Below are 57,348 nucleotides of genomic sequence, written 5' to 3' on the forward strand. Positions count from 1 at the left end.
TGCTGGCCGCGGCGGCCGCGCGCGGTATGGAGGTGGACGAGCTCGCCCGGCGGACCGCACAGCGCCGCGCGGACGCCGACGCCTTCACCGCGGCCTACGGCCGCTACTGCTGGCCGGTGGACGGTCTGCGGGGCCTGCGCCTCGCGCCGTTCCAGATCCTGGCGGCCGAAGGCGCCAATCTCGCCGTGCGCGACCATGATTGGCATTTGGAGCGGCTGGATCGACTGGTCGCGGCCGATCCGGAACTGTTCACCGCGACGCGCCGGATGACCGTGACGCTGTCGGATCCGGACGCCGAGGCCGCGGCGACGGCCTGGTGGACCGAGCTGACCGCGGCGGGCGGTGAGGGCATGGTCGTCAAACCGCTGGCCGCGCTGGTCACGGCCGAGGGTTCGCGCAGACTCGTGCAGCCGGGCGTGAAATGCCGTGGTCCGGAATATCTTCGGATCATCTACGGTCCGGAGTATCTGCACCCCGCCAATCTGGCGCGACTGCGGGTGCGGGGGCTGGGCCGCAAACGCTCACTGGCCCTGCGGGAATACGCGCTCGGCCTGGAAGCGCTGGATCGCTTCGTCACCGGCGAACCGCTGTGGCGGGTGCACGAGGCCGTCTTCGCGGTGCTGGCCATGGAATCCGAGCCGGTCGATCCGCGACTGTAATCAGTCCGCGCCCCGGGGCAGCACGACGGTGAAGGTGGCGCCGTGGCCGAGTTCGCTTGTCACGCCGACCGTTCCGCCGTGCGCCCGCACCAGCGACCGCACGATCGACAGTCCCAGCCCGGTGCCGCCGCTGGCCCGGGTGCGGGAGCTGTCGGTGCGGTAGAAGCGCTCGAAGACCCGGCCCGCGGCCTCCCGCGACAGGCCCGGCCCGGTATCGGCCACATCGATGCGCACCTGCTCGGCGGCCGGGGTGAGCCGCACGGTGATCGGCGTACCGGGCGGGGTGTGAGAGATCGCGTTGCCGACGAGATTCATCAGCACCTGACGCAGCCGGTCGGCATCACCGCGCACCTCCAAAGTGCCGACGCCCGGGGCGATGTCGAGGGCGATGGGGTGGGCCTGCTCGGCCATCGCGCGGGCGCTGTGCACCACCTCACCGGCCAGCGACAGCAGGTCCACCGGCGCCTGCTGCAGCGGTCGCTGGGCGTCGAGGCGGGCGAGCATGAGCAGATCCTCCACCAGCACACCCATCCGGGCGGCCTCGGCCTCGATCCGCTCGAGCACCTGCCGCGGATCCCGGCTCGCCCCTTGCCGATACAGCTCGGCGAAGCCGCGGATCGTCGTGAGCGGGGTGCGCAGTTCATGACTGGCGTCGGCGACGAAGCGGCGCATATTGGCCTCCGACTGCCGCGCCGCCTCCTCCGACGCCTCGGTCGCGGCGACGCCGTGCTGGATTCGGGTCAGCATGGCGTTGACCGAGCGGGCCAGATGGTCGACCTCGGTCTCCACCCCGCGCATCGGAACCCGCCGATGCAGATCCCCGGCGGCGATGGCCGCCGCCGTCTCCTCCACCTGCCGTAGCGGGCGCAGGCTGCGGCGCACCACGAAATAGCCCGCGACGGCCAGCAGTAGCAGCGCGGCAGAGCCGGTGACGATTTCGAAGAGGGTCAGGCGCGCGACGGTATCGCGATTATCGGTCAGCGGCAGCGCGATAACCGTGGAACCGTAGTCGTTGGCCACCGTCAGCACCCGCCAGCGCGTGGATCCGCCGTCGATCGAATCGACCGTGGCCGGACCCGGGCCGTCGAGTTCGGACAGATCGGGCGCGGATTTCTCCTTGCTCTCCAGATAGATCTCACCGTCGGGCAGGCTGCGCAATTCGTAGAACCGGTGCGGTTGTTCGCCGCCCAACGGGACAGCCTGCGGCGGCGTGGGCATATCGGCGGGCGCCAGGCGCGGACCGGACGGGGTGTCGATCCGCTTCATCGGACGCGGCCTGGCCCAGTCGTGCGCGGCGTCGGCGAGCTGTTCGTCGGTGCGGGCGGTGAGCGATTTCGACAGCGCCGAGGTCACCGCGAAACCCGATGCGGCCAGCACGATTCCGACCAGGACGACCATGGCCAGCACCAGACCGACGCGCAACGGGATGGCCGCCACCCGCCGCCCGATACCGGCCCGGGCCGCCGCACTGATCATCTGTCCATTTGTAGCGCCGGGCGCTGGGAGCGCACTGCGCGACCGCTGGGTGTTTCCTGAATTCTCAGTCCGCCGACAGCGCCGCGACCAGGCGATCGATCAGTGGCCGCTGGCCCGCGGACAGTTTCGCCCGCGCCGTCTCGGGATCGAACCACTCGGCCCGATCGATCTCCGGGAACTGCTGCAGCCGCCCCGAACGCGGCGGCCACTCCATCTCGAAGGTTCCCGGTACCACTCGCGCGGTGTCGAGATCGCCCTCCACCGCCCACACCACGACCTGTTTGCGTCCGCTGCTGTAGCGCACCTCGCCCAGCGGCACCCACTCCCCCGCGGGCACCGGCAATCCGAGCTCCTCGGTGAACTCCCGCGCCGCGGCCGCCCGGGGCTGTTCCTCGTCGGGTTCGTACTCCCCCTTGGGAATCGACCACGCCCCATCGTCCTTGCGCGCCCACAGCGGACCGCCCATATGACCGAGCAGCACCTCGATCTCGGGCCGGCGCCGATAGACCAGAACCCCAGCGCTGTATCTCATGCGAGCAGTCTGCCCGACCCGGCTCACGGGATCTGCGCGGTGATCTCCGAGGAGTCGTCGTCGCCGGTGTCGGTCGACGACACGGTGGTGCTGGTGATGTCGGCGATGATTCCCAGGATCAGGAACACCACCAGCAGGACCCGTCCCGCGGTCGACACCAGCAGCGGACGGGTCGGCGAGGCGAGCGCCTGCCCCGGCATCGGCGCGGTATCACCGAAGAGGCCCCACGGATAGGCCGGGGTCAGCATGTACACATACGAGGTCGTGCGCAAATGAATCCGCAGCCCCGCGCTCGACGCCTCGAACAGCGCCCGCGGCTGCCGCCCGAGAATCAGCGTCACCAACCAGACGATCACCGCCGCGGCCGACCACCCCGCGTACAGCAGATTGGTCACCAGCAGCATCGGCAACGCCAGCAGCAACCGGAAGAACACGGCCAGCCGATTCAGCCGCGTCGGAGCCGGAAACCACACCCGCACCGGATATTCCGCGGGCGCGGTATCGAAGGTGAACGGCGGATACCGATCCACCACCAGCAACACATACGCCACCACCCGCGCCTCATAGGCCACGATGCTGCGCAACAGTTCCCCGCACCAATCCGGCAACCGCCCCGTCACCAAGGCCGCGAACCACCCAACGATCACCACCACGGTCGCGACGATCTGCAACAACCACACGGCGATCAGCTGCGGAATCGCCAGCAGCAACCGCAAGAACACCGTCCACCGCCGCTGCGGCTCGGGCGCGAAAATATCCACTTCCACCGGGTCGGGCGACTCGGCCACATACAACGGTTCCGACGGTGCTGTCATAGCTGCCCACGCTAGGCAATCGATCAGCAAATCCGACCGACCCACGCCGAGGCGGATCGGGAAGGAATTTCGAGTCGGGGTGACAGGATTTGAACCTGCGACCCTCCGCTCCCAAAGCGGATGCGCTACCAAGCTGCGCTACACCCCGATACCCCGGAGGGGTCAGAGCGGGCGACGGGAATCGAACCCGCACCATCAGCTTGGAAGGCTGAGGTTCTACCATTGAACTACGCCCGCAGGCATACGACACCGATGGGATCGCCATGATGTCGTCTGCGGATCAGACTGTACCGAATCCCGCTTCCGAAACGCCAATCGGGCTGGACCCGGCGGTGCCATCGGCGCGTCGAGGGCGACACGCGAACACGCCAGTGGGCGACACACCGGAACTGGTGTAACACCACTGGTAGGCAAGCGATCTCATTGCCGATCGCCATTCGCGAGACATCGGAACAGGTTGCAAAACATCGATTTCCGGTGTCGGGTGGCTTGCTAGGATCCTTTTTGCCGGACGGGGGTATCTGGAAAGGGGGCGGTGAGCGTGCGCCGATGGTGTACAGGACCGCATAGCAGTGAGCACGATCCGGAGGGTGTGACCGGCAAAGGCGCCGGTTTCGACGACGTCTGCGCGGGGTGAGCGCAGATGCCCGCCGAACTCGACGCACAAACCGCCGCGGCCAAGGCCGCGACCACACGGGACTGGGTACGCGCCGTCTACACCGGCAGCGGCCTGACCGTCCCGCCCGAACACCTCGAGCGGGTGTTCGCCGTCATCATCGATGAATTGCTGGATCTGGCCGGATCCGAACCGTTTCCGTTGCAGGCCGCCCGCGCGATCGGCCATCGCCTGGCCGAGACGCCGTTCGACCGCACCCGCATGCTCGCCCCGGCCACCCGGGCACTGCTGGGATTCGCACCGGGCGAACCGGGTTCGCTGGTGGCGACCCGCTGGCCGTTCGTGGCCAGCCAGGCCATCGACGCCTACGCCGAGGCGCTGCAGCAGCGGGCCCTGGCCCAGCAGCACCGCAGCATGTCCGAGGCCGTCTCGGTGCGCGTGCAGGAGATCGCGGCCCTGCAGAACCGGCTACGCCACGAGGCCACCCACGACGCGCTGACCGATCTGGCCAACCGCTCGCTGCTACAGGAACGAGTGCGGCTGATGGCCACCGACCGCTCGCGCGGGGTCGGGCTGCTGCTGATCGATCTGGACGACTTCAAGCAGATCAACGACGGCTTCGGTCATGCCGTCGGCGACGAGGTGCTGGTCGAGATCTCGCGTCGGCTGCGCGCGGCCTGCCCGGACGAAACGGTCGTATGCCGTTACGGCGGTGACGAATTCGTGCTCGCCCTGCCCGCCGGGCGCAACACCCTGGGCGAGGTGGCTCGGCGCGTGCTCGCGGCGCTGCACGATCCGGTGCGCACCGCGGCCGGTCCGGTGCCGGTCTCGGCCAGTGTGGGCACGGCGTTCTGTCCGGCCGAGCGCACCTGCGACTTCTCCGATCTGCTGCGCAATGCCGACCGCGCGATGTATTCGGCCAAGACGGCGGGTAAGCGTCGCTTCGCGCTGTCGGAGATCGGCGGCGAACCGTGCTATGACGCCGCGGTGGCCGGATAAGTCGCAATCGTCCGGTTATCCGGCGACCGCGTACGCTTGTCGATGTGTCGCTTCTGCTGATCCTTCTGGTCGTCGTGCTGATCGTCTTCGTGGCGGTGGTCTTCGCCGGTAGGTCCTCGCGCAATCGCGAGGCCGCCCAGCTCGCCGACGCCAAGGCCGACGCGCGTCGGCTCATCGAACGGCTCGGCGGTCAGGTCTACAACCTGGCCGGTTCCGACGCCGCCTCCAAACAAGCCCTGGCCGACGCCGGTGAGCGGCTCAACGCCGCCGGCTCCCAGATCGAGCAGGCGACCACGGTCGCGCAGGCTCGCCTGGCCAAGGAGACCGCGGTCGAGGGGCTGTACTACATTCGCGCCGCCCGCACGGCCATGGGCCTGGATCCGGGCCCCGCGATCCCCGAGCTCGACGGCCAGAACGCCGCGGGCCGGGTCACCGAGGATCGGCGCATCGACTACGACGGTCGTACCATCGAGGCCTCCCCCGAGCCGTCCCCGCAAACCCCCAACTACTACCCCGGCGGCCGCGTCGCGGGCCGCCCGGTTCCGGCCGGCTGGTACTCCGAACCCTGGTGGAAGACAGCACTGGTCGCGGGCGCCTGGGGCGTCGGCTCGGTCCTGCTGTTCGACGCCCTCTTCAGCGGCATGTCCGGTGTCGCCTACGGCGCCACCGGATTCGAAAGCGGCTACGGCGACGGCTATGACGCCGGCTTCGAGGCCGGACAGGATTCGCTACAGGGCGCCTACGACTCCGGCGACTTCGGCGGCGACCAGGGCGGCTTCGACAGCGGCAGCGGCGATTTCGGCGGCGGCTTCGACGGCGGCGGGTTCGATGGTGGTTTCGACGGCGGCGGCGGGTTCGACGGCGGATTCTGACCACCTGCGCTGACACGCCTCCGCCCGATAGACTGGGCACGGTCTAGTCTGTCCAGACTTCGGCGGAGGATCAGGTCAACAAGAAGAACTGGCAGGTCCAGGAGGCCAAGCAACGGTTCAGTGAGTTGATCACCCGCAACATCAAAGATGTCGCTCACTGCGGCATCGCCGTTCTCAATCCATTCGATCCGAATCAACTCGGCTGACAGGCCGGACACCAGAACAGGTTTCGGCCCTCGAGCACCGTGTGGAGCACCGTCGAGCCGCATACCCGGCAGGGTTCGCCGACGCGGCGGTAGACATACGTGCGGGGGCGGTCGGTCGCGTAGGAGGGTGCGCCGTGGTCGTGTTCCGGACGGACCACGTGCATCTTTCCCCGGCGGACGCCGATGCGCATCAGCTCGACAAGGTCGGTCCACAGGGCGTCCCATTCGGTGCGGGACAGGGACTTTCCCGTTCGCTGCGGTGAGATGCCGTGGCGGAACAGCAGTTCCGCGCGGTACACATTGCCCACCCCGGCCACCACCGACTGATCCATCAGCAACGCGCCGATCGAACGACCGGACCGGCTGATTCGCTGCCAGGCGCGGTCGGGATCGGCGTCGCGGCGCAATGGATCCGGGCCCAGCCGCGCGGTGAGCGCCTCCACCTCGGGCTCGCGCAGCACCTCGCACGCGGTCGGCCCGCGCAGGTCGGTTCCGTACACCGCCGCGTCCGCGCGCCCGGACCCGATCATGCGCATCCGCACCTGGCCGACCGGATCACCCAGCGGCGCAGGCGATTCGGTGAAGGCACCGTACAGCCCGAGATGTACGTGCACGATCAGCCCGGAGTCGTACCGGTGCAACAGATGTTTCCCCCACGCCTCGGCCCCGACCAGCACCCGCCCGTCCACCAGCGCCGCCCCCTCGGCGAACCGCCCCTGCGGACTGGACACCCGCACAACGCCCCCGGCGAAGCGCTCGGTGTGCAACTTCGCCAGCCGATGCAGCGTGTGACCTTCGGGCACGGACCCTCCCTCGTACGAAACAGCCGCACTCCCCGGAAGGAAGTGCGGCTGCGGTGTTTTCGTCAGTTCGGCAGGGCGGGGGCCTCGCCGGTGCGCTCGTACTCCGCGATGATGTCGATCCGGCGCTGGTGGCGCGCCTCCTCCGACCACGGGGTGGCGATGAAGGCGTCGATGATGGCCAGCGCCTCCTCCACCGAATGCATGCGGCCGCCGATGCCCATCAGCTGCGCGTTGTTGTGCTGACGGGCCAGCTGGGCGGTCTCCACGCTCCAGGCCAGCGCGCAGCGCGCGCCGGGAACCTTGTTGGCCGCGATCTGCTCGCCGTTGCCGCTGCCGCCGAACACGATGCCCAGGCTGCCCTCGTCGGCCACGACGCGACGGGCGGCATCGATGCAGAATGCCGGGTAGTCGTCGACGGCGTCGTATTCGTGGGCTCCGCAGTCGACAACCTCGTGACCCGCCTGCTTCAGGTGGTCCTTGACGTGGTTCTTCAGTTCGAATCCGGCATGATCGGCACCCAGGTATACGCGCATGGCACCAGATTGTGTCAGGCGGGTATCGAACGGTTCGCTTCGGGATGACACCCCGTAGCGATCATTAGAGTTTCACCCATGCAGTCCGACGATCAGTGGGCCAACCCCGCGGCGCAATCGGGGCCGACCGGCTGGAATCCCGTGACCGGAATGACCGGTTGGGATCCGCGGGTCGGGCCGCCCGGCTGGGCCCCACAGACCCAGTACACCCCGCCGCCGATTCCACCGCACCACAATGGCCGCGGCCTCGGCTTCGACGGGATGCCCGCCCGGCACAGCTGGGAGATCCCGCTGCTGGTGATCGTGATCGCGGCGACCGTACTGGCCTACGGGTTCTGCATCCTGCTGCTGATCGGCGGCTATTTCGATCAGTACGTGGTGCTGCTGATCCTGGCCCCGCTGCTGCTGTGGTTCGGCCGCGGCGTGAACTATTCGATGCAGCGGGTCAACTCCGTGAGGATGTCGCCCACCCAGTTCCCCGAGGGCTACCGGATGGTGGTCGAGGCGGCGGGCCGCTTCGGAATGGCCACGGTGCCCGACGCCTACGTCCTCACCGGCAACGGCCAGATCAACGCCTTCGCCTCCGGTCACGGCTTCCGTCGCTACGTGGTCGTCTACAGCGATCTGTTCGAAATCGGCGGCGCCGCACGCGATCCCGACGCGCTGGCCTTCATCATCGGTCACGAGGTCGGCCATATCGCCGCCGGGCACGTGTCCTACTGGCGTCAGCTGGGCATGTTTCTCGTCCCGTTCCTGCCGTTGCTCGGCGATGCGCTGATCCGCGCGCAGGAGTACACCGCCGACAATCACGGCTACTGCCATCGTCACGTCGGCGCGCCCGGCGCAATGCGGACGCTGGCCGCGGGCAAATACCTCAACTCGCTGGTCGACTTCGATCAGATGGCCGATCGCGCGGCCCAGGAGAAGGGTCTGTTCGTCTGGGTGGTCAACGCGATCTCCAGCCATCCGGTGCTGACCTGGCGAATGTGGGCACTGCGCGATCGCACCCGGCACGGCCGCCTGTTCCTGCGCCCGAATCCGCCACCGCCGCAGGCGTATCAGGGCTATCCGCCCTCGGGCTATCCGGGCTATCCGCCCCCGGGGCAGTACGGAGAGATCCCCGGACTGCCCCCGAACCGGCCGCAATAGCGGTCAGTCGAACTGCGGATCCTCGGTGCGGGTCCGCTTGAGTTCGAAGAAGTGCGGATAGGAGGCCAGGGCGACCGCGCCGTCCCACACCTTGCCCGCCTCCTCACCGCGCGGAATGCGCGAGAGCACCGGGCCGAAGAAGGCGACGTCGTTGATGTGGATGGTCGGGGTGCCGACATCCTTGCCGACCTTGTCCATCCCGGCGTGATGGCTCTTGCGCAGCGCCTCGTCGTAGTCGGCGCTCTCGGCCGCCTTCGCCAGTTCGGCGGGCAGGCCGACCTCGGCGAGCGCGTCGGCGATCACCGCGGTCAGCGTCGCGGCGCGGTCCTCGCGCTCGTATTCGGCGCGGCGGTTGTGGATACGGGTACCCATCGCCGTGTAGAGCGGGGCCAGCACCTTGTCGCCGTGCTCCTGCGCGGCGGCGATCGCCACGCGCACCGGACCCCAGCCGACCTTCAGCAGTTCCAGATACTGCTCGGGCAGGCCCTCGCGATCCTCGTTGAGCACCGACAGACTCATCACGTGGAAGTGGGTCTCGATATCGCGCACCTTCTCCACCTCCAGAATCCAGCGAGAGGTGATCCAGCACCACGGACACAGCGGGTCGAACCAGAAGTCCACGCGATCCTTGCTGCCGGTCTTGTTGTCGCTCACGTCGACGTCCTTCCGAGTGGGTCGGGCCCCTATTGGCATGGGCCACCGTCATCTGTGGTCAACGACGAAATCTTCCCGATATTTCCGAGCCCGCCCAGCGCGGTAAGTAGGGTCGGAGAGGACCCGGTTGCCGTCGCACGGAGGTTCACCATGACAACAGATTCCAGGTTCGTCGTCGTCGGGGGCGGTCTCGCCGCCGCCAAGCTGGCCGAGGCGCTGCGCGACAACGATTTCGGTGGAGCGCTCACGGTGATCAGCGCCGAGGAACATCTGCCCTACGAGCGACCTCCGCTGTCGAAGGAACATCTGCTCGGTAAGAAGGCCCTACCGGAATTCACCGTCGATCCCGCGCAGTGGTACCGCGATCACAATGTCGACCTGCGCCTGGGCACCACGGTCACCGCGATCGATCGCGCCTCGAAAACCGTTGCGCTGCCGGACGGCTCGACGGTGTCCTACGACAAACTCGCCCTGGCCACCGGTTCGCGGCCGCGTCGGCTGCCGCTGCCCGGCGCCGATGCCGAGGGCGTGTACGAATTGCGCACCATCGAGGATTCCGACGCGCTCATCGCACTGTTCGACTCGATCCGACACGTGGCGATCATCGGCGCGGGCTGGATCGGCCTCGAGGTCGCCGCGGCCGCACGCACCGCGGGTGTGGAGGTCACCACGTTGGAGACCGAACCTGTGCCGCTGCATGCCGCGCTGGGCGCGGAGATGGGCGAGGTCTTCGCCGAACTGCATCGCTCCCACGGCGTCGACCTGCGCTGCGGGGTCAAGGCCGCCGAGATCGTCACCGCCGACGGCCGCGCCACGGGCGTGAAACTCGACGACGACACCGTGATCGAGGCGGACGCGGTCCTGATCGCGGTGGGCGCGCGCCCCAACGTCGAACTGGCCGCCGACGCGGGCCTGGATGTCGACGGCGGTGTGCTGGTCGACGAGAGTCTGGCCACCGTCGATCCCGATATCGTCGCCGTCGGCGATATCGCCGCCCAGCAGCATCCGGTGCTCGGCCGTCGAATCCGGGTGGAGCACTGGGCCAATGCGCTCAATCAGCCCGCGGTCGCGGCGCGCACGATGCTGGGCAAACCGGCCACCTACGATCGGCTGCCGTACTTCTTCACCGATCAGTACGACCTGGGTATGGAGTACACCGGCTACGTCGCCCCCGACCAGGACGCGACGGTGGTGGTGCGCGGTGATCTCGGCAAGCGCGAATTCCTGGCGTTCTGGTTGGATTCGGGTAACCGGGTGCTGGCAGGGATGAACGTCAATATCTGGGACGCGGGCGATCGGATCAAGGAGTTGATCGCCTCGAAACAACCGGTCGACCCGAAGCGGCTGGCCGACACCGCCGAAACCCTGTGAGCCCATGAAGTACATGCTGTTGAAGACCTACGGTTCCCCCGCCTTCTGCGATACCCCGATCGAGGAGTGGACGCCGGAGGAGATCCGCGCACATCACGAATTCCAGCGAGCCCTCGGTGCGGAGCTGCGCAGATCCGGTGAACTCGTCGATGCCCAGGGCCTGGCCTTTCCCGATCAGGCCCGCATCGTCAGCTCCGACGGCCGCTCGGCCCCGGTGGTGACCGACGGGCCGTTCCCGGAATCCAAGGAGTTCCTGGCGGGCTACTGGATCGTGGACGTCGACAGCCCCGAACGAGCGGTGGAGATCGCCGCCCGCGCCTCGGCCGGTCCTGGGCCGGGCGGTGAACCGATCGGTGAGTACATCGAGATCCGGCGGATCATGAGCGTGCCGACGCCAGATCTGTGAGCGAGAATTTCTCCGCCGCAACCGATTCCAGCGCGGACGACGACCTCGCGGACGACCGCCGACCAGGACGGACCCCGACCGCCCGCCAGCCGCGGGCCGACCAGGATATGCGCGACCGGGCTCCAGGCACGACGACCGCGCACGAAATCGGCCTGCTGCTGCGGGAATTGACGCCCGCCGCATTGGGTGTGCTGGCACGGCGATACGGCGATTTCGACACCGTCGAGGACGCCGTGCAGGAGGCGGCGCTGGCCGCGGCGACCCAGTGGCCGGTCGAAGGGCTGCCGGACAGCCCGCGCGCGTGGCTCATCCAGGTGGCCCAGCGGCGCTACGTCGACGCGGTGCGCTCGGAGATCGCGCGGCGCGGCCGCGAGGACGAGGGCGTCGCCTGCGAGGTGGTCCCGCCCGGTGATGCCGCCCGCGACCACGACGACACCCTGACGCTGTTTCTGCTGTGCTGTCACCCCGTGCTCTCGCCCGCCAGCGCGATCGCCCTGACACTGCGCGCGGTCGGCGGCCTGACCACCGAGGAGATCGCGCGCGCGTTCCTCGTCCCGGAAACCACCATGGCGCAGCGCATTTCCCGCGCCAAGAAGCGACTCTCGACGGTACAACGCCCGTTCGCCGAGCTCACCGCGACCGAGGAGCGCCTGACCGCGCTGCTGCACGTCCTCTACGTCATGTTCTCCGAGGGGCACACCGCCACCACCGGCGATCGGCTCTACCGTACCGATCTGTCCGCCGAGGCGATCCGCCTGACCCGCCTCGTGCACCGGCTGCTGCCCCGGGATCCGGAGGTGACCGCGCTGCTGGCTCTGATGCTGCTGACCGACGCCCGCCGCGCGGCCCGCACCGGACCGGCCGGCGAACTGATCCCGCTGGCCGAACAGGACCGCACCCGCTGGGATCGCGCCCGCGGCGTCGAGGGCCTGCGGCTGGCGACCGAGGCCATCGTCCATGGCCTGGACGGCCCGTATCGCATCCAGGCGGCGATCGCGGCGGTGCACGCCGAGGCCCGCACCGCCGAGGACACCGACTGGGAGCGAATCCTGTTGCTGTACACCATATTCGAACGCCGCTCGCCGAATCCAATGGTGACGCTCAACCGCGCGATCGCCACGGCCATGGTGCACGGTCCCGAGGCGGGCCTGGCGCTGCTGGCCACCCTCGACGATCGACTCGACGACAACCACCGCCTCGACGCCGTCCGCGGCCACCTGCACGAGATGGCGGGCGACCGCGCCGCGGCGATCGGCTGCTACACGGCCGCGGCCCGGCGCACGACCAGCACCCCCGAACGCGACTACCTCACCCTGCGCGCCGCTCGCCTGCGAGCCGAGCACTGATTCGCGCTAGACCCAGCTCTTACCGGTGATGAGCTCGTAGGCCTCCATATACTTCTGCCGGGTCGCGGCCACGACATCGGCAGGGATCTCCGGGCCCGGGGGCTCCTTGTCCCAGCCGGTGGAGGTCGACCAGTCGCGGACGAACTGCTTGTCGAACGAGCTCTGCGCGCGGCCGGGCTCCCAGTCCGCGGCGGGCCAGTAGCGGGAGGAGTCGCTGGTGAGCACCTCGTCGCCCAGGACGATCTCCCCCGCGTCCCAGCCGAATTCGACCTTGGTGTCGGCGATGATCACCCCACGCTCGACCGCGTAGGCCGCACCGCGCGAATAGATCTCGAGGGTGAGCGCGCGCAGCCGCTCGGCGACCTCGCGGCCCTCCTGGGCGACCACATCGTCGAAGGTGATCGCCTCGTCGTGCCCCTCGGACGCCTTGGTGGTCGGGGTGAAGATCGGCTCCGGCAGCTTGTCGCCCTCGCGCAGGCCCGGCGGCAGCGCGATGCCCGACACCGAACCGGTGCGCTGATACTCCTTCAGGCCCGAGCCCGACAGGTAACCGCGCGCGATGCATTCGACCTGGATCATCTTCAGCGGCTTGACGCGTACCGCGCGCCCGGCGAATTCGGCGGGCACATCCGTGGTGGACAGCACATGGTTGGGCACATCGGTGAAGTAGTCGAACCACCAGTTCGACAGCTGGGTCAGCAGCGCGCCCTTGTCCGGAATCGGCGTCGGCAGCACCACGTCGTAGACCGAGACCCGATCGGAGGCGACCAGAATCAGCGAATCACCATCCTCGTACAGGTCACGAACCTTGCCCGCGTGGATGTGCCTCAACTGTCCTCCTCGATATCCGGCGCCGACGCTCCAGCCTACCGACGAGCAGTTCGGGGGTTGTGCGTGGCATTGTGGGATTCGCGCGTCCCGAAAACCATCAGCGAAGGAGCCTCCTTGTCCGCACCGAATCTCACCCGCGAGCAGGCCGTCGCCCGGGCCGCGACCGTCCGGGTGGAGAACTACCGCGTCGAACTCGATCTCACCGAGCAGTCCGCGGGCGCGGACGGCTTCTTCTCGCGGTCGATCGCCACCTTCACCGCCACCCCCGACTCGGAGACCTTCGTCGATATCGTCGCCGCCCGAGTGCGTTCGGCGGTGCTCAACGGCTCGGCGCTGGATGTGAGCGACTACGACGAGTCACGCGGGCTGCGTCTGACCGGTCTGGCCGAGCGCAACGAACTCGTGGTCGAGGCCGACTGCGTCTACTCCCACACCGGCGAGGGTCTGCACCGGTTCGTCGATCCGACCGACGACAAGGTGTATCTGTACTCGCAGTTCGAGACCGCCGACGCCAAGCGGATGTTCGCCTGTTTCGATCAGCCCGACCTGAAGGCCACCTACGACGTGATCGTCACCGCGCCGCAGGATTGGGAGGTCATCTCCAACGAGGCCTGTATCCAGACCCGCCCGCTGGGCGCGGTCACCGAGCACACCTTCGCCACCACGCCGCGGATGAGCACCTATCTGGTGGCGCTGATCGCCGGACCGTACGCGAAGTGGACCGACACCTATTCCGATGAGCACGGCGATATTCCGCTGGGTATCTACTGCCGCGCGTCGCTGGGTGAGCATATGGACGCCGAGCGGTTGTTCACCGAGACCAAGCAGGGGTTCGGGTTCTATCACCGCAACTTCGGCGTGCCGTATGCCTTCGGCAAATACGATCAGCTGTTCGTGCCCGAATTCAACGCGGGCGCGATGGAGAACGCCGGTGCGGTCACCTTCCTCGAGGATTACGTGTTCCGCTCCAAGGTGACTCGCGCCTCCTACGAGCGCCGCTGTGAAACAGTGCTGCACGAGATGGCGCATATGTGGTTCGGCGATCTGGTGACCATGAAGTGGTGGGACGATCTGTGGCTGAACGAGTCGTTCGCCACCTTCGCCTCGGTGCTGTGCCAGACCCAGGCCACCGAATACACCAGCGCCTGGACCACTTTCGCCAATCTCGAGAAGTCCTGGGCGTACCGGCAGGATCAGCTGCCCTCCACCCATCCGATCGCCGCCGACATCCCGGATATGGCGGCCGTCGAGGTCAACTTCGACGGCATCACCTACGCCAAGGGCGCCTCGGTGCTCAAGCAGCTGGTGGCCTATGTGGGTCTCGAACCGTTCCTGGCGGGCCTGCGCGCCTACTTCGCCGAACACGCCTACGGCAACGCCACCTTCGACGATCTGGTGGGCGCGCTGGAGAAGGCCTCCGGCCGTGACCTTTCCACCTGGGGCGCGCAGTGGCTCAAGACGACCGGCCTGAACATCCTGCGCCCCGATTTCGAGGTGGTCGACGGGAAGTTCACCCGCTTCACCGTCGTACAGGAGGGCGCGGCGCCCGGCGCCGGTGAGCAGCGGGTGCATCGCCTGGCCATCGGCGTCTACGACGAGCAGAACGGAAAGCTGGTGCGCACCAAGCGCGTCGAGCTGGATCTGGACGCGGTCGAGCGCACCGATGTGGCCGAGCTGGTCGGCGTCGAGCGCGGCAAGCTGGTGCTGATCAACGACGACGATCTGACCTACTGCTCGGTGCGGCTGGATCCGCAATCGCTGGAGACCGTGGTGTCGCGCATCGCCGATATCGCCGAATCGCTGCCGCGCACGCTGTGCTGGTCGGCCGCGTGGGAGATGACCCGCCAGGCCGAGATGCGGGCTCGCGATTTCGTCGCCCTGGTACAGCGCGGCGTCGGCTCGGAATCGGAAATCGGTGTGGTGCAGCGACTGCTGATGCAGGCGCAGACGGCCCTGGCCTCCTATGCGGATCCGACCTGGGCCGCCGAATCCGGCTGGCCGCAATTCGCCGACCACCTGCTGGAACTGGCCCGCGCGGCCGAGCCCGGCTCGGATCATCAACTGGCCTTCGTCAATTCGCTGACCGGCGCACGCCTGTCCCCCGCCCATATCGAGGCCCTGCGCACGCTGCTCGACGCCGACCCCGCGACCGTCGGCCTGCCCGGCCTGCTGGTCGACACCGATCTGCGCTGGCGCATCGTGGTGGCCCTGGCCGCCGCCGGGGCGATCGACGCCGACGGCCTCGAAACCCCCTTCATCGACGCCGAATTGGACCGCGACCCCACCGCCGCGGGCCGCCGCCAGGCCGCCGCGGCCGCCGCCTCCCGCCCCCAGCCCGAGGTCAAGGCCCAGGCCTGGAACACGGTCATGAACGACGATTCGGTCCCCAACATCACCGCCAGAGCCATCGTCGGCGCCTTCGCCCCCGTAGGCCAATCCCCCCTGCTCACCTCCTACGTCGACCGCTACTTCACCGAAATCCCCTCGGTCTGGGACCGCCGCTCCAGCGAGGTCGCCCAAACCGTCGTGGTGGGCCTCTACCCCCACTGGTCCATCACCGAGGAATCCGTAGCCAAGGCCGACAAATTCCTCTCCGCCGAACACCCCCGGCCCTGCGCCGCCTGGTCGCCGAGGGCAAGGCAGGCATCGAACGCTCCTTGCGCGCAAGGTCTTTCGACGCCAGCTGACCGGCCATTCGAACCCACCCCGGGCTCGCGCCCGGGGTGGGTTCGACACCCGAGCTCCGCACCCACCTGCGCGCCATCCTCGACCGCCTGACCAGGGCCTACCGCGCCGCTGCCGTGAGCAGATCTGCTGTGGGCAGCGGAACGCGCTATTCACCGCATCCCTCGGGCACGCTCGAATCATGGCTCAGGACAACAACAATCCGATGTTCGGTTGGCGTGCGAGGGAGCAGTTGCTGGCCCGGCGGATCGTGGTGCTCGACGGGGCGCTCGACGATGACAACGGGACGCTGCTCATGACCCAGATCCTTACCCTGGCCGCGGAGAATCCGCTGGCGGGGATCTCGTTGTGGATTCATTCGCCGGGTGGGTCGGTGCCAGCGATGCTGGCTATCCGGGACACGATTCGGCTGGTGCCGTGTGAGGTCTCGACGCTGGTGCTCGGGATCGCCTACAGCGCGGGGCAGTTCCTGCTCTCCTCGGGGACCAAGGGACAGCGGCTGGCGATGCCGCACGCGCGGGTGCTCATGCATCAGGGGTCGGCGGGGATCGGCGGCAGTGCGGGCGAGGTCGAGATCCAGGCCGACGATCTTCGGCACACGATCAAAACCGTGCTCGGTTGCATCGCCGAGGACACCGGCCAGCCCTATGAGCGGGTCTGGGAGGACTCGCTGCACGACCGCTACTTCACCGCGCAGGAGGCGCTCGAGTACGGGTTCATCGATCGGATCGTCGAATCGTTCGATCAGGTCATTCCGCACAAGCAGAAGGTGGGAATCTCGTGACCAGCTACACCATTCCCAATGTGATCGCCCAGCATCCGCGCGGCGAGCGCATCATGGACGTCTATTCGCATCTGCTGGCCGGGCGCATCGTCTATCTGGGCACACCGATCGATGCCGGGGTCGCCAACGCGCTCATCGCGCAACTGCTGCATCTGGACGCCGACAGTCCGGGACAGGAGATCAGCCTCTACATCAACTGCGAGGGCGGCAACGATCTGTCGGCGATGCTGGCGATCTACGACACCATTCAGCATCTGCACGGTCCGGTGGCGACCATCTGTGTGGGCCAGGCCATCGGAGTGGGCGGGGTGCTGCTCGCGGCGGGTACGGAAGGCTATCGAGGGGTCCTGCCGCATGCCCGCGTCGTGTTGCATCAACCGGCCGCCCGTGGCCAGGGAACCATCCCCGATCTCATCCTGCAGGCCGACGAATTGGTCCGTATGCGCGCCGAGATCGAGAACATCCTCGCCCACCACACCGGCCAGACCGTGGAGACGCTGCGCCACGACACCGACCGTGACCGCGTGTTCACCGCGCAGTCCGCGATCGACTACGGCCTGGCGGACAAGATCCTCGGGCCGCGGTGAATCAGGCCGCGAGCGCCAGCAGCGTCGGCGTCGTGGTGCGCCCTACGGTGGTGCGCTGCGGCGTCGCGCTGTGCTGCGGGGCCACCGGCCGCAGCAGCGCGGCGCGGCGACGGCGGCGCAGATCGTCGGCGACCTGTTCGGTCAGCCCGCCCAGCGAGGTGCCCAGCGCCCCGGCCAGGGCGGCGATCATCTCGCTCGACGGCTCCTTGCGGCCGCGTTCGATCTCGGAGAGATACTGGGGCGAAACACCCGCGCGCCCAGCGGTTTCCACGAGGGTTTCGCGCTGCTGCTGACGCAGTGTGCGCAGGCGGCTGCCGAGTACCTCGCGCCAGAGCGGTTCGCGTTCCCGCTCGTCTTCGCGTCCGCCCGGGATGGAATGCAGTCTCGGATGCTCGGCCATGCTCCGAGCCTAAGCTCGGGACCCGCTACCGCACCCACTCATTACGCTCAGGGCGTACAAAGACCGCACCCCTTCCGTTGCGCCCCACTCGCTGCGAACAGGTCGAAGCGGGTGCGTGGGAACGGAAGGGGTGCGGAATTCGAAATCAGCTGGGTCGCCCGATGGCCGCGGCCATCACGCGCACGGCGGAGACGAGTCCGTCGATGAGCTCGCCCTGACGCAGCGAGGCGAGCGCCGCGGTGACGCCGAGCTGGCAGACGCGATCGTTGACCCGATCGGCGACGTCGCGCCCGGAGCGCACCTCCACGGCGTGATCGTTCGGGGAGACCGCGATGAGCACCGAACGGGCCGCCTCGGGAGTCGACGGGAACAGCGCATCGACGCCGGCGGCCGGATCCGCGCCGAGGTCACCGATGTAGATGTTGAACCGCACCTTGGTGCCGCGGGTGGCGTCGGTGAGCGCGTTGTCCATCAGCAGCCGTTCGTTGTCGTTGAACGGCGCCTCCTTGAACACGTCACCGGCCTCGTGCACACCGGACACGCGACCACTGGTGGTCACGGCCCATCCGTGCGGCAGGTCGGCCTCGACCACCGCGGGCCACTTAGAACTTGCCACTTGCCCGGCCTCCGATCAGGTCCGCCCGCGCGGATTCGATTGCGGCATGGTCGCCATGCGAGGACTCTGCGTGATGGTGACCCGAACCGGTCACCTCGTCGGTCGCACTCCACAGCACCGGGTCCGCGGTCCACGTGTCGGGAAGGCTGTAGTGGACCGGCTTCTCGCCGGGCAGCGGCTTGCCGAGAAACGACAATCCGGCGATCACCGCGTAGATCACCAGCGGGATGCCGACAAAGATCAGCACTGTCTCGAGAATGCTCACGATCCAACGGTAGACGATGGGCCCGACGGCGCAATCCACCGGTGAGCTCCCGCGCGCCCGTGTCGCCCTCTCACACCAGCCAGGCCGCGGCGTTGGCGGGCAGCTGACGTCCCTCGATCGGCGCGCTGGCCAGCAGCACCTCGCCCGGCGGCAGCGGAATCGGGGCATCGGTGGCGTTGAGCGCGCAGATCAGTCCGCCGCCGCGGCGGAAGGCCAGACATCCCGGCGGGCTGCCGTACCAGTCCAGACTCGTCCCGGCGAACTCCGGCCGCAGCGAACGCAATTCGATCGCCATTCGATACAGCGACAGCGTCGAGTTCAGCCGCTCGAGCTGGGTTTCGATGGTCAGCTCGGCCCACTGCGGCGGGATCGGCAGCCAGGACCGCGGCGCGGCGGTGAAGCCGAACGGGGGCCGATCGCCCTCCCAGGGAATCGGCACCCGGCAGCCGTCGCGGCCGCGTTCGGTGTGGTTCGAGCGCTCCCACACCGGATCCTGCAGCACGTCCTCGGGTAGGTCGTCGACATTCGGCAGGCCGAGTTCGGCGCCGTTGTAGATGAACACCGCGCCCGGCAGCGCCAGTTCCAGGAGGATCATCGCCCGGGCACGGTCCACCCCGACCGCGCCGCCGCCGTAGCGGGTGACCTCGCGTTCGACGTCGTGATTGGACAGCGTCCAGGTCGCGCTGGCGCCGACCCAGGTCACCGCCTGCATCGAATTGTCGATGGCCGCACGGATTTTCGCGGCTTCGAAGGGTGTTTCGGCGAGTTTGAAGTTGAAGGCCAGATGCAGTTCGTCCGGGCGGAGGTACTCGCCGAAGCGGACGTTGTCGTTGACCCAGACCTCGCCGATCGATACCGCGGCCGGATATTCGTCGATCACCTTGCGGATGCGGCGGTGGATGTCGTGCACGCCCGGGTTGTTGAACCGGTAATCGTCGTCGTCGAGTTTGAACATGCCCGACGGGACCGGATCCATATCGGGCAGGCCGGGCGGTTTGGCCATGCCGTGGGCGACATCGATGCGGAAACCGTCGATGCCGCGATCCAGCCAGAAGCGCAGGGTCTTCTCGAAATCGGCGAGGACCTCGGGATTCTCCCAGTTCAGATCCGGTTGTTCGGGGGCGAAGATATGCATGTACCACTGACCGGGGCGGCCATCGGATTCGGTGACGCGAGACCAGGCCGGACCGCCGAAGATACTGGGCCAGTTGTTGGGTGGCAGCGCACCGTCGGGGCCGCGGCCGTCACGGAAGATGTAGCGCGCCCGGGCCGCACTACCCGGCTCCGACGCCAGCGCCTCGACGAACCACGGATGCCGCTCGCTGGTGTGATTGGGCACCAGGTCCATCGTGACGCGGATGCGCCGGTCGTGTGCCTCGGCGATCAGCTCGTCGAGCACCGCGAGGTCGCCGAACAGCGGGTCGATATCGCGAGGATCGCTGACGTCGTAGCCGCCATCGGCCATCGGTGAACGCATCACCGGGCAGATCCACAGGGCGTCGATGCCGAGCAGCTCCAGATATCCGAGCCGATCGCGCAGGCCACCGAGGTCACCCACGCCGTCGCCGGACGAGTCCGCGAACGAGCGGGGATAGACCTGGTAGAACACCGCCGACCGCCACCACGGGTCGACGGGAGAGGCCCCGGCTGATGAAGGTGTCACAAAAGCTAATAGTGCCAAAGATTTCCGTTGAAAGCCCCCCGAGCGAGCGACTCGAGCGATATGGAGCAAATATTCAGCAGGCGGGGTGGTTCACCGGAAACCCTCTGGGCTGCAGGGGGATTTACGCAATACCGTCAGAAGGGCGCGTTCATGAGCGAATTCGCCGCCATCTCCAAGTAGTCGAGCAGCGCCCGCCGATGCTCGTCATCGAGCACCTCCGGCTCGATCTCGGCGACCGCGATCCGCATGCACCGCAGCCACGCGTCCCGCTCGATCGGCCCGATTCGGAAGGGCATGTGCCGCATCCGCAGTCGCGGATGCCCCCGCTCATCGGAGTACGTCCGAGGCCCGCCCCAGTACTGCTCGAGAAACATCCGCAACCGCCGCTCGGCGGGCCCCAGATCCTCCTCGGGATACAGCGGCCGCAACACCTCGTCCCCCGCCACCTCCCGATAGAAGGCCGCCACCAGCCGCCGAAACGTCTCGGCCCCACCAACCGCCTCATAAAAGGAAGTAGCCGTCTGCTCGCCCGAACCCATCAACCCTCAAATCCGTCTAGTAGCCATCCCCACGTCCCGCTCCATTGTGCCCGCCTCCCCACTCCCAACGAACCATCCCGGCCTCCGGCCGGGAAAATGAGGGGCTCCACCGAGCACCGGGGACACGAGGACGGGGACCGTGCGCGGGCGGGTGGGGATGTCCTGGCAACAAGTTGGCACCCAATCGGGACCGGATTGTGCTCGGCGTAGGGGGTGGGGGTCGGCATCCTGAGATCACCAGTTGAGGACGCGGAATCAGGCAGCCGGTACATACCACCCCCGGGTTTAACCGCCCGTTCACGAACACCACAGACGGAATGTGTCAAATCAGCTGGCAAAGGTAGCGGTTCCATGGTCAACTGGGTGGCAGTGTCTGCCCAGATACCACACGAACCGGACAATACGAATTCGGGGTTCCCATGAAGCAGCGGCACGGCGCCCGGTCACACGAGGCCAGAACACATCGACAACTCCAGCCCGCCGACGTCCACAATCGTGGGTCGGGGGCTACTCCGCTGCATGTCGTAACCGAGAAACATAGTTGTCCGGGTGCTCTCCAGCACCGATCTACCGAATCCCCGCCGAGCGTCGCGCCTTGGGTCAAGCGCCGGGTGTTGCTTCTGAACGCCACCTACGAGCCGCTGACCGCCCTGCCCGCGCGCCGCGCCATCGTCTTGCTCATCTGTGACAAGGCCGATCCCGTTCATCACAATCCCGAGGGCCCGGTGGTCCACTCCGCCGGCGAATCGGTGGCCCTGCCGTCGGTGATCCGCCTGCGCAATTACGTCCGAGTGCCCTACCGCGCCCGCGTACCGATGACCCGGGCCGCGCTCATGCACCGCGATCGCTACCGCTGCGCCTACTGCGGCGGCAAGGCCGAGACCATCGATCACGTCATTCCGCGCAGCCGCGGCGGCGCGCACGCGTGGGAGAACTGCGTGGCGTCCTGCGCGCCGTGTAACCACCGCAAGGCCGACAAACTGCTCAGCGAGCTGGGCTGGACCCTGCACCACCCGCTGGTCTCGCCCAAGGGTCCGCACTGGCGACTGTTGTCCACCACCGCGGATCTCGATCCGGTGTGGTTGCAGTACCTCGGCGAGGGCGCGGCCTAAGTCGGTAAGCCGGCCTCGGCCGCCAGCGCGCCGAGCGCCCGATGCAGGGCCGCGCGATCCTTGGCGCTCAACGGCGCCATGAGTTCCGCATCGATCGCGCGCGCCTCACGTTCACACCGTTCCAGCAGCGTGCGCCCATGCGCGGTGAGCTTCAGCACCTGACGTCGACGGTCATCGATATCGCGCACGCGCTCGATCGCGCCCAGCCGCTCGAGGTGATCGGCCAGGGCGACGACCAGACTCGGTGCCACCTCCATCCGGCCGGCCAACTCCTGCTGCGAGGCCGCCGCGCCGTGATCCAACGCGGCGAGCAGGCCCGCATGCTTGGGCTTGAGGTCATGTGCCGCAAGGCGTTCGGCGAATCGGTCGGCGGTCCGAGTGCCGAGGACCCCCAGCCGGAAGGCCAGCGTCGCGGGCAGGCCGGTCTTGACTTCGTTCACGAGCCTGATGATACTTCGATCAAATAATTCAGAATGTGAACGATTCAGGACGTGATCCAATGACCGCGTACACCGCTGTCGCCCTGGCCAATGCCGCTGTCGCGCTCGTCTCGGGAGTGTCGAGCATCCTCGGCATGACCCGCCCCGCACTGCTGACCCACGAGGGCGCGGTGACATCCGGAACGATGTTCTTCGCGTGGGCTTACGGCGCCCGCGCGCTGCCGTTGAGCGTGGTCATGCTGGTAATGCTCGCCGCGAATATTCGGCAGGGGCTGGTCCCGATCCTGGTGATCGCGGGCCTGGCACAGATCGGCGACGCCGCCATCGGCGCGGTCCGGGGCAACCGGCCCATGGTGATCAGCTGCCTCGTCCTGACCGCGATACATTTGCCGTCGGCCTGGTGGCTCGCCGTTCGATGAACGAGACCGTTGCCGCTCAGCCGTATTCGCTGGCCTGAATCCCCCACGTCCCCGGTTCGAGCGCCGAGAAGATGTGCGGCTGATCGCCCGGATACCGAATGTAGTCACCCGGCCGCAGCTCCACCGGCGCGTCATCCGGCCCCACCAGTGCGCGGCCCGCGGCGAGAATGACGTGCTCGATCTCACCGTGCAGATGTGGTTCGGATTCTCGAGCCTGTCCGGGCTCCGCCGAGACCAGGTAGATATCGCGGCGGGCATTGGGCGGACAGGCCGCGAGCAGCGTCGCGTGATAGTTCGCATGCGCCGACGCCAGTACCGGCCCCTCCCCCGCGCGAATCACCTGCACCTGCGGGCGCGGCGGATCCAGCAATCGGGAGAACGGAATTCCCAGCGCGACGCACAGCGCCCACAGTGTTTCGATGCTCGGATTCCCGGTGCCCGATTCCAATTGCGACAGTGTGGATTTCGCCACACCCGCGCGGCGGGCGACCTCGGTCAGCGACATGCCCGAACGCGCGCGCTCGCGGCGCAGCGCGGCGGCGATGGCCTCCTGCGGTGGCGCGGACTGCGCGCTGTCGTGCTCGGTCATAGTGGGTTCAGACAGTACCTCGGTGTGGGGAATCCTCGTTGACGAACTCCGCTTCGGATGTTCACTATAGAAGACGTGCGTTCGATATGGCGAACACTGGATCGCAGTGACCTGACCGGAATCGCGGCCGTCTGTCTGGCGGTCGGCATCATCGGCGTTTCCTACGGCGCGAGCACCGTGACCGCGGGTTTGCCCGCCTGGCTGCCGATTCTGCTGAGCGTGCTGGTACTCGCGGGCGGCGCGGAGTTCCTGTTCGTCGGCATCGTAGCGGCCGGCGGCAGCCTGGTGGCCGCAGTACTGGTCGGCCTGGTGGTCAATGCCCGCCACCTGCCCTACGGTCTGGCCCTGCCCGAGGTGGTCGGCACCGGCTGGCGTCGCCTACTCGGCACACACGTGATGAACGACGAGGCGGTCGCCCTGGCCCTGGCCGAACCCGACCGCGACCGCCGTCACGCCCGCTACTGGCTCTGCGGTTTCGGCGTCCTGCTGGCCTGGCCGCTCGGCGCGGCACTGGGCGTGGCGATCGGCGCCACGGTCCCCGACCCGTCGCGCTTCGGCCTGGACGCGGTCTTCCCGGCGGTCCTGCTGGCCCTGGCCGTTCCCGCCCTGCGCGACAAGGCAACCCGCCGCGCCGTGGTGGTTGGCGCGGCCATCGCGGCCGTCACCGCCCCGTTCCTCGCGGCGGGCATACCGGTCCTGTTGGCTCTCCCGGCCGCACTACTGGCCTACAACCGCCAACGATTCGACGAGACGATCGGAAACGAGAGTTCGGATGAGCAGAGCGCGGAGCGGACGGGCAGAGAACGAGATAACGCGTCCGGTTCGGAAAGGGAAAGCCCTGCGGGGCAACAGGGCTGGCTGGCTGCAGCTCCGCAGGAGCGGGGCGAGGCACTCGAAAGCGCGGCGATCCAAGCGGACCGGGATATGGACGAGCGCTTCCACACCGAGCAGGTCTGGGACGACAGCGCCGTAACGACTGAACGAGAGCTCGCGCGATTCGGCTCGAACACGCGGGACGGATCCGAGTGATGTTCGCGGATAACAACTTTCGATCGATAGGCGAACGGCGTTGAATACGAGCCTGATTATCGGAGCACTCGCACTGGCCGTGGGCACCTACGCCATCCGGCTGGCCGGACCACTGCTACGTCGGCGCATGAATGTACCCGCCCACATCACCGGCCTACTGGAGACCGGCTCGGTGGTACTGCTGGCAGCACTGGCAGTCACCGAACTGATTCCCGCACATCACAGGGCCGGATTCGCACTCCCCGCAGGCGCCCTCGTAGCCATCATCCTGGCCTGGCGCAAGGCCCCCCTGATCGTCGTGGCCCTCACCGCGGCCGCAACCACCGCACTACTGCGCGTCCTCGGCGTCGCCTGACGCCCACCTACCGCATCGAATCCGATTGGGCTCGATTGGAATCGCACGCCAGATCAAGGGTTGTCGCCGAATCAGGATGGGAACAGTGGCAGTTCTGGACCTTGGCGGCGGGCGACCGAGCCGTAGCGGGCGTCGAGGCGTAGCCAGGTGCGGGTGGCTCGAACTCGGACTATTTCGTTCGGGTTGATGCGGCGGGAGTCGGCCTTGTCGCCGGAGTGGGGGATGAAATCCATGGCGGTCAGGGCGAATACGACGCGCATGGGGACCTCGACCTCCTGGTCGCCGTTGGTCACGGTCAGGACGGTCTGGTCCAGTAGGGAGGCCGGGGGCCCGTGGGCGCTGCCGTGTTCGGCCGCCAATTCGACGCCGCGCTCGGCCAATTCGACCAGGGCCCGCGCGGGTACATCGTCGACGTGCGTGAATCCGGTGGTGGGTGGTAGCGCGCCGCGCCATGCCGAATCCATGGCGTAGCCGAGATCGATCGGACCGGCCGCGGCGGGACCGGTCAGGCCCGACAGGATCAGGTCGCCGGCGACGGTGACGTCGTCGGTGCCCAGATCGGCGACGACGGTCCGCACGGCCAACGTCTCGAAACCGGTTGCCGCCCAGGCCGACACATAGTTGACGCCGCGGCGGCGCAGCCGGATCACCGCGGCCGGATCGAGTCGGATCGCGCGGGCGACGAAGGTCGCGAGATTCTCCCGCTCGGCGGGGTCGAGCACGCGCAGCACCCGCTGATCGCTGTATTCGAAGGTCATCTCGTCGCCGGGCGAGTTCAGTCGGCCTTCCACTGGCTGAGATATTCGCGTTCGATCGCGGTCAGTCGGCGCAGCCGCTGGGTATCGATATCGAATGCGGCCAGTTGGGTGCTGGCGATGATGGCGGGCGGGGCGTCCGGGGCGACGCCGTTGGCGCGTACCTCGTAACCGATGGTGAAGTCCACCGCGCGCATCCGCTCGATCCACATCGCCACATCCAATGGTGTGTCCTCGTGCCGCAGCTGGCCGCGATAGCGCACATGCAGATCGACCATCACACATCCCGAGCGCAGACCCGAGGTCGGACGATCGTCGAACAGCCACGGAATCCGCGCCTCCTCGAGCAACGTCACCATGCGGGCATGGTTGATGTGCTGGAAGGCGTCCATATCGGACCAGCGCACCTCGACCTTGGTATGAAACCGCTTGGGCAACACGACGGCACCGGGCGCCGAGCCGTTTCCAGCCGGCGATTCACCACTCGTCAACGTATTACCTCCGATCGGTCGGGCCGCTCCCAGTATGCAGCCTCCCAGGCGGGCGGGCCGCCCAGGGCATCGCCCGGCTGCCGCTGCGACATCGCGCAGCGGCAGCCGGACCATCGACTACCTCGGAACCTCCGATTGCGCGCCGACGCCGCTGACCATGCTGCGGACCTGGCGGGCCGCTACGGACAGCGTGGCCAGATCGTGGGTGCCGGATTCGAACAGTTCCGACAGCGCGGCGCGGGCGCGACCCAGGCGGGACTGGTTCTTCGACTCCCAGTACGCGATCTTCTCCTCCGCGGTCTCCTCCGGATCACCGGCCGAGAGCACGTCGAGGGTGAGCGAGCGCAGCGAACTGTACATATCGTCGCGCAGCGCCAGCCTGGCCAGGGCGTGCCAGCGATCACCGCGTTCCAGATGACTGACCGCCTGCAGCAGCCAGTCGATCTTGAGGTGCTCGTTGAGCGCGTAGTACAGCGCGCCCACCTCGTCACCGCTGCGTTCGGTGATATCGGCGATATCGATCACATCCAGCAGCGGGAACAGGTTGAGCAGTCCGAACACCTCGGACGCGAGTTCCTGCGGTGCGCCGAGATCGACCAGCTTGGCCGACTGCTCCTCGAGCGTGTCGATATGGTGGCCGCGCAGCCAGCCCGGCACCTTCGGCGCGAGTTCGCGAACCTTGCCCGCGTAGCGATGGATCTCCGCGCCGACCGCAATCGGCTGCGGCCGGTTGATGAGCAACCAGCGCGAGGCGCGATCCAGACTGCGCTTGGTCTCGAGCTCCAACTCGTCGCGGACCGCGGTGGAGGTCTGGGCGGCCCGGATGCGATCCCAGATCGAATGCAGATCGAAGATCGTGCTGGCCGCGGCGAAGGCGCGCATGGAATCGCCTGCGGTGGCGCCGATCTCCTCCGAGAGCCGGAACGCGTAGGTGATCCCGCCGAGATCGACCATCTCGTTGACCATCATGGTGGTGACGATCTCGCGCCGCAGTCGGTGCTTCTTGATGGCCGCACCGAACCGATCCCGCAGCGGGGTCGGGAAATACAGCGGCAACCGCGCCGAGAAGTACGCGCTGTCGGGCAGATCACCCTCGAGCAGATCGGACTTCAGCGACAACTTCACGTGCGCGAGCAGATTCGCCAATTCCGGCGAGGTGAGTCCGCCGCCGTCCTCGAGCCGCTGCTTCATATCGCCGTCCGACGGCAACGCCTCCAGCGCACGGTCGAGACCGCGTCGCTGCTCCAACTCCTCGATCACGCGCATATGCACATTCAGCATTCGCGGCGCCTCGGTCCGCGACATGCCCATGAGGAAGTTCTGGGATACGTTGTCGAACAACACCATATCGGCGACCTCGTCGGTCATCGACGCCAGCAACGGATTACGATCCGCCGCAGCCAACTCCCCACCCGACACCACACCGTCGAGCAGCACCTTGATATTGACCTCGTGGTCGGAGCAGTCCACACCCGCCGAGTTGTCCAACGCGTCGGTATTGCATTTACCACCGAACCGGCAGAACTCGATACGACCCAACGCGGTCACACCCAGATTGCCGCCCTCGCCGATCACCTTGACCCGCAACTCGTTCGCGTTGACCCGCACCACATCATTGGACTTGTCACCGACCTCGGCATGCGACTCGCTCGACGCCTTGATGTAGGTGCCGATACCGCCGTTCCACAGCAACTGCACCGGCGACAACAGAATCGCCCGGATCAACTCCGGCGGCGACAACACCGTCACGTCCTCGGCCAACCCCAACGCCGCTCGTGCCTGCGCGCTGATCGGGATCGCCTTCACCGTCCGATCCCACACCCCGCCACCCTCGCTGATCAACGAGGTGTCGTAATCGGCCCACGAGGACCGCGGCAACGCGAACATCCGCTCCCGTTCGGCGAACGACGACGCCGCGTCCGGGTTCGGGTCCAGGAAGATGTGCCGATGATCGAACGCGGCGACAAGGCGAATATGCCGCGACAGCAGCATGCCGTTGCCGAACACGTCACCGGACATGTCACCGACACCGACCACCGTGAAGTCCTGGGTCTGGGTATCGATGTCCATCTCGGCGAAATGCCGCTTCACACTCTCCCACGCGCCCTTGGCCGTAATGCCCATCGCCTTGTGGTCATATCCGGCCGAACCACCGGAGGCGAACGCATCGCCCAACCAGAACCCGTACGACTGGGCGACCTCGTTGGCGATATCGGAGAACGTCGCGGTGCCCTTGTCCGCGGCCACCACCAAATACGTGTCATCCCCATCGCGGCGCACCACCCGCGGGGGCGGCACCACCTTGCCGGTGGCGTGATCGACATTGTCGGTCACGTCCAACAAACCCGAGATGAACGTCCGATAGCACGCCACGCCCTCGGCCTGCAGCGCCTGACGATCGGTCGCCGGATCCCCGGTCCCCGCGGGCGGATGCTTCACCACGAAGCCACCCTTCGCGCCCACCGGCACGATCACCGCGTTCTTCACCGCCTGTGCCTTCACCAAACCCAGAATCTCGGTCCGGAAATCCTCCAACCGATCCGACCACCGCAACCCACCACGCGCCACCGGACCGAATCGCAGATGCACACCTTCGACCCGCGGCGAATACACGAAGATCTCGAACTGCGGACGCGGCTTGGGCAATTCATTGATCTCGCGCGGCTCCACCTTGATCGACAGATACGACCGCGGCCGCCCCTGATCATCGACCCGGTAATAATTCGTGCGCAGCGTCGCCCTCATCAAACCCAGGATCGCCCGCAGGATCCGATCGGCGTCGAGGCTGACCACGTCGTTGATCCGCTCGCGCACCGCGATCTCGAGTTCGCTCGCCCGCTCGGGCGAGGCCGCATCCGGATCGAACAGGGCCGCGAACAGCTCCACGAACAGCCGGGAGATATCGGGCGAGGCCAGCAGCACTCGCGCGATATTGGCCTGGCTGTACGGGAAATCGGCCTGCTGCAGATACTTCGAGTAGGCGCGCAGGATCGATACCGAACGCCAGTGCAGCGCACCGCGCAGGACCAGTTCGTTGAGCGGATCGGCCTCGGCGCGCGCGTACCACAGGGCGTCGAACGCCGCGGTGAACCGATCGCGCAGGCCGCGCTCCTGGGCGTCGAGCACGTCCAGCCGGGCGGTGCTCTCCACCAGTTCGGCATCCATATTGCGGTCCAACGACTTCCGCAGCAGATCCGGACGGGCCTGCAGCCCGAAGTCGTAGATCCAGGCCTCCCGGCCGTCCTCGAACTCCAGCTGATACGGCCGCTCGTCGACGACCTCCACTCCCAGGCTCTGCAGCAGCGGCAGCACCTGGCTCAGCGAGATTCCGGCGCCGATGTAGAGCGTGAAACGCCAAGAGCCGGGCTCGGATTCGGGGCGACGGTACAGATGCTGGTCGATCCGTCCCTCGGCGAGCCGTTCCAGGCGGATGATGTCGGCCAGCGCGCGGCTGGGCTCGAAATCCTCCTTGTAGGCGTCGGGCAGCGCGACCGAATACCGTTGCACCACGGCCGGATCCAGGATCGCCGAGGTGGCCGTCTCATCGCGCAGATGATCGTCCCAGGTGCGGCTGGCCTCGGCGAGCAGGGCCTGGATGCGCAGCCGGTTGGCCTCGGAGGTGTCCACGCGCGTGCCCGGTTCGGGCAGCCGAACCGTGAAATAGACGCTGGCGAGCTCACTTTCGGACACTCGGGCCGAATAGTCGATCGACACGCCGCCCAGCTCGCGGACCAGGATGTCCTGGATCTCCAGGCGTACGCGGGTGGTGTAGCGGTCGCGCGGCAGGTACACCATGGCGGCCACGAAGCGGCCGTAGGAGTCCGCCCGCAGGAACAGCCGGACCTGCCGGCGCATACCGACATTGAGCACCGCGCTGGCGGTGCGCCGCATGGTTTCGATATCGGAGGAGAACAGCTCGGTGCGCGGGAAGGACTGGATCACCTCGAGCATGCCCTGCCCGGAGAACGAGTCCAGATCGAATCCGTTCTGCTCGATCACCGCACGCACCCGGCGCTCGATGACCGGGATGTCGAGCACGTTCTCGTGCATGGCCGCCACCGTGAACACGCCGATGAACAGGTGCTCACCGGTGATCGCACCGGCGGAGTCGAAGTCGGCCACGCCGATGAAGTACGGGTACACCGAGCGATGCACGGTGGCCGGGACCAGCCCCTGGGTGAGCATCAGCAGCGGCCGGTTGCCGCCGTTGGACGGGACTCGGAAATCGGTGCCCACATCCGGGCGCAGCACACCGAGGCAACTGTCCGGTATGACAACCGATTTCGGCTTTCCGTCGACCGTGGTGCGCTCGTAGTTCGCATAACCGAGCACGGTGAAATGCCCGTCGGCCAGCCAACGCAGCAGATTCGCGCAGTCGACGAGATCGGTTGCGGCGAACGGCGTCGTATCGTCCTTCGCCACCGCCTCGAGCTCGTCGGCGAGGCGATCCTGCACCGCGCGCATGGCCTCGGTATCACCGATGACCTGACGGACATCGGTGAGTACATCCGGGATTCCGGCTTCGATGCGCTCGAGCACCTCCGGACTGGTGGACGGGTGCAGCTGCACATGCATCCACGATTCGCGCAATCCGGTGACGCCGTTGCCGTCGACCTCGTGCGGCGCGGCCGATTCCAGCCGACCCTCGGCGTCGCGAACGACCTCGAAGATCGGATGGATGATCTCGCTGATGCTGACACCCATGCGGCTCAGCGAGGAGGTCACCGACTCCACCAGCAATCGCATATCGTCGGTGACCATCTGCACCGCCGCACCCAGACCGGAGCCGTCGTCCGGGTGGTACACCCGCACGCGGGCCGCTCCCTGCGGGCGTTGTATGCCTAGTTCGATGTGCCTGCGGAACACCTGATGCGAACTTCCGGTGATCGCACAGTCGACGTCGCCGGCGTCCACGTGGCGGAAGTATGCCTCCTCGAGGGTCGAGAGCTCACCGCGCAACTGCTCCGGCAAGCCCGCGACCCACGCCGCGCTGGACAATTCGGACGAGACCGTCATTTTCTTCGCCAACTCCCTCGGATTCGGTTCCGTAACAAAGTGACGCCGGGATCGAGAGTAGCTGGATGTTGGAGCAGCCGGGAGGGATTCTTTCCAAAGCCACGGCAAAGTCCGAACGCCCGCAAGGTTGCCCAGGTACGAATTCACCCACGTACCAACAAAACACGCTGGTGGTACGCGTAGTACGTTGCGCCGAGGTCTATTTGACGCCCGACCCCGAGGGCCGGATCACGCTATTCGCCTGTAAGTAACCGAGCAGTAGCCAGCTCCTTGCTGTTGCGAGGCCGGGTATGCGCTGCCACAACGCGCATACCCGACGCCGCCGAAATCAGTCGCGGGTGAGCTTGCGGTGGGTGACCCGGTGCGGGCGAGCCGCATCCGCGCCGAGCCGCTCGACCTTGTTGGCCTCGTAGGCCTCGAAGTTCCCCTCGAACCAGAACCACTTGGCCGGGTTGGTGTCGTCACCCTCCCAGGCCAGGATGTGGGTACAGGTGCGGTCGAGGAACCAGCGGTCGTGGGAGATGACCACGGCGCAGCCGGGGAACTTCTCCAGCGCGTTCTCGAGCGAGCCCAGGGTCTCCACGTCGAGGTCGTTGGTCGGCTCGTCGAGCAGGATCAGGTTGCCACCCTGCTTGAGCGTCAGCGCCAGGTTCAGCCGGTTGCGCTCACCGCCGGAGAGCACGCCCGCCGGCTTCTGCTGATCCGGACCCTTGAAGCCGAACGCGGAAACATATGCGCGCGAGGGCATTTCCTGGGTGCCGACCTCGATGAAGTCCAGGCCGTCGGAAACCACCTGCCACACCGTCTTCTTCGGATCGATGCCGGCGCGGTTCTGGTCGACGTAGCTGAGCTTGACCGTATCGCCGACGCGAACGTTGCCGCTGTCGGGCTGCTCGAGGCCGACGATGGTCTTGAACAGCGTGGTCTTACCGACACCGTTGGGTCCGATGACACCGACGATGCCGTTGCGCGGCAAGGTGAACGACAGATCCTTGATCAGCTGCCGGTCGCCGAAGCCCTTGTCCAGATGCTCGACCTCGACCACCACATTGCCCAGGCGCGGACCGGCCGGGATCTGGATCTCCTCGAAGTCCAACTTCCGCATCTTCTCGGCCTCGGCCGCCATCTCCTCATACCGATCGAGGCGAGCCTTGTTCTTGGCCTGGCGAGCCTTGGCGCCCGAGCGAACCCAGGCCAGCTCCTCCTTGAGCCGCTTCTGCAGCTTCTGATCCTTCTTGCCCTGCACCTCGAGGCGCTCGGCCTTCTTCTCCAGGTAGGTGGAGTAGTTGCCCTCGTACGGGTAGGCGCGGCCGCGGTCGAGCTCGAGGATCCAGCCGGCCACATTGTCCAGGAAGTACCGGTCGTGGGTGACGGCCAGCACCGCGCCCGGGTACTGGGCCAGGTGCTGTTCGAGCCAGAGCACGCTCTCGGCGTCGAGGTGGTTGGTGGGCTCGTCGAGCAGCAGCAGATCGGGCTTGCTCAGCAGCAGCTTGCACAGCGCGACGCGGCGGCGCTCACCACCGGACAGCTTGGTGACCGGCTCGTCCGGCGGCGGGCAGCGTAGCGCGTCCATGGCCTGCTCGAGCTGGGAATCCAGATCCCAGGCGTCGGCGTGATCGAGATCCTCCTGGAGCTTGCCCATCTCCTCCATGAGCTCGTCGGAGTAGTCGGTGGCCATGAGCTCGGCGATCTCGTTGAAGCGTTGCAGCTTCACCATGATCTCGCCCATACCCTCCTCGACATTGCCGCGGACGGTCTTCTCCTCGTTCAGCGGCGGTTCCTGCTGCAGGATGCCGACCGTCGCGCCGGGCGCGAGCCACGCCTCGCCGTTGTTCGGCTGGTCCAGTCCGGCCATGATCTTCAGCACGCTCGACTTACCGGCGCCGTTCGGACCGACGACACCGATCTTGGCGCCGGGGAGGAAGTTCAGGAATACGTCGTCGAGCACGACCTTGTCGCCGTGCGCCTTCCGAACTTTCCTCATTTGGTAGATGAACTCAGCCATGTGCGAAAGCCTATCGGTAAGTGGTTGTCTGATTCCGCCCCACCGCCCCGCTCCGGTCGGTGCCTCCGGTGGCGGGTCGTCGGGGGTCCTGCGGCCTCGGCACGATCAGGCCGTCCGGAGGTCGTCGCGGATTACCTCGACACTATCGAAAGCCTCGGATTCGTCCCTCGCCCGCTCCGGTCGCTCGGCACCCGCCTGGTCGTCAACGACCGAGACGAGCTGGGAGTTCCCCGAACCCCGGCGCACCACCGTGGCATAACAGCGGGCCAGATCGGGTCCCACCGCACTGGCGCGCATCTCGAGATCGCGCCGCTGCACGCCGTCTCTGGTGCTGTATTCGGTGGAGCGCAGTTGTCCGTAGGCGATGATCGGATCGCCGCGCCGAATCGAGGCGTCCACTCCCTCGACCAACCGCCGCCAGCAGTTCACGGTGAGGTAGAGCGTGCCGTTGTCGACCCAGGCCTCGCTGTCACGGTCGTATCGGCGGGAGTTGCTGGCCATCCGGAAGGTCACCACCTGCTCGCCGCCGGGCAGGCTGCGCCGCACCGGATGGGTGACCACATTGCCGACCACGGCCGTATTCGCCTCGTACATGATTGCGCCCCTCCTCTGTTCGGTCTCCGACATCCCCCGGCCTCAACCCCTCGGCGGGGGGAACCTCTCCCAGCCTCCTCGTCCGCCGAACCCTCCGATAGGCCGAATCGAGATTTGTGGATGAAACCTCCCGGTTGTGGATGACGCCGTTTTCGAATCCGTTCCGCCCCAGGCTTCTTGGCGTCGCACGCCCGGCCCCGCGGTGATAACGTACGTCGCGAGGCGACGGGTTCGCCGGTCCGAAGGGGGAGCCACCGCGTGCCGCGAGGCCGGAAAACCTTGGGGCCCATTGGTTTCCTGAGCAAGAGAGCAGCACGAACATGCGGTACCGCGTCCGATTGCCGAGCCTGCTGCCGACCCTGTTCGCGGCCCTGATCCTGACCACCGCGCTACCCGCCCAAGCCCACGCGGCGGCCCGGATCGCGGTGCCGGGCATGGCCCTCGATACCGATGACAAGCGGTGCAGCCTGGGCCTGAGCGGTTCGGTCGGCGGGACCGAATACGGCGTCACCGCGGCGCACTGCTTTCAGGACGGCAAGGATGTCTTCGCCCACGACGGCTATCGCGTGGGCGTCTACGAGCGCGGTTTCGGCACCGATGACACCGTCGACGATCTGGGCTTCGCCCTTGTTCGCTACGCGCCGAACATCGGCTCGGCCGCCACCATGGCGAACGGTTTGACCATTACCTCCGCCGACGCGGGCGCGGCCGTCGGCGACCAGATCTGCCACGTCGGCTCCACCACCGGAGACGCCTGCGGCACGGTGACCGGCGTCCACGGCGACTACTTCGTCGCCGACTTCCCTTCCGACAAGGGCGATTCCGGCGGCATCGTCTATCGCCGCAGCGGCGAGGCCGCCGACTTCCTCGGCATTCTGATCGGCACCGAGGAGGGCGGCGGCATCGTCGTGGAGACGGCGAATCATCTGCGCGACACCATCAGCGCGCATGCGGGCGGCCCGTTCGACTGGCGGCTGCCGCCGAATCACTGACCCGCGGTCACACCGGCATACCGAGGGCCGAGGCCAGGGTCTGCCCGATCACATTCACGAAGGCGGCGATGGCGCCCGGATCGGTCAGCTCGGTCGGGACGTCGCGATTGTGGCAGCCCGCCTGCGCCGGAACCCCGTTCAACCGGTCGTCGAGCCACAGCGCGGCGCTCGCGGCGCCCGAGACCGCGGCGATACCGTGCTCGCTCAACAGATCTCGGGTGAACCGCACGCGGGCCTGGCCGGTGGCGCAGTAGGTGTCGTAGAGATGGTCGACGGAGACGATCGGCATCACCTCGTCCAGTGGCGCCTGATAGATGTAGATCGGCGCGGTGGGGGTGCGCTTGCCGAGTGCGAGATCGTTCAGCACGGCCTGCATCTCGGGAGCGTTCAGCGGATCGCCGGGATAGTCGAACAGCCCCTTGATGTTCACGAAGGGAAACCCCAGGAATTGCGGTACGACACATTGATTCTCGTGCACCACCGACCGCAGGCCCTTGCCGAGCGGATTCATATGCGCGTCGATGAACCGATCCAGCTCCGGATACTCGTGCGCCACGCCGAACAATCCACCGAGTACCGCACCGCCGAAGGTCGATGTGCCGTTGTTGTAGTTGACCGCATCGCGGATATCTGCCATCAATCCGCCCGTCGCGGAGCCGACCAGATTCAGCTCGGGGGCGTAGTCGGGCTGTAGTTCGGCCGCGTGCCCGGTGGGAATGGCCCCGCCCGAATAGCCCCACAGCGCGGCACGGGTCTCGGCGCCGGGAAGTCCTGCGGGAGCGAAGTTCTCGGCCGCGCGGATGGCGTCCAGCACGATCCGCCCGCCCAGCGGCCCGGCCGCATAGGCCGCCTTCGGGCCCTCGTGATCGGGGACGACGACCGCGTGCCCGAGTTGCAGCATGGCCTGGATCTCGACGAACTCCGCCTGATGGATGGCGTTGAGCGGATTGGGCAGCGCACCCATCTGCAACGCGTAGGACGGTGCGCAGTTGATCGATAACGAATCCTCGGCGACCTGGAACGACACCAGACCCCGCCGCTCGGTCGCGGGCGGGCGATGCGGCACGATCACGGTCGCGACCGCCGCGATCGGCTCATCGCGGGTGTTGGTGCTGCGATAGGACACCTGCCAGGAGTTCACATTCAGCGGCAGCAGCCACGCATTGGCCAAATGCACCTCGCGAGCGGCGAGGATCTCCCCCGGCCGGGCAGCCGCCACCCGGGCCGGATCCGGTTGGTAGAACGCGGGATCCAGATACGGCGGCGCGGGCGGCACCGGGAACGGCAGCGCAGGCGCGATCGGGACCGGCTCGGCGACCGCGACCGGACAGGCGGCGATCGCCAGACCGACGGTCAGGGCCAGGGTGGCGTGGGTAAGGACCATGCGAAAGCCGTGCGCCCCGGCCATGAGAACTCCTCGTCGAATCCCGGATCAAATCAGAAAGAGAGCTTTCCCTCTCTAAGTTGGAGCGAACTGTATGCGCGGGCGATCCGACGTGTCAATGGCTACTTCGGCGGCGTCTCGACGGTCGCGGCATAGGTGGTCAGGAGTTCGTACAGGAATTCGAGCACCGAATCCTCCAGATCCGGGCGGTCGTAGACGGGCCGAATGACGGCCTGACCCGAAAAGACGTGCAGCACAACGAAGAACAGCGGCTCGCGGACGTGTTCGGGGAAGCGCCGCATCACGCCGGAACGCTCCGCCTCGGCCATGATCGCGTCGTAGTGCCCCGCCACGGCGGGCGCGATCCGGGCATGCAATTCCCGATCCGAACGCGCGGCGATGAAAACCTCGCGCAACGCGACCGTGGCGGTCGAGTTCTGTGCCTGGCGCATGAATCGCAGCGCCACCGCCAGCGCGTCGGTACCCTCGTCGACCTCGGCCAGTAGCGCCCGGAACATCGCGAGCTGACGGTTGACGATCTCCTGCGCGGTCGCGACGATCAGATCCAGTCGCCCGTCGAACTGCCGGAACATCGCGCCGACCGACAACCCCGCTCGCTCACAGATCTCCTGGATCGTCGTGCGGTGATAGCCGAGCTCGCTGATCGCCTCGATCGTCGCGTCGATGAGCTTGGCGACCGTGGCCGCACGGCGTTCCTGCTGGGTGCGACGCTTCGGGCGCGAAGTCGGGTTCTGGGTCACCATCTCATCCTGCCTGGCCGAGTGCACAAAGGTCGGCGCCGCCACCCGGACACTGTGGACCATCACATTATTGTTGTAAGGAAACGTTTGTTCCCTTTCTAACAGAGCGGCGGCGTCCGCGTTGGACGCCGCGCCGGAACAGCCACGTCGACATGCCCGTGACGGCCAGCAGCAGCGGGGTCGAGCCGAAGATCAGCCACAGCACGCGCCACCAGCCGTTCACCAGCCAGCCGAAATGGGCGGGCTCGAAGACCTTGGCGTAGAACGTGTTCGCCAGCGGGCGGCCGTGGCTGGCGTCTACCACCTTGGTGTCGGAGCCGTCGGTGGCGTTGATGTAGACCAGGACATCGCCGTTGTAGAAGGCGCGATGTTCGTACGGCGAGTACGCGCCCGCGACCGAGGCCAGGTAATAGGGAGTCGCCTCGGTGGGCAGCATCACATACGACAGGCGGCCGGGCGCCTCGCGCAGCGCGATCGCACGCGCCTCGTCGATATCGACCGGCTGCGGTCGCGCGGCCGGACGCGGCACATAGACCGCCTCGGCGAGATCCACCTTCGCATCGCCGCCGAAGGCGGACAGCATCACACTCTTTGCGGCGGGCCATTCGATCGTGATGCCGGTGATTCCCCACATCAGCAGGAACGGCACGCCCAGGATGCCGATGACATCGTGCAGATCACGGTCCCGTGCGAAACGCCCCTTGCGCCAGCGGATCCGAAAACCGTGCCGCAACCGCTTGAACGTCGGCCACCAGACGATCGCCCCGGATACCGCGAGCACCACCAGCAGCAGCCCCAACACCACCAGAACGATTGCCCCCCAGGTGATATCGATCAGCGGCGCCTGTTCGTTCATGATCGGCACCGCACCGGAGAAGCGCAGACAGCCGAAGGCGCAGTCGTGCAGGTTGACCAGCCAGCCCAGCACGCCGTCGGACAGACTCACCCGCTCCCCCAAGCGCCCGGTGGCCGGATCGATCGAATAGGCGGCGGCGAAATCGCTGCTGCCCACCACGGTCACGCCGGCGTCGCTGCCGACCCAGCCCACATCGAATCCGGGATCGACGGCCCGCACCAACGCCACCGCCCGATCCGGGTCGATCACCGAGGGCCCCTCGGTATGGCGATAGAACGAGGCGTGCTGCGCCCGAAACAGTTCCGCGTTGTAGAGCAGGATCGCGCCCGAGGTGCACTGAACCACCAGGACCAGTCCGAGAAGCAGCGCCGACCAGCGGTGCACCGCGATGAGCGTGCGCCGCACCGGCTTTCGCGGACGCCGCCGGCGCGGTCGGACCCGAACCCTTTCGATCGTAGCCATCAGCTTAGGCTAACCTAATAGATTAGGTTAGCCTAATAAAACCGTTGTCCGGGCGGCGCGAAGCCGCGATTTCGCTGTACTGTCGGGCATGACCTCCGAAGTGATCGCGAAGGCGAACCACCCCGGCGGAACCGCAGTCACCCGGCGTTCGGCCGCGGACCGGGCGCGGATATGGATCGTGTTGGCGCTGTCGGCGCTGCCGTCCGCCGCGGTGATGACGTTGCTGCTCTACGGATTCGGACTCCTGCTGACCATCGGCGCGCCGAGTGCGCTACCCGCGCTGTGGTTTCTGGTGTGCGCGCTGTGGGGCGGGCTGTGTTTCGCCGGCGCGGGCGGTAGTTGGCCGCTGCGCCTGTTCGGCCTTCGCCAGCCGATCAGCGAGGAACGACACGCGCTGGTGACCGCCTGGACCGAGGTGACCCGCCGGGCCGGGATGCCCGCCGACTCCTACTCGCTGTGGATCCAGGAAGCCGACGAGCAATTCGCGGTGCCCGACCGAATGCTCACCGCGCCGGCCGAATCGGTGCGGCGGCTGCGCCCCCGGGAGTTGCAGGCAGTCCTCGCACAGCAACTCGGGCAACGCGCGCAGGGGCGGGCGGCCCTGTGGCAGTTGGTGTTTCGTTACTACAACTATCCGGTCGTCCGCGTCGAGGGCGGCCTGCTGCAGGGTATGACCGGTGTGGGCGATGCGATCGCGCACCGACTGCCCGCGCGTGGCTCACGCGTGTTCAGCGCCTGCTGGACCGTGTTGAGCAGGCTGCTCGCCGCGTGCCCCACGGTCGCGGCGGGCACGGTGACCGTCGGGCTGGCACCGGCTTTGGCGCTGCGACTGCTTCCCGAGATCGCGGTGCTGGCCTTGAATCCGCTGCTGGATCGCGCCGAATACCGGGCAGATCGAATCGCGGTCGAATTGGGATACGGGCCGGAACTGTGTGGCGTGCTGTGTCATCCGCACGTGCCGCCGCCGATGAGCGTGCGGCCCGCCGCGCTGTCGGTGGGGCCGCTGCTGTCGAAGACCACGCCGGACAATCGGATTCGACGTATCCGCGATCAGCTCGACGAACTGGCCCGCCGATATCCACTGCCGCCGCGATTCGCGATTCCGGTCCGGCCGCCGCGACCGGCCCCTACAGCGTCGACGGGTCCGTATTCGCCCCGCACAGCACCACGACCGGCCGCTCATCCGGTCCGGGTACATAGGCCCCACTCTGAATGGCAGCCAGTGCGGTCGCGCCCGCCGGTTCGACGATGATCCGGAATTCGCGCCACAGATATTCGCGGGCCATGGCGATGGCGTCATCGGTCACCAGCACCGCGGTCATGTTGTAGCGCTGGGCGATCTCGAAGGGGATGCGTCCGATCCGGGTGGCGCCCAGCGCATCCGCGGCGATGCTGTTGATGTGCACGTCGACAGCATGGCCCGCGGCCAGGGCCGAATGCAGGGTCGGGGCGCCCTTGGGTTCCACGCCGACGACATGACCGCGCGCGCCCAGCGCGGCCGCGATACCGGCGGCCAGACCGCCGCCTCCGACCGCGACCAGCACCGGTGGGCGACCGCGCACCTGCTGTTCGATCTCGAGACCCACCACGCCGGCTCCCGCCACCACCGCGGGCAGATCGTAGGCGTGCAGTTGGACCGCGCCGCGTTCGGCGGTCAGCTCGTCGGCGAAGCGGTGCGCCTCGGCGTAGGTCGTGCCGTGCCACAGCACCTCGGCGCCGTAGGCCCACATGGCCGCCACCTTGGTATGGGGCGCGGATTCGGGCACCACGACCGTGCACTGCCGGTTCTCCAGCGCGCACGCCAGCGCGGCCGCGATACCGGCGTTGCCGCCGGAGGCGATCACCACCGGCCGAGCGTCCTCGCGGGATTCGAGCAGCGCGTTGAGGCTGCCGCGCACCTTGAATGTGCCGCCGTGCTGCAGATATTCGAGTTTGAAGGTCACCGGCACCGAACCGTGCGGACCGCTGACCTCGGTATGGAACACCGGGGTCACGCGGACGCGGTGGCCCAGGCGCAACCGCGCGGCTCGCACGTCGGAACGATAGAGCCGCTTCACCTTTCGCGAGGCGGACGCATCGGTCACTTCCCGGTCCCCCGATCCCGCTTCGCCAATTCGGCGTACATCGCGTTGTGCGCGGCCAAGGCCGCGTCGTGGTCGCGGTCAGCCGCGCGGTCGAGCCGCTGCGCGAGCCGGGAGTCGCTGCGCGACCACTGCACCAGCAGCGCCAGCATCACCACCACGAGCGGAATCTCACCGCTGGCCCAGGCCAGGCTGCCGCCGGTGTGCTGATCGCCGAGCAGATCCGAATTCCAGGTCAAGCCCAGTGAGCGATAGAACCAGCCGCCCATCACCGTGGTCATACTCATCAACGCGACGCCGAAGAAGGCGTGGAACGGCAGCGAGCCGAACACCATGCCGACCCGCGTGAGCGGTTGCACCTGACGGGGTTTGGGGTCGATGCCGAGCACCACCCAGTAGAACAGGTAGCCCGACACCAGGAAGTGCAGATTCATCGCCAGATGCGCGCCGTGCAGGTCGACGACCTTGTCGAAGATGCCGCCCAGATACAGCGCGTAGAACCCGGCGATGAAGAACACCGAGGCGACCACCGGCTGGGTCATGAAGCGTGACACCGGATTGTGCACCGCGGCCAGGATCCACTCGCGCGGCCCGGGCGGCGCGTCGCGACCGGCCGCGGGCAGCGCCCGCAATGCCAGCAGAATCGGCCCGCCCAGGGCGAACAGGATCGGCGCGAGCATCGACAGCATCATGTGCTGGGCCATGTGCACGCTGAACATGGCGGGCGCGTAGCGACCCACGCCGGAACTGGTCGCGATCAAGACGACCGCGCATCCACACAACCAGGCCACCGTGCGTCCGACCGGCCAGGCGTCTCCGCGTGCCCGCAGTCGGCGCACTCCGGCCAGATACAACACCGCGAGCACGAGAGACAGCGTCCCGAAGATCAGATCGAAGCGCCAGTCGAACAGAATGCGACCCGTGGTCGGCGGGCCCGCCAGGTCGTATCCCAGCTCCACTTCGGCGGGCGAGGGCACACGGCGCAGATCCGGGGGCGGGGTGCGCCCCAGTCCGACGGCCAGGCCCATTGTCGCGGCGAAGATCAACGTCTCGACACCCGCGAAGCGGATCAGCGCCCCGCGGTCGCCCGGATCCGCCGCCAGATCCGGAATCGCCTTGCGGCGCTGCACGAATCCGATCACCCCGAGCGCGCAGAGGGCGACCGTCTTGGCGATGACCAGTTGTCCGTAGGTCGTGGTGAACAGATCGCTCCACGGCACTCGCACCCAGGCATTGAGTACGCCACTCACCGCCACGACCGCGAACGCGCAGGCCGCCAGCGCCGAGAATCTGCGTGCCGCGAGTCCGGTGTGCGCGCCCCCGCGCACCGCGTAGGCCAGCACCGCGAACAGGCCGCCGACCCAGACCGATACCGCCACCAGATGCAGGATCAGGCTGTTGGTCGCGATGTCGTGGGCGCCGCCCGAGGACGAATGTCCGGTCAGCGCGACCGGCAGCAGGCACAGCAGCGACCAGCCGAACAGTACCGGGGTCCAGCCCCAGCGCAGCGCCAGCCGACAGCCGATGGCCAGCGCGACGGCCATGAAAGCCGTTGCCCGCCATGACCCGGCGACCTCCACCTTCGGAATCGCATGCCAAATCTGTTCCGGCCGAAGCAGGCTGCTGACCGGTTGCCCGGTGGTGTCCGAGAGGGTGAGCGGCACCAGCAGGGTCGCCGCGATCGCCCAGACGACCGCCGCGATTCCGGCCCGCCGCAACGCCCGATAACCGCCGACGTCCAGGAGTCCGTCGCGCTGCGGCGGGGTCAGGAACGCGGCGAACAGCAGGGACCCGATGGCGAGCGCACCCGACAGATCCGCGACCGCGCGGATCGCGGGCAATCCGTAGGTGGTCAGCGGTCCGGGATCCGGGATGCCGAGCAGCGTCAACGCCTGTGCGGCAGACAGTCCCACGACCAGCGGGGCGACCATGGCGGCCACCGCGATCGTGACCGCGGTCAGCACCGGGAACATCATCGCCGACTCCGACCGGATGTCCTGGCTCTCAGGTTCGACGGACGGGTCCCGCGGTGACGACATGGCTTTCAGCCTAGTTCGACCGCACGGCCCCGGCGGCCCCGCCCTGACCGACCCCGGAACCCTTGTGACCCAGCCGACATGCGTGTCGTTAGCCCGCCGGGAGCCAGGACTGAGCTGGACGGTCGCTATAATCAAGTCGCTGGACACCGTGCCGAGAACCCGGCATGGTGTGTTGTGCCTGCTTTGCCTCCGTAGCTCAGTTGGATAGAGCAAGGGCCTTCTAATCCCTAGGTCGCAGGTTCGATTCCTGCCGGGGGCGCTACACGGATGGGAAACCCATCACCGCTGGTGACAGCCGCAATCGCGGCGTCACCGTCGGTCATGGCAACGCCGTACGGAAGTACGGATGTCTCGGCGTGTTGTGGTAGCGGACCTCCAGTGGCAGGTCGTCGAACAGCTGGTGAATGGAGTTCCCGGGTATATCTCGAACATCTATGTACCCCGGTAGCAAGCTGTTCAATCAGAGTGGCCCTGCAGCTGGGCGCTCACGTCCTGTTGCGCGACAGAACTCCCCAGGCCGCGGTGCCCAGGAACAGCACGATACCGATGATCGCCAACCAGAACAGTCCCTTGACGACGAATCCGAGCACGGCCAGGACCAGCCAGATCAACAGCAGGATGCCGATGAGTGTGAGCATGTCCGAGTAATGACCCCGTGCCGGGCCCGCCAAACCGAAGACGCACGGCGCTCTTGTTTCGCTCCGCGCCGATCGGGCATCCCACCGCCGAATTCGTAGTCGAGATCTCGAGGAGCAGCCGATGCCGGACACCAGCGCCAACCCGGAGGATCGACGAGAAGAGGTCGCGCATCCCCATCCCGGCGATCGCGATCGTCCCGAGGCCAGAAAGGATCCGGAGGCGACCACCGAGGATCAGGCCGCGAACATGGACTACGAGGGCGACATACCCCACTGAGGAGAGTTCAGGACGGCTCGAGGAGTTTGGCCAGCACCGCGGTGTCGTGCAGATAGCGCTCGTAGGGGAACCCGGCCGCGAGCAGGGCGGTGCGAAGCTCGTCGTAGAGCGGTGCGCCGGTGGTGCTGAACGCGTTACGGCCCGCTTCGGTGGTGCTGACCAGTCGCCGCCGACCGTGTTCGGGATCGGGATCGACGCGCACGAACCCGGCCTCTTCCAGCGGTCGCAGGGCCCGGCTGATCGCCGGATCGGAGACCGCCAGCGCCTGCGCCAGGCCGTGCTGGGTCACCGGCTCGATCTCCTCCAATGTCCCCAGCAACCGCATCTGGCTGTAGGTCAACCCTCCGGAACCGTCCACACGCCGCCGAGTCGCGTCACCGAGCAGTTGCACCACGCGATGCAGCAAGTCCCCGAGTCCTTCATCCATAACCCGAGGCTATCAGAGTCTTACCTGGTTAACATTAATCTTCGGTGAGCGGCCAGCCGTATTGTCGATCTGATGAATAGCGTTTTCGCCCGCGATATCTGGCGAGTTCTCGAACGGGTGCACTCGGTCACCTACTTCGCACCCGGATGCATTTCCGCTCTCAAAGCCGTTGGCCTGCGGGGGTTCTGGATGGGTTACTTCGGCGGGCGGGCCGCGCCGCTCGGTGCGGTGGGCCCGAATGTCGTGGACGCCGTGTTCTACAACTTCCATCCGGATATGGTTCGGCGCGCGGTTCCCGCCGCGTGGACCTTCGCCGCGCCCGAGGCCATTCTGGATGCGCGCCGCACGTCGGCCGCGGCGGCGCTGCGCGAATTGACGCCCGACATCGACGAGATCGCGACGCGGGCGCTGCCCGCCCTCACCGCGGCGGTCCATGCCGCGCCCGTCGGCGGTCGGCCGCTGTTCGCGGCCAATCGGGATCTTCCCCTCGCCGAGGAACCGGTCGAGGCGCTGTGGCAGGCGGTGACCGCGCTGCGCGAACATCGCGGTGACGGACATATCGCCGCACTGCTGACCGAGGGACTCGACAGCTGCGAGGCCGTGGCGTTCTTCGCCGCCGATACCGGCACCGATCCGGAGATGTGGCGTTCGATCCGCGGTTGGAGTGTCGCCGAATGGGATTCGGCGCTGTCGCGATTGGCGACGCGCGGATTGGTCGAGGAGTCCGGCGCGGTCACCGACGCGGGTCGCGCCTTGCGGACACATATCGAATCCCGCACCGACGCCGCGGCCGCGACGGCCTATCGCGATGTGCCGGGGATCGAGGCGGCGCTCGAGGCGCTCACCCCGGCCGCGCGCGCGATCGATAGTGCCGGACTGGCCGCCTCCGCCGGGTTCCTGCGCACGGGCAAGATGTAAGGCGGCCAGCACTTGAAGTAAAGATACGGTCGTACGTACTCTCGATTCATGTCGAGCACCGCACTGACCGAACAGACCGACCCTTACTGCCTGACCACCGTCGATGCCGCGGCGCTGTTGTACGACGCGCCGTGGCATCGGTTCGGCGTGGTGGGCGACAGCCTGTCCGCTGGAATGGGCGATCCCACACCGGGTTACGCGAACAGCGGATGGGCCGATCGTGTGGCCGCGGTGCTGAAGCTGGTGAATCCGGCCCTGACATACCTCAATACCGCCGAGCCCGGCGCCACCACGGCCGCGACCCTCGACGGCCAATTCGATCGGATGCTCGAATTCGAACCGGATCTGCTGCATCTACCGTGCGGACCGAACGACATCCTGCGCCAGCGGCCCGATTTCGAGGCCGTCGAGACCCTGATGCGGCGCATGTACGCACTGGCGGCACGGACCGGGGCGCGCCTGATGACCTTCACACTCGGGAAAGCGTATGCGGTGCCGAACTTTTCGGATTGGCACGAGCGGATAGTCACGATGAACGACATCACCCGGCGCATCGCGCGCGACCACGACGCGGTGGTGATCGACGCATGGGCCCATCCGATCAACGAACGACCGAATCTGCTCAGCGCGGATCGGATTCACTTCTCCACCTCGGGCCAGGCGGTGCTGGCGGCCGAGGTCGTCAAACGGCTGGCGCATCTGCTGGCGAATCAGCACTGACTGTTGCTAATTACATACGGTCGCACGTATTCTTCGAACGTTCTGTTCGGATGAGGTACGGGGCTTGTTATGAATCGAGTTGCGGCAACGAGGGATTCGACGGCGGCGCGGCTGCCGGATCGTTCGACGGCCATCGTGTGGGTGCTGTGCGCGGCCGCGTTCATGGCCATGCTCGATGTGTTCGTGGTGAATGTGGCATTCACCAGCATCGGCGCGAGTTATCGCGGATCGTCGCTGGCGGATCTGAGCTGGGTACTCAATGGTTACGCGATCGTCTATGCGGCCCTGCTGATTCCGGCGGGGCGGTTCTCGGATCGCTTCGGGCGCAAGGCCGGATTCCTGGCGGGGCTGGGGGTGTTCACCTTGGCGAGTCTGTTGTGCGCGGTCGCACCGTCGCTGTGGGTGCTGGTCGGGTGCCGGGTATCGCAGGCGATCGGCGCGGCCACCCTCACGCCCGCGAGCCTGGGATTGCTGCTGACCGTCCTGCCCGCGGCTCGGGTGCCCGGCGCGGTGAAGATCTGGGCGACAACGAGTTCCTTCGCCGCGGCGATCGGGCCGGTCGTCGGCGGCGCGCTGGTCGAGGCGTCGTGGCGATGGGTGTTCCTGATCAATCTGCCGGTCGGCGTCATCGCCGGAATCGCGGCGCTGCGAATGGTTCCGGATCTGCGCCAGGAGGTCAGCGCGCGCATGCCCGATCTGCTCGGTGTGGGGCTGCTCGTCGTCGCGATCGGCGCGCTGTCGCTCGGGCTGGTCGAAAGCGGCGAATGGTCGTGGACGAGTGCGGCGACGATCGCGGCGCTCGCAGTCGCCGCCCTGGGCCTGATCCTGTTCGTGGTGCGGATGCTGCGGCACGCCGATCCGGTGGTCTCCCCCGAGCTGTTCCGGGTGCCGACCTTCGTCTGGGCCAATATCACCGTGCTGCTGTTCTGCACCGCGTTCGGGGCGTGGTTTCTCAGCATCGCGCTGTGGCTCGAGAACGCGGCGGGTTTCGACACCGTCCGCACCGGCCTGGCCATCGTTCCGGGGCCGATCATGGTGCCGATCTTCGCCGTCGTCGCGCAGCGGTTGCTCGCGCGGATATCCGTCGGAGTCGTTGTGGCCCTGGGCAATCTACTGTTCGCCGTCGGCGTGGCGCTGGTGGTGACGAGTGCGGCCACGCCCGTGCACTACGCGAGCCAGGTGCTGCCCGGGTGGATGCTGTCCGGCATCGGGATCGGGCTCGCGCTGCCCAGCATGATCGCCTCGGCCGCGATCGATCTGCCGCCGCAGCGGTCGGCCACCGGGAGCGCGGTGGTGAATACCGCCCGCCAACTCGGCTACGTGCTGGGTGTCGCGGTGCTGGTCGCCGTGCTCGGTTCGCTCGGCGACCGACCCGAGCGGCTGCTGATCGCGTTCCGGCACGGATGGTGGTTCGTCACGGCCGTCGCGGCCGTCAGCGCGGTGACCGCCGTCGGTCTCACTCCGCGCGCCCGCACGAAATGACCGAACCGTGACCGAACCCGGGTTCGTCTCCTCGGCGAGCGTGCGCGCGTGCAACCATGGCCACACGAGTCGAGCCGCCGATCCGGAACAGGAGCACGTTGATGTCGATCGAGACCGTGGATGCCGTGGTGATCGGGATGGGACCGGGTGGCGAGGATGTCGCCACCCGGCTGGCCGGGGCGGGACTGGCGGTCGTCGGGGTCGAGGGTCGTCTGGTCGGCGGCGAATGTCCGTACTACGCCTGCGTGCCGACCAAGATCATGGTGCGCGCCGCCGAATCGCTGGCCGAGGCCCACCGGGTCGACGCATTGGCGGGATCGGCTCGGGTGCAACCGGATTGGAGCCCGGTGGCCACGCGCATCCGCGACGAGGCCACCGACAACTGGAACGACGCGGCCGCGGTCGAGCGCTTCGAGAAGGCGGGCGGCCGCTTCGTGCGCGGCTGGGGCCGCATTTCGGCTCTGGGCGAGGTCACCGTGGCGACCGCTGAGGGCGATCGGATCTTCCACGCCGCCCGCGCCATTGTGCTGAATCCCGGTACCGCGCCCGCCGTTCCGCCGATCGACGGGTTGGACGGCACCCCGTACTGGACCAATCGCGAGGCCGTCACCACGACCTCGGTGCCGCGATCGTTGATCGTGCTGGGCGGCGGACCGGTGGGAATGGAGTTCGCGCAGGTCTTCTCGCGGTTCGGCGCGAAGGTCACCGTCGTGGTGCGCAGCCGGATCGTGCCCAAGGAGGAGCCCGAGGCGGCCGAGCTGTTGGCGAAAGTTTTTGACAGCGAGGGCATCACGATCCGCTCCGGCGTCGACACGACCCGGGTCGAGCACGACGGCGAGCAGTTCACCCTGCACCTGAGCGAGGGCGAGCCGCTGCGGGCGCAGGGCCTGCTGGTGGCAACCGGACGGCGAATGGATCTGTCGGCCTTGGGTATCGGCGCGGTCGGCCTCGACGAGCACGCGCACGGCATCGAGGTCGACGAGTATCTGCGCGCCGCCGAGGGCGTATGGGCGATCGGCGATGTGACCGGGCGGGGCGCGTTCACTCATATGTCGATGTATCAGGCGCGCATCGCCGCCGCCGATATCCTCGGCGCCGCAACAGAACCCGCGCGCTATCACGCGGTGCCGCGGGTGACCTTCACCGAACCGGAGATCGGCGCGGTCGGCATGACCGAGGAGCAGGCCCGGGCCGCCGGCCTCACCGTGCGCACCGCCGTCACCGACCTGACCGCCTCCACGCGCGGCTGGATTCACAAGGCGGGCAACGCCGGACTGATCAAACTGGTCGAGGACGCCGAGCGGGGCGTGCTGGTGGGCGCCACCTCGATGGGCCCGGTCGGCGGCGAGGTGCTCAGCGCACTGGCCGTCGCCGTGCACGCCGAGGTGCCGACGGCCACCCTGCGCGAGATGATCTACGCCTACCCGACCTTCCACCGCGCGATCGAGGCCACCCTCGCCGAACTGCGCTGACAATCCGATCCGGAGGCGAAGATGCTGTCCCTGCAGGAGATTTCGGACCGACTCGAGATCGAGGATCTGACGGTCCGATACTCATACGCGGTCGACACCCGGCAGTGGGAGCTGCTCGACGAGATCTTCACCGCCGACGCCCATATCGACTACACGGCAATGGGCGGCCCCGCGGGCGACCTCGACTCGACCAAGCGGTTCCTCGCGACGGTGATGCCGAATTTCCTCGCCTTCCAACACCTGGTGAGCAATTCGTCGATCACCGTCGACGGCGATACCGCCTCGGCCCGCACCATATGCCACAACCCCATGGTCGTCGCGGGCCAGGATGGCCGCCCAACCCTCATGCTGGGCGGCCTCTGGTACCACGACACCCTGGTCCGCGTCGACGGATGTTGGCGCATCAGACAGCGCGTCGAGGAGAAGAGTTACCTTTTCCTCGCCGCGTCCGCCGGATAGCCGGGCGGAATCCGATCGGCGCTACTGCGCTGGGTGCCAGGACCACACCGCGGGCACTTCGTCCCGTACCGGTGTGGTGGGCGTGGATTCGACTGGTTCCGGTTCTGCCGCCGGTGGTTCCGGCGGCATGGAGTGGTGTGCACAGCAGGTGAGCCGTGCGGAAAGATCCTCCACAATCGGTCGATCGATGCCGTCCAGCAGACATCGAGCACACACGCGGTGTGGTAGATCGAGATCGTCGGCGTACTCCTCGGTGTGTACCAACCACCAGCACGCCACGCTTACAGCTGCGATGAGCAGCACAGAGATCACGGCGGACAGCACGACCATTGGCCCTCCCGTTGCCATTGCGCGTCCCCGGGCGCAGGTTGCCTGTGAAACTTATTGCCAGATGCTTGACGGCCCTGCCTCCCCGCACTGCCGCAGATACATCCACCTGCATCTTCCTCCCGCGCACATCACGAGAACAAGGGGCAGTCGCAGCATAAGCGTTTAACAATCCTTAATGATTCCGCCGGTGGACGCGTATCGTGTACTAACGAACGAAAGTTTATGTCAGTTTCCGCAGGTGGGCGCGCCGGCGGAATGGCCGGGGACCCTCGGCGTTGATCCAGACATGACTTCGTCGAACACGGTTCGGTTCTCGATTCTGGATCGGTCCCGGGTGCGGGCGGGCCAGGATCATCCCTCGGCGCTGCGCGAGACCGTGGAGTTCGCGCGTCTGGCCGAGGAGTGGGGATACCACCGGTTCTGGGTCTCGGAGCATCACAGTGTGCCGGGAGTGGCCGGATCCGCCCCGACCGTCCTGGCCGCCGGGGTGGCCGCGGCCACCTCGCGGATCCGGGTGGGCACGGGCGGGGTGATGCTGCCCAATCATCAGCCGCTGGTGGTGGCCGAGCAGTTCGGGGTACTGGAATCGCTGTTCCCTGGGCGGATCGATATGGGTCTGGGACGCTCGGTCGGGTTCACCGGCGGCGTGCGGCGCGCGCTCGGTCACGATCGTGACGATGCCGACGATTTCGACGCGCGGCTGGCGGAGTTGCTCGACTATCTCACCCGCGGGCGGGCGGGCGTCCATGCCTGGCCCACCGAGGGTTTGCGCATTCCGGCGTACCTGCTCGCGACCAGTTCCGGTGCGGCCGAACGGGCCGCGCGATTCGGGCTGCCGCTGGTCATCGCCGCCGTGCGCGGACGAGACGCGATGGTGGAGGCGATCGAGCGCTACCGCGCGCAGTTTCGGCCGACGCCCTGGGGTGCGCGTCCGTATGTGATGGTGTCCTCGACGGTGCTCATCGCCGATACCGAGGAGCTGGCCCGGCGACTGCTGCTCCCCGAGGCGTGGGCGGCCGCCGCCTCGCGCACCCGAGGCGAGTTCCCGGTTCTGTTGCCGCCGGACGATATTCACCCCGAACGCATGTCCGCGCGAGAGCGCGAATTCTTCGACGACGCCCTGCGCGGCCATATTCACGGCACCGAGGACACGGTCGCCGAGGCGCTCGAGGATCTCCTCGCCCGCACCGCGGCCGACGAGATCCTCGTGCACACCAGCACCTACGACCGCACCGCGCGCCTCGAATCGCACGAGCGCCTCGCGCATTTGGTGGCCCTGGCCCCTCAGCCCACCGGCTGGGTCAGGTCGTAGACCGTCGCGTCGCCGACGGTCAGCGCCCGGAAATTCGACTGCACCCACGCGGCGATCCGCGCACCCGTTCCGGAATCACGCCCGAAACCACCGCCGCCGCTGGCAATGAAGTAGTGCACATCACCGTCGGCGACATAGCTCTGGAACTGCGCCAGCGTCGGCGAGTCATCGCCGCCGGTGAAGCCGCCGATCGCCATGATGGATGCACCGGTGGACAATTCGAGTCCCGACACCGATTGCGACCCGACGGCCGCGGCGGCCCAGCGATTGTCGGTCTCCTCGAGCAGTTTCCGAAGTTCCGCATTGTCACTCACGCCTCGGCCGCCGCGTGTCGCGGCGGAGGAGCCCTGCCCGGTCGAGAGTTGCCGGCCGCCAGAGGATCCGGTGTCCACCGAGCCCGGCGCGGCAGCGGAATTCGGTGACCCGGTAGCGCCCGGTGCGCCGAATCCACCCATGCCACGGTCGGTTCGGGGTCCCGAGGTCGGGATCGAACCGTTGTGGGCGGTGACCAGGGTGTCGACCGTGTAGGCGGTGGCGCCCGCGATGCCGGACAGGAGTGCGGCGGCCGCGACGGTCGCTGTCAGGCGGCCCAGTTGGTGAGCGCCGACGATCAGGACGGCCGCTGTCGCGATGGCCCCGATGAGCACGATCCAGCGCAGGGCCGGATACCAGTCGGGAGTTCGGTCGAGCAGGACGAAGTTCCAGATGCCGGTGGCCGCCAGCATGACGCCCAGTACCGCTCGGGACGCGAGATGGGCACGGCCACGCCACGATTCGACGATCGCGACGGCGGTCCCCGCGGCGATGGCGGGTGCGAGCGCGACCGTGTAGTACGGGTGCATGGTGCCCTGCATATAGCTGAAGACCACACCGGTGACGAGCAGCCAACCGCCCCACAGAATCAGGCTCGCGCGGGTGCGGGCGGTGCGCGGGGCGCGCCGGGTGAACCACAGTCCGGCCGTCAGACCGATCAGGGCGGCGGGGACCAGCCAGGAGATCTCGGTGCCCATCGTCTCGCCGAATATGCGGGTGAGGCCGGTGTCTCCGCCGAAAGCGCCGCCGCCGCTGTGATTTCCGTCGCCGCCGAGTACGCGGCCGAGGCCGTTGTAGCCGAGCGCCAACTGCAGCAGGCTGTTATCGGTCGACCCGCCGATATAGGGCCGGGAGGCGCTGGGCCACAACGCGACCAGTGCGAGGAACCAGCCCGCCGAGACCACGACCGCCAGGCACGCGCCCAGCAATCGCAGGATGCGCTGCCGCACTCCGATCGGCGCGGCGATCAGGAAGACCGATCCGAACGCGGGGAGAACGAGAAACGCCTGCAACATCTTTGCGAGGAAGCCGAATCCGATCGCCACCCCGGCCAGCGCGAGCCATCGGCCGCTGCCGCACTCGGTCGCCCGCACGGTGCAGTACGCGGCGACCACCATCAGCAGGACCAGCAGCGCGTCCGGATTGTTGAAGCGGAACATCAACGCGGCCACGGGCGTGAGCGCCAACAGGCTACCGGCGAGCAATCCCGCCGCCGGGCCGTTCCAGCGCCGTACCGCGGCGTAGACCAGGGCCACCGACGCCACCCCCATCAACGCCTCGGGCAGCAGCATCGCCCACGAATCGAAGCCGAACAGCCGACCCGACAGGCCCATCACCCACAGCGAGGCCGGTGGTTTGTCGACGGTGATGGCGTTGCCGGAATCCAGCGATCCGAACAGCAGCGCCTTCCAGCTCTGCGTGCCCGCCTGCGCGGCGGCCGCGTAATACTCGTTGGCCCAACCATTTCGGCTCAATCCCTGTAGGTAGGCCACCGCGGTCGCCAGCAGCAGGACCCACAGCGCGGGCCTGGCCCAGCGCGGCTGCTCGGGTCCGCCGAACAGTAGTCGATGCCAGCCCGGACGCGTAGGCGACGGCGGTGCGGGCGCGGTCCGCGACGCGGGCGCTTCGATGGTCGTCATATCCGATTCCTCTCGTCCCCACCATGGTCGAGAGGGGGGCTGCGTCGAGCGTGAATGCTCGCTGTGGGGTTGCTGTGCGGCCGGATATGCACTCGCACCCCGGCCGACCAGGCGATTCGCGGTTTTCGGCGGCCATCGGCTATTGTTTCTTCTCGCCGCCGAACGGCGGAAATGCGGATGTAGCGCAGTTGGTAGCGCATCACCTTGCCAAGGTGAGGGTCGCGGGTTCGAATCCCGTCATCCGCTCCATCACCCCAGGTCGTAGACGATCACTCCATCGAGCGTCCGGGCCTCGAACTTCGATTTCACCCAGGCGGCGATCTGCTCGGCCGCATCGCTGCCGCCCGAATTCGCGCCCCGCCTGCCGCCCATCATGACTCCGCCGTCGATGAAATAGTGGATCTTGTGTTGCGCCACAAGGGATTCGAATTGTTCCAGGGTGGGCGACGGATCGGTCCCGTTGTACCCTCCGACAGCCATCACCGGCTCCCGAGTGGCCAACTGATAGTTCGCCGCACCGTTCGACCCCACCGTCGCCGCGACCCACGTGTACTGCCCGGCACCATCCTCCAACGCCGCGACGACATTCGCGCTCACCTTCGAGGAACCGAACATCCCGCCCATCGGCGGCCCACCCATCCCGATTCGGCTCGGACCCCCGCCGTCCGCGTTCGCATTACCCTGGCCCGGAATCGCGTTGCCGCCGAACGGGTTACCGCCTCGGCCCTGCTGGCGATTCCATCCACCGCGCTGCATCCCACCACGGAAGTGACCCCACCCGGCACCCGCGGGCCCGGCGGTGGGGATCGCCCCGGCGTGCGAGGTCGTCACGGTCGCAAGGGAATACGCGGTGGGTCCGGCCAGGCCGACGACAATGGCCGCGGCCGCGGCCACCGTGGCAATTCGGCGGGGCAGGCGGCCGTTGACGAGCAGCGCGACCGCCACCACCGTCCCGGCGATCGCGATCAGTGGAGCCAACCACGGTAGCCACTCCGGCGTGCGTCGCAGCAGTATCCACGCCAGGACCACGGTGAGCGCCAACGATCCCGTCAGCACCGTGGCCGCGCGAATATCGTTGCGCCGCCGCCACATCAGGGCCGCGCCGATACCGATCGGACCGGCGATCGCGGGCGCGAGGGCGACGGTGTAGTACGGGTGCAGAATGCCGCCGGCGAAACTGAACACCACCCCGGTGGTCATCAACCAGACCAGCCACAGCAGCAGCGATGCCCGGACCGTGTCGGTGCGCGGGGCGCGGCGCACCACCCACAGCCCCGCCACGCCCAGAACCACCGCGGCCGGAAGGAGCCAGGCGATCTGACCGCCCATCTGATCGCCGAACAGCCGGCTCCAGCCCGCGTCGAAATCGGTATTGCCCAGCCCGCCCGTCTCATTACCCGTGATGCGACCGAATCCGTTGTAGCCCAGAGCCAATTCGAGAATGCTGTTGTGCTGCGAACCGCCGATGTACGGTCGCGAATCGGCGGGCCACAGCGCGACCAGCGCCAGATACCAGCCCGCCGAGACGACCACGGCCAGCACCGCGCTCAGTGAGCGCAGCAATCGCGTGACCCAGGATCCGTGCGCGGCAAGCAGATACACCACCGCGAAGGCGGGCAGCACCAGAAACGCCTGCATCATCTTCGCCAGGAATCCGAATCCGACCGCCACTCCGGCCAGCGGCAACCACCACGCCGAGGCCCCGGGTTCGATCGCGCGCACCACGCAGTAGGCGGCCACGGTCAGCAGCAGAACCAGCAGCGCGTCGGGATTGTCGAATCGAAACATCAACGCCGCCACCGGAGTCAGCGCCAGCACCGCCCCGGCGAGCAGCCCGGCCCCGTGCCCGCTCACCCGTCGCACGGCCGCGTACAGCACGCCGACGGCCGCGACGCCCTCGAGCGCCTGCGGTACCAGCAGACTCCAGGAGTTGAAGCCGAACAGGCGCGCGGAGATATCCATCACCCACAGCGCGCCGGGCGTCTTGTCCACGGTGATCGCGTTGGCCGCGTCACTGGAACCGAACAGCATCGCCTTCCAACTGGTGGAGCCCGCCTGGACCGCCGCGGCGTAGAACTGGTTGGCCCAGCCGCTCGCGCCCAGATCCCACAGATACAGCGCAGCGGTCGCGATCAGCAGCACGGCCACCGACCACGCGCGGTGATCACGCCGACCGCGCGGCGGGACCGACTCGACGACGGTTTCGGACAGCGTTGAGGTCACCCCGCCCAGCGTGCCGGGGTCGTGTGGGCGCGTCCTGTGGTCCGGCTGTGCGTTTGCTGGGAGCGATCAGCGCTGGGATTTGGGCGCGGCCCGCAGGTGAGCGCGTTCACCCTGTTTGCCGAACAGGCTCAGGAATTCGACCGGCTCCTCGTCGGCCGCGCCGAACCAGTGCGGTACGCGGGTGTCGAATTCGGCCGCCTCGCCGGGCGTCATCACGAAATCGTGGTCGCCAAGGACCACGCGCAACCGGCCGTTGAGAACGTAGAGCCATTCGTAGCCCTCGTGGGTGCGCGGATCCGGTTCGCGGCTGCGGTCGTGCGGCCCGATCACCATTTTGAACGCTTGGATGCCACCGGCCCGCCGGGTCAGCGGCACCATGGTCATGCCCATGCGGGTGACCGGGCGCAGATGTACGCGCGGATCACCGGTCTCGGGAGCGTCCACCAGTTCGTCGAGCGTGACACCGTGCGCGCGGGCCAGCGGCAGCAGTTGTTCCAGCGTCGGCCGGCGCGCGCCCGATTCGAGCCGCGACAGCGTACTCACCGAGATGCCGGTGGCCGCCGACAGTTCGGCCAGTGTGGTCCGGCGCGTATGGCGCAGCTCGCGCAGCCGGGGTCCGACCGCATCGAGTGCCCGATCGATATCGCCCATGACCCCAGTTTGCCACTTCGGCAACATTGCTTGCCGATCCGACCAGTTCGGCGGCATGGTCGTGCCAGGAGGTGGTTGTGATGACCGATGAATGGAACAACGACGTCGACGTGGTGGTGATCGGCGGGGGTGCGGCCGGGCTGAGCGGTGCGATGATGCTGGCGCGGATGCGCCGCTCGGTGCTGGTGATCGATGCGGGGACACCGCGCAATGCCCCGGCCGAGGGTGTGCACGGGCTGCTGGCCCGGGACGGTATGCCGCCGGGCGAACTGCTCGCGCGAGGGCGGGCCGAGGTCGTTTCCTACGGCGGCCGGGTGGTGGACGGTGAGGTGGTCGCCGCGAGGCGCGAGGAGACCGGCTTCACCGTGCGGCTGGCCGACGGCCGATCGGTGCGGGCGCGACGGCTGCTGGTGACCAGCGGCCTGGTCGACGAGTTGCCGTCGATCGACGGCCTACGCGAGCGCTGGGGGCGCGATGTGCTGCACTGTCCGTACTGCCACGGCTGGGAGGTCCGCGACCGGATCATCGGCATCCTCGGCAGCGGTCCGACGACAGTCCATGTGGCACAACTGTTCCGGCAGCTCAGCGGCGATATCGTCTACTTCGCGCGGAACACTCCCCTCACCGCGGAGCAGGCCGAACAGCTGACCGCGCGGGGTATTCGAGTGGTCGAGGGCGACGTCGAATCGCTTGTCGTGCAGGATGATCGGCTGACCGGTGTCCGCCTGGCCGACGGTTCGATCGTGGGGGTCGACGCGCTCACCGTCCCGCCCCGCATGGTCGCCCGCGCCGCCTTCCTGGCCGATCTGGGCCTGACCGCGACCGAACATTCCAGCGGCGTGGGCGAATTCGTCGTCGTGGATGCGACCGGCCGCACCGATGTGCCCGGCGTCTGGGCCGCCGGAAATGTCACCGATCCGTCCGCGCAGGTGGGTGCGAGCGCCGCGGCGGGTGCGGCCGCGGGCGCGCAGATCAACGCCGATCTGGTGGCGGAGGAGGTTCGGGCGGCGGTCGAGGCCCGGCGCGTGGACTTCTCGGCCGACCTCGAGGCGCGGGTCAGCGAGCGGGTGATCGGGGTGCGGGGGCACGGTCTCGAGGAAATCTCGGTTTCGGGAGGTGCACACAGGTAACGCTGATGGGCGGCACAGCCGGGGCCCACGTTCGTGGTCGACGGTAGAGCGAACGACCGGCAGCCGGTCCGTGATCGCGAAGGAGTATCCGCATGGCCACCCCCGTTCAGCAACCGCCCGAGGCCGAACAGACCTGGGGCGCACCGCAACCCGCGCCGTCGAACTGGTCGGGCCGCAAAATACTCGCGGCGGTCGGAGTCGCGGCCGTGCTCGCGGCCCTGGGCGGGGGTGTCATCTATGCCGCCTCCGGACATTCCGGCAACGAGCGCGGGTCGCGTATGAGCATGAACGGGCCGGGCGGCGCAATGGGCCGCGGCGGCGGGTTCGGCGGTATGAACGCAGCGCTGCACGGCAGTTTCGTCGTCGCCGACGGCAGCGGCGGCTACCTGACCGAACTCACCCAAACCGGCACGTTGACAGCGGTTTCCGCCGATTCCATCACCGCCGAGAGCACCGACAACTTCAGTCGGACCTACGCCATCACCAATTCGACCACCGGTACGACCGACGCGAAAGTCGGTGACACCGTGAGCATCAGGGCCACCGAGTCGAGCAACACCGCGACCGCGACGGAGATCAGCGAGGGCAATGGCGTGGGCGGTGGCCGTAGGGGCGGCGGGCCCGGCAGCCGGAACTGATTGCCCGACGCGCCCATACTCCGGGAGGGCCGGACTCAGGGCTGGCGGGTCAGTTCCGCGGTCGTGGGTGGGTTGGCTCCGCGGCGGGTGCAGGTGATGGCCGCGATATGGCCTGCTTCCGTGAGTAATTCGCCGAAGGTGGATTTCGGCAGGGCGCGGAGGGTCTCGCGGTGGGCTAGTGAGAGGAGGTCGCGGCGATACAGCCCGGCCAGCAGTCCGGCCGTGTACGCGTCGCCCGCGCCCACGGTGTCGACCACGCGGATCTGTTCGGCGGGTAGGCGAATCGGGTCGGGGTCGGTTGCCGTGGCGGCCAGTACGCCGGCCGAGCCCAGCGTGACCACCACGATCGCCGGGCCGCGCGCGATCCAGTCGGTCAGGACCTCCTGTGGCGCGCGGCGCGGGAACAGCCAGGCCAGGTCCTCGGAACTGACCTTGATCACATCGGCCAGGCCGAGCATGGTTTCCACGCAGTCGTGGGCGCGGTTGCGAATCGTCAACTGCGGGCGGAAGTTCGGGTCGTAGGAGAGCAGCG

52 protein-coding genes, 4 tRNA genes and 2 pseudogenes (1 of these 58 only partly in view) are annotated in these 57,348 nt (G+C 67.7%); 26 read left to right on the forward strand and 32 right to left on the reverse strand.

Translation table 11 applies throughout. From position 1 onward, the window contains the following. Positions 1-659 (forward strand): annotated as a pseudogene (locus tag NP4_RS17530) (polynucleotide kinase-phosphatase); the annotation flags it as partial. On the opposite strand, the gene NP4_RS17535 reads toward NP4_RS17530, so the two are convergent. The 5 genes from NP4_RS17535 to NP4_RS17555 form a co-directional block, all read right to left on the reverse strand. After that, positions 660-2,135, reverse strand: coding sequence for a sensor histidine kinase (locus NP4_RS17535; protein WP_169813757.1), 1,476 nt, complete (start codon positions 2,133-2,135; stop codon positions 660-662). Between the two features lie 64 nt (positions 2,136-2,199). Continuing rightward, complete coding sequence (locus tag NP4_RS17540; RefSeq protein ID WP_067999028.1) at positions 2,200-2,667, reverse strand: NUDIX hydrolase; 468 nt, start codon at positions 2,665-2,667, stop codon at positions 2,200-2,202. Between the two features lie 23 nt (positions 2,668-2,690). Beyond that, positions 2,691-3,482 carry a DUF4389 domain-containing protein gene (locus NP4_RS17545; protein WP_067999030.1) on the reverse strand — a complete coding sequence of 264 codons (792 nt, stop codon included), beginning with the start codon at positions 3,480-3,482 and terminating at the stop codon, positions 2,691-2,693. A 74-nt stretch (positions 3,483-3,556) separates the two neighbouring features. Then, positions 3,557-3,630 (reverse strand) — tRNA-Pro (locus NP4_RS17550). A gap of 18 nt (positions 3,631-3,648) precedes the next feature. Continuing rightward, positions 3,649-3,719, reverse strand: a tRNA-Gly gene (locus NP4_RS17555). A gap of 406 nt (positions 3,720-4,125) precedes the next feature. Between NP4_RS17555 and NP4_RS17560 the strand changes: the two genes are divergently transcribed. Further along, a complete protein-coding gene (locus NP4_RS17560; protein WP_067999031.1) occupies positions 4,126-5,097 on the forward strand; it encodes a GGDEF domain-containing protein in 972 nt (323 codons plus the stop codon). A 44-nt stretch (positions 5,098-5,141) separates the two neighbouring features. Further along, entirely contained in the window at positions 5,142-5,969 is an 828-nt protein-coding gene (locus NP4_RS17565; protein ID WP_067999033.1) for a hypothetical protein, read from the forward strand. 193 nt (positions 5,970-6,162) lie between these two features. Here the strand turns inward: NP4_RS17565 and NP4_RS17570 are convergent, their stop codons facing one another. Together NP4_RS17570 and NP4_RS17575 are read right to left on the reverse strand one after the other, a co-directional pair. Beyond that, positions 6,163-6,978, reverse strand: coding sequence for an Fpg/Nei family DNA glycosylase (locus NP4_RS17570; RefSeq protein ID WP_067999035.1), 816 nt, complete (start codon positions 6,976-6,978; stop codon positions 6,163-6,165). 62 nt (positions 6,979-7,040) lie between these two features. After that, positions 7,041-7,511: a ribose-5-phosphate isomerase gene (locus tag NP4_RS17575; protein ID WP_067999037.1), complete on the reverse strand. Its 471-nt coding sequence runs from the start codon at positions 7,509-7,511 to the stop codon at positions 7,041-7,043. A 150-nt stretch (positions 7,512-7,661) separates the two neighbouring features. On the opposite strand from NP4_RS17575, the gene NP4_RS17580 reads away from it, so the two are divergent. Further along, entirely contained in the window at positions 7,662-8,660 is a 999-nt protein-coding gene (locus tag NP4_RS17580; protein ID WP_082875987.1) for a M48 family metallopeptidase, read from the forward strand. 3 nt (positions 8,661-8,663) lie between these two features. On the opposite strand, the gene NP4_RS17585 is transcribed toward NP4_RS17580, so the two are convergent. Next, the gene (locus NP4_RS17585; RefSeq protein WP_082875959.1) at positions 8,664-9,353 is read right to left on the reverse strand and encodes a mycothiol-dependent nitroreductase Rv2466c family protein; all 690 of its coding nucleotides are present in this window, start codon (positions 9,351-9,353) and stop codon (positions 8,664-8,666) included. Positions 9,354-9,464: 111 nt separating this feature from the next. Here NP4_RS17585 and NP4_RS17590 point away from each other — a divergent pair, with 111 nt between their 5' ends. The 3 genes from NP4_RS17590 (at position 9,465) to NP4_RS17600 (ending at position 12,437) form a co-directional block, all read left to right on the forward strand. After that, complete coding sequence (locus NP4_RS17590; RefSeq protein WP_067999042.1) at positions 9,465-10,685, forward strand: NAD(P)/FAD-dependent oxidoreductase; 1,221 nt, start codon at positions 9,465-9,467, stop codon at positions 10,683-10,685. 4 nt (positions 10,686-10,689) lie between these two features. Further along, positions 10,690-11,091 carry a YciI family protein gene (locus tag NP4_RS17595; RefSeq protein ID WP_067999044.1) on the forward strand — a complete coding sequence of 134 codons (402 nt, stop codon included), beginning with the start codon at positions 10,690-10,692 and terminating at the stop codon, positions 11,089-11,091. Positions 11,092-11,198: 107 nt separating this feature from the next. Next, positions 11,199-12,437, forward strand: a complete 1,239-nt coding sequence (locus NP4_RS17600; RefSeq protein WP_067999393.1) for an RNA polymerase sigma factor — start codon at positions 11,199-11,201, stop codon at positions 12,435-12,437. A 6-nt stretch (positions 12,438-12,443) separates the two neighbouring features. On the opposite strand, the gene NP4_RS17605 is transcribed toward NP4_RS17600, so the two are convergent. Continuing rightward, a complete protein-coding gene (locus NP4_RS17605) occupies positions 12,444-13,268 on the reverse strand; it encodes a phosphoribosylaminoimidazolesuccinocarboxamide synthase (protein ID WP_067999046.1) in 825 nt (274 codons plus the stop codon). Positions 13,269-13,382: 114 nt separating this feature from the next. Between NP4_RS17605 and pepN the strand changes: the two are divergent. The 3 genes and pseudogenes from pepN (at position 13,383) to NP4_RS17620 (ending at position 17,324) form a co-directional block, all read left to right on the forward strand. After that, positions 13,383-15,955 (forward strand): annotated as a pseudogene (pepN, locus tag NP4_RS17610) (aminopeptidase N). Between the two features lie 179 nt (positions 15,956-16,134). Further along, on the forward strand, positions 16,135-16,737 hold the full coding sequence (locus tag NP4_RS17615) for a ClpP family protease (protein WP_067999048.1): 603 nt from the start codon (positions 16,135-16,137) through the stop codon (positions 16,735-16,737). Then, positions 16,734-17,324, forward strand: coding sequence for a ClpP family protease (locus NP4_RS17620; protein WP_067999050.1), 591 nt, complete (start codon positions 16,734-16,736; stop codon positions 17,322-17,324). Before NP4_RS17615 ends, NP4_RS17620 begins: the two co-directional genes overlap by 4 nt. Position 17,325: 1 nt before the next feature. Here NP4_RS17620 and NP4_RS17625 read toward each other — a convergent pair whose 3' ends face one another. The 5 genes from NP4_RS17625 to NP4_RS17645 form a co-directional block, all read right to left on the reverse strand. After that, positions 17,326-17,724: a helix-turn-helix domain-containing protein gene (locus NP4_RS17625; protein ID WP_067999052.1), complete on the reverse strand. Its 399-nt coding sequence runs from the start codon at positions 17,722-17,724 to the stop codon at positions 17,326-17,328. Positions 17,725-17,869: 145 nt separating this feature from the next. Continuing rightward, entirely contained in the window at positions 17,870-18,340 is a 471-nt protein-coding gene (locus NP4_RS17630) for a DUF5130 domain-containing protein (protein ID WP_067999054.1), read from the reverse strand. Next, positions 18,327-18,605 carry an aa3-type cytochrome oxidase subunit CtaJ gene (gene ctaJ / locus NP4_RS17635; protein ID WP_067999055.1) on the reverse strand — a complete coding sequence of 93 codons (279 nt, stop codon included), beginning with the start codon at positions 18,603-18,605 and terminating at the stop codon, positions 18,327-18,329. Before ctaJ ends, NP4_RS17630 begins: the two co-directional genes overlap by 14 nt. Before the next feature lie 70 nt (positions 18,606-18,675). After that, on the reverse strand, positions 18,676-20,268 hold the full coding sequence (locus NP4_RS17640) for a glycoside hydrolase family 13 protein (RefSeq protein WP_067999058.1): 1,593 nt from the start codon (positions 20,266-20,268) through the stop codon (positions 18,676-18,678). A 134-nt stretch (positions 20,269-20,402) separates the two neighbouring features. After that, entirely contained in the window at positions 20,403-20,807 is a 405-nt protein-coding gene (locus tag NP4_RS17645; protein WP_067999060.1) for a globin, read from the reverse strand. 419 nt (positions 20,808-21,226) lie between these two features. Between NP4_RS17645 and NP4_RS17650 the strand changes: the two genes are divergently transcribed. Next, complete coding sequence (locus NP4_RS17650; RefSeq protein ID WP_174556147.1) at positions 21,227-21,919, forward strand: HNH endonuclease; 693 nt, start codon at positions 21,227-21,229, stop codon at positions 21,917-21,919. On the opposite strand, the gene NP4_RS17655 is transcribed toward NP4_RS17650, so the two are convergent. Then, positions 21,916-22,359: a MarR family winged helix-turn-helix transcriptional regulator gene (locus NP4_RS17655; protein ID WP_067999062.1), complete on the reverse strand. Its 444-nt coding sequence runs from the start codon at positions 22,357-22,359 to the stop codon at positions 21,916-21,918. The two genes, NP4_RS17650 and NP4_RS17655, sit on opposite strands and share 4 nt — an antisense overlap. A gap of 59 nt (positions 22,360-22,418) precedes the next feature. On the opposite strand from NP4_RS17655, the gene NP4_RS17660 reads away from it, so the two are divergent. Then, entirely contained in the window at positions 22,419-22,778 is a 360-nt protein-coding gene (locus tag NP4_RS17660) for a hypothetical protein (RefSeq protein ID WP_067999064.1), read from the forward strand. Between the two features lie 16 nt (positions 22,779-22,794). Here NP4_RS17660 and NP4_RS17665 read toward each other — a convergent pair whose 3' ends face one another. Further along, positions 22,795-23,367: a helix-turn-helix domain-containing protein gene (locus NP4_RS17665; protein WP_067999066.1), complete on the reverse strand. Its 573-nt coding sequence runs from the start codon at positions 23,365-23,367 to the stop codon at positions 22,795-22,797. Positions 23,368-23,442: 75 nt separating this feature from the next. On the opposite strand from NP4_RS17665, the gene NP4_RS17670 reads away from it, so the two are divergent. Together NP4_RS17670 and NP4_RS17675 are read left to right on the forward strand one after the other, a co-directional pair. Beyond that, the gene (locus tag NP4_RS17670) at positions 23,443-24,396 is read left to right on the forward strand and encodes an AzlC family ABC transporter permease (protein ID WP_082875964.1); all 954 of its coding nucleotides are present in this window, start codon (positions 23,443-23,445) and stop codon (positions 24,394-24,396) included. Between the two features lie 40 nt (positions 24,397-24,436). Beyond that, positions 24,437-24,751 carry an AzlD domain-containing protein gene (locus NP4_RS17675; RefSeq protein WP_067999068.1) on the forward strand — a complete coding sequence of 105 codons (315 nt, stop codon included), beginning with the start codon at positions 24,437-24,439 and terminating at the stop codon, positions 24,749-24,751. A 71-nt stretch (positions 24,752-24,822) separates the two neighbouring features. Here the strand turns inward: NP4_RS17675 and NP4_RS17680 are convergent, their stop codons facing one another. The 5 genes from NP4_RS17680 to NP4_RS17700 form a co-directional block, all read right to left on the reverse strand. Beyond that, a complete protein-coding gene (locus NP4_RS17680; RefSeq protein WP_067999396.1) occupies positions 24,823-25,509 on the reverse strand; it encodes a DUF8185 domain-containing protein in 687 nt (228 codons plus the stop codon). Positions 25,510-25,526: 17 nt separating this feature from the next. Next, a complete protein-coding gene (locus NP4_RS40980) occupies positions 25,527-25,946 on the reverse strand; it encodes an acyl-CoA thioesterase (RefSeq protein WP_255285519.1) in 420 nt (139 codons plus the stop codon). Positions 25,947-26,114: 168 nt separating this feature from the next. After that, positions 26,115-31,013, reverse strand: a complete 4,899-nt coding sequence (locus NP4_RS17690) for an NAD-glutamate dehydrogenase (protein ID WP_067999070.1) — start codon at positions 31,011-31,013, stop codon at positions 26,115-26,117. Positions 31,014-31,341: 328 nt separating this feature from the next. Next, complete coding sequence (gene ettA / locus NP4_RS17695) at positions 31,342-33,018, reverse strand: energy-dependent translational throttle protein EttA (RefSeq protein ID WP_062508362.1); 1,677 nt, start codon at positions 33,016-33,018, stop codon at positions 31,342-31,344. 105 nt (positions 33,019-33,123) lie between these two features. Then, positions 33,124-33,612, reverse strand: coding sequence for a single-stranded DNA-binding protein (locus NP4_RS17700; protein ID WP_067999073.1), 489 nt, complete (start codon positions 33,610-33,612; stop codon positions 33,124-33,126). 320 nt (positions 33,613-33,932) lie between these two features. On the opposite strand from NP4_RS17700, the gene NP4_RS17705 reads away from it, so the two are divergent. After that, the gene (locus NP4_RS17705; RefSeq protein WP_114755781.1) at positions 33,933-34,604 is read left to right on the forward strand and encodes a chymotrypsin family serine protease; all 672 of its coding nucleotides are present in this window, start codon (positions 33,933-33,935) and stop codon (positions 34,602-34,604) included. A gap of 7 nt (positions 34,605-34,611) precedes the next feature. Here NP4_RS17705 and NP4_RS17710 read toward each other — a convergent pair whose 3' ends face one another. The 5 genes from NP4_RS17710 to NP4_RS17730 form a co-directional block, all read right to left on the reverse strand. Beyond that, complete coding sequence (locus NP4_RS17710) at positions 34,612-36,012, reverse strand: lipase family protein (protein WP_067999077.1); 1,401 nt, start codon at positions 36,010-36,012, stop codon at positions 34,612-34,614. Between the two features lie 98 nt (positions 36,013-36,110). Continuing rightward, entirely contained in the window at positions 36,111-36,812 is a 702-nt protein-coding gene (locus NP4_RS17715) for a TetR/AcrR family transcriptional regulator (protein WP_245998328.1), read from the reverse strand. A 4-nt stretch (positions 36,813-36,816) separates the two neighbouring features. Beyond that, positions 36,817-38,067, reverse strand: coding sequence for a PepSY-associated TM helix domain-containing protein (locus NP4_RS17720; RefSeq protein ID WP_082875966.1), 1,251 nt, complete (start codon positions 38,065-38,067; stop codon positions 36,817-36,819). 1,127 nt (positions 38,068-39,194) lie between these two features. Further along, positions 39,195-40,151, reverse strand: coding sequence for a threonine/serine dehydratase (locus tag NP4_RS17725; protein ID WP_082875967.1), 957 nt, complete (start codon positions 40,149-40,151; stop codon positions 39,195-39,197). Further along, positions 40,148-42,187: a bifunctional copper resistance protein CopD/cytochrome c oxidase assembly protein gene (locus NP4_RS17730; RefSeq protein ID WP_067999081.1), complete on the reverse strand. Its 2,040-nt coding sequence runs from the start codon at positions 42,185-42,187 to the stop codon at positions 40,148-40,150. Before NP4_RS17730 ends, NP4_RS17725 begins: the two co-directional genes overlap by 4 nt. Positions 42,188-42,372: 185 nt before the next feature. On the opposite strand from NP4_RS17730, the gene NP4_RS17735 reads away from it, so the two are divergent. Then, positions 42,373-42,446: transfer RNA gene (locus tag NP4_RS17735), tRNA-Arg, on the forward strand. A gap of 226 nt (positions 42,447-42,672) precedes the next feature. Here NP4_RS17735 and NP4_RS41655 read toward each other — a convergent pair. Then, positions 42,673-42,825 carry a hypothetical protein gene (locus NP4_RS41655; RefSeq protein ID WP_169813758.1) on the reverse strand — a complete coding sequence of 51 codons (153 nt, stop codon included), beginning with the start codon at positions 42,823-42,825 and terminating at the stop codon, positions 42,673-42,675. 121 nt (positions 42,826-42,946) lie between these two features. On the opposite strand from NP4_RS41655, the gene NP4_RS40985 reads away from it, so the two are divergent. Further along, entirely contained in the window at positions 42,947-43,102 is a 156-nt protein-coding gene (locus NP4_RS40985) for a hypothetical protein (protein WP_156524920.1), read from the forward strand. Between the two features lie 7 nt (positions 43,103-43,109). Here the strand turns inward: NP4_RS40985 and NP4_RS17740 are convergent, their stop codons facing one another. Further along, the gene (locus NP4_RS17740) at positions 43,110-43,529 is read right to left on the reverse strand and encodes a MarR family winged helix-turn-helix transcriptional regulator (RefSeq protein ID WP_067999084.1); all 420 of its coding nucleotides are present in this window, start codon (positions 43,527-43,529) and stop codon (positions 43,110-43,112) included. Positions 43,530-43,601: 72 nt separating this feature from the next. Between NP4_RS17740 and NP4_RS17745 the strand changes: the two genes are divergently transcribed. The 6 genes from NP4_RS17745 (at position 43,602) to NP4_RS17770 (ending at position 50,222) form a co-directional block, all read left to right on the forward strand. Beyond that, complete coding sequence (locus NP4_RS17745; RefSeq protein ID WP_067999086.1) at positions 43,602-44,447, forward strand: SCO6745 family protein; 846 nt, start codon at positions 43,602-43,604, stop codon at positions 44,445-44,447. A gap of 48 nt (positions 44,448-44,495) precedes the next feature. After that, the gene (locus NP4_RS17750; RefSeq protein ID WP_067999087.1) at positions 44,496-45,167 is read left to right on the forward strand and encodes an SGNH/GDSL hydrolase family protein; all 672 of its coding nucleotides are present in this window, start codon (positions 44,496-44,498) and stop codon (positions 45,165-45,167) included. A 69-nt stretch (positions 45,168-45,236) separates the two neighbouring features. Further along, entirely contained in the window at positions 45,237-46,649 is a 1,413-nt protein-coding gene (locus NP4_RS17755) for a DHA2 family efflux MFS transporter permease subunit (protein ID WP_067999089.1), read from the forward strand. 101 nt (positions 46,650-46,750) lie between these two features. Beyond that, on the forward strand, positions 46,751-48,121 hold the full coding sequence (locus tag NP4_RS17760; protein WP_067999091.1) for a dihydrolipoyl dehydrogenase family protein: 1,371 nt from the start codon (positions 46,751-46,753) through the stop codon (positions 48,119-48,121). Between the two features lie 21 nt (positions 48,122-48,142). Beyond that, entirely contained in the window at positions 48,143-48,580 is a 438-nt protein-coding gene (locus NP4_RS17765; RefSeq protein ID WP_067999092.1) for a nuclear transport factor 2 family protein, read from the forward strand. Positions 48,581-49,196: 616 nt separating this feature from the next. After that, the gene (locus NP4_RS17770) at positions 49,197-50,222 is read left to right on the forward strand and encodes an LLM class flavin-dependent oxidoreductase (RefSeq protein ID WP_067999095.1); all 1,026 of its coding nucleotides are present in this window, start codon (positions 49,197-49,199) and stop codon (positions 50,220-50,222) included. On the opposite strand, the gene NP4_RS17775 is transcribed toward NP4_RS17770, so the two are convergent. After that, entirely contained in the window at positions 50,195-52,174 is a 1,980-nt protein-coding gene (locus NP4_RS17775; RefSeq protein WP_067999097.1) for an ArnT family glycosyltransferase, read from the reverse strand. The genes NP4_RS17770 and NP4_RS17775 overlap by 28 nt on opposite strands. A 173-nt stretch (positions 52,175-52,347) precedes the next feature. Between NP4_RS17775 and NP4_RS17780 the strand changes: the two genes are divergently transcribed. Beyond that, positions 52,348-52,423 (forward strand) — tRNA-Gly (locus NP4_RS17780). On the opposite strand, the gene NP4_RS17785 is transcribed toward NP4_RS17780, so the two are convergent. Further along, positions 52,424-54,397, reverse strand: coding sequence for a glycosyltransferase family 39 protein (locus tag NP4_RS17785; protein WP_082875968.1), 1,974 nt, complete (start codon positions 54,395-54,397; stop codon positions 52,424-52,426). A gap of 66 nt (positions 54,398-54,463) precedes the next feature. Next, on the reverse strand, positions 54,464-55,048 hold the full coding sequence (locus NP4_RS17790) for a helix-turn-helix domain-containing protein (protein ID WP_067999099.1): 585 nt from the start codon (positions 55,046-55,048) through the stop codon (positions 54,464-54,466). Positions 55,049-55,128: 80 nt separating this feature from the next. Here NP4_RS17790 and NP4_RS17795 point away from each other — a divergent pair, with 80 nt between their 5' ends. Both NP4_RS17795 and NP4_RS17800 read left to right on the forward strand, forming a co-directional pair. Then, positions 55,129-56,178, forward strand: a complete 1,050-nt coding sequence (locus NP4_RS17795) for an NAD(P)/FAD-dependent oxidoreductase (RefSeq protein ID WP_067999101.1) — start codon at positions 55,129-55,131, stop codon at positions 56,176-56,178. A 92-nt stretch (positions 56,179-56,270) separates the two neighbouring features. After that, a complete protein-coding gene (locus tag NP4_RS17800) occupies positions 56,271-56,816 on the forward strand; it encodes a hypothetical protein (protein ID WP_067999103.1) in 546 nt (181 codons plus the stop codon). A 35-nt stretch (positions 56,817-56,851) separates the two neighbouring features. Here NP4_RS17800 and NP4_RS17805 read toward each other — a convergent pair whose 3' ends face one another. Beyond that, a protein-coding gene (locus NP4_RS17805; protein WP_211335909.1) for a carbohydrate kinase family protein crosses the window boundary here: on the reverse strand, positions 56,852-57,348 show its 3' portion. Its footprint extends 463 nt past the window's final position; 497 of the gene's 960 nt are visible here — the last part of the coding sequence; the start codon falls outside the window, past its right edge — the gene reads right to left on this strand; the stop codon is at positions 56,852-56,854.

This window comes from Nocardia pseudobrasiliensis NBRC 108224 (genome assembly GCF_001613105.1).
Taxonomy (GTDB): domain Bacteria; phylum Actinomycetota; class Actinomycetes; order Mycobacteriales; family Mycobacteriaceae; genus Nocardia; species Nocardia pseudobrasiliensis.

Excerpts from the sequence above, each read along its gene's own strand:
- NP4_RS17535 (WP_169813757.1), bottom strand. The coding sequence starts at position 2,135 with ATGATCAGTGCGGCGGCCCGGGCCGGTATCGGGCGGCGGGTGGCGGCC.
- NP4_RS17540 (WP_067999028.1), bottom strand. The coding sequence starts at position 2,667 with ATGAGATACAGCGCTGGGGTTCTGGTCTATCGGCGCCGGCCCGAGATC.
- NP4_RS17545 (WP_067999030.1), bottom strand. The coding sequence starts at position 3,482 with ATGACAGCACCGTCGGAACCGTTGTATGTGGCCGAGTCGCCCGACCCG.
- NP4_RS17560 (WP_067999031.1), top strand. The coding sequence starts at position 4,126 with ATGCCCGCCGAACTCGACGCACAAACCGCCGCGGCCAAGGCCGCGACC.
- NP4_RS17575 (WP_067999037.1), bottom strand. The coding sequence starts at position 7,511 with ATGCGCGTATACCTGGGTGCCGATCATGCCGGATTCGAACTGAAGAAC.
- NP4_RS17580 (WP_082875987.1), top strand. The coding sequence starts at position 7,662 with ATGACCGGTTGGGATCCGCGGGTCGGGCCGCCCGGCTGGGCCCCACAG.
- NP4_RS17585 (WP_082875959.1), bottom strand. The coding sequence starts at position 9,353 with ATGCCAATAGGGGCCCGACCCACTCGGAAGGACGTCGACGTGAGCGAC.
- NP4_RS17590 (WP_067999042.1), top strand. The coding sequence starts at position 9,465 with ATGACAACAGATTCCAGGTTCGTCGTCGTCGGGGGCGGTCTCGCCGCC.
- NP4_RS17595 (WP_067999044.1), top strand. The coding sequence starts at position 10,690 with ATGAAGTACATGCTGTTGAAGACCTACGGTTCCCCCGCCTTCTGCGAT.
- NP4_RS17600 (WP_067999393.1), top strand. The coding sequence starts at position 11,199 with ATGCGCGACCGGGCTCCAGGCACGACGACCGCGCACGAAATCGGCCTG.
- NP4_RS17615 (WP_067999048.1), top strand. The coding sequence starts at position 16,135 with ATGGCTCAGGACAACAACAATCCGATGTTCGGTTGGCGTGCGAGGGAG.
- NP4_RS17625 (WP_067999052.1), bottom strand. The coding sequence starts at position 17,724 with ATGGCCGAGCATCCGAGACTGCATTCCATCCCGGGCGGACGCGAAGAC.
- NP4_RS17645 (WP_067999060.1), bottom strand. The coding sequence starts at position 20,807 with ATGGGTTCGGGCGAGCAGACGGCTACTTCCTTTTATGAGGCGGTTGGT.
- NP4_RS17650 (WP_174556147.1), top strand. The coding sequence starts at position 21,227 with ATGAAGCAGCGGCACGGCGCCCGGTCACACGAGGCCAGAACACATCGA.
- NP4_RS17660 (WP_067999064.1), top strand. The coding sequence starts at position 22,419 with ATGACCGCGTACACCGCTGTCGCCCTGGCCAATGCCGCTGTCGCGCTC.
- NP4_RS17665 (WP_067999066.1), bottom strand. The coding sequence starts at position 23,367 with ATGACCGAGCACGACAGCGCGCAGTCCGCGCCACCGCAGGAGGCCATC.
- NP4_RS17680 (WP_067999396.1), bottom strand. The coding sequence starts at position 25,509 with ATGACCTTCGAATACAGCGATCAGCGGGTGCTGCGCGTGCTCGACCCC.
- NP4_RS17690 (WP_067999070.1), bottom strand. The coding sequence starts at position 31,013 with ATGACGGTCTCGTCCGAATTGTCCAGCGCGGCGTGGGTCGCGGGCTTG.
- ettA (WP_062508362.1), bottom strand. The coding sequence starts at position 33,018 with ATGGCTGAGTTCATCTACCAAATGAGGAAAGTTCGGAAGGCGCACGGC.
- NP4_RS17700 (WP_067999073.1), bottom strand. The coding sequence starts at position 33,612 with ATGTACGAGGCGAATACGGCCGTGGTCGGCAATGTGGTCACCCATCCG.
- NP4_RS17705 (WP_114755781.1), top strand. The coding sequence starts at position 33,933 with ATGCGGTACCGCGTCCGATTGCCGAGCCTGCTGCCGACCCTGTTCGCG.
- NP4_RS17710 (WP_067999077.1), bottom strand. The coding sequence starts at position 36,012 with ATGGCCGGGGCGCACGGCTTTCGCATGGTCCTTACCCACGCCACCCTG.
- NP4_RS17715 (WP_245998328.1), bottom strand. The coding sequence starts at position 36,812 with ATGGTCCACAGTGTCCGGGTGGCGGCGCCGACCTTTGTGCACTCGGCC.
- NP4_RS17720 (WP_082875966.1), bottom strand. The coding sequence starts at position 38,067 with ATGGCTACGATCGAAAGGGTTCGGGTCCGACCGCGCCGGCGGCGTCCG.
- NP4_RS17730 (WP_067999081.1), bottom strand. The coding sequence starts at position 42,187 with ATGTCGTCACCGCGGGACCCGTCCGTCGAACCTGAGAGCCAGGACATC.
- NP4_RS41655 (WP_169813758.1), bottom strand. The coding sequence starts at position 42,825 with ATGCTCACACTCATCGGCATCCTGCTGTTGATCTGGCTGGTCCTGGCC.
- NP4_RS40985 (WP_156524920.1), top strand. The coding sequence starts at position 42,947 with ATGCCGGACACCAGCGCCAACCCGGAGGATCGACGAGAAGAGGTCGCG.
- NP4_RS17740 (WP_067999084.1), bottom strand. The coding sequence starts at position 43,529 with ATGGATGAAGGACTCGGGGACTTGCTGCATCGCGTGGTGCAACTGCTC.
- NP4_RS17745 (WP_067999086.1), top strand. The coding sequence starts at position 43,602 with ATGAATAGCGTTTTCGCCCGCGATATCTGGCGAGTTCTCGAACGGGTG.
- NP4_RS17750 (WP_067999087.1), top strand. The coding sequence starts at position 44,496 with ATGTCGAGCACCGCACTGACCGAACAGACCGACCCTTACTGCCTGACC.
- NP4_RS17755 (WP_067999089.1), top strand. The coding sequence starts at position 45,237 with ATGAATCGAGTTGCGGCAACGAGGGATTCGACGGCGGCGCGGCTGCCG.
- NP4_RS17760 (WP_067999091.1), top strand. The coding sequence starts at position 46,751 with ATGTCGATCGAGACCGTGGATGCCGTGGTGATCGGGATGGGACCGGGT.
- NP4_RS17765 (WP_067999092.1), top strand. The coding sequence starts at position 48,143 with ATGCTGTCCCTGCAGGAGATTTCGGACCGACTCGAGATCGAGGATCTG.
- NP4_RS17770 (WP_067999095.1), top strand. The coding sequence starts at position 49,197 with ATGACTTCGTCGAACACGGTTCGGTTCTCGATTCTGGATCGGTCCCGG.
- NP4_RS17775 (WP_067999097.1), bottom strand. The coding sequence starts at position 52,174 with ATGACGACCATCGAAGCGCCCGCGTCGCGGACCGCGCCCGCACCGCCG.
- NP4_RS17790 (WP_067999099.1), bottom strand. The coding sequence starts at position 55,048 with ATGGGCGATATCGATCGGGCACTCGATGCGGTCGGACCCCGGCTGCGC.
- NP4_RS17795 (WP_067999101.1), top strand. The coding sequence starts at position 55,129 with ATGACCGATGAATGGAACAACGACGTCGACGTGGTGGTGATCGGCGGG.
- NP4_RS17800 (WP_067999103.1), top strand. The coding sequence starts at position 56,271 with ATGGCCACCCCCGTTCAGCAACCGCCCGAGGCCGAACAGACCTGGGGC.